Origin of the sequence: Ectopseudomonas khazarica (assembly GCF_004521985.1) — a bacterium.
Classification (GTDB): Bacteria; Pseudomonadota; Gammaproteobacteria; order Pseudomonadales; family Pseudomonadaceae; genus Aquipseudomonas; species Aquipseudomonas khazarica.
Genome location: NZ_SBHZ01000026.1, coordinates 1 through 54002 on the forward strand (window position 1 = coordinate 1; position 54002 = coordinate 54002).

A 54002-nucleotide genomic window follows, 5' to 3' on the forward strand; every position below is an offset into this window, starting at 1 on the left:
AACGACGCATCGCCGATGGTAGTGTGGTGCTTCACCATGTGAGAGTAGGTCATCGTCAAGCTCCTATACGAAACCCCAGATCTCTAACGAGGTCTGGGGTTTCTTCTTTGCGCGGCAGAAAGTCGGGCGTGGGCAGAGCCGGGCATGTGGGCGGAGGCTGATCGCCGGCAAGCCGGCTCCTACGGGAACTTCGCCAGGCCGCGTCCTGTAGGAGCCCGCTTGCGGGCGATGCGGTAGTCGCCGGCAAGCCAACTCCTGCAGGGGCGGAAAGTTACAACCTTGCCGGATACGGACGAAATGGCTCGGTTAGAATGCGCGCATGCATTCAGGGGACCTTCATGTCTGCTCCGTTATCCTCCTTGCCTGTGCACGAGCTGGTTGCCTGCCATGAGTGCGACCTGCTCATGCGCAAGCCACAGCTTGCCGATGGCGAGAGCGCTCAATGCCCGCGCTGCGGCTACGAGCTGTTCAGTCACCGCCATCAGGTAGTGCGCCGCAGCCTGGCTCTGGTGGTGGCGGCGTTGCTGCTGTACATCCCGGCGAATTTCCTGCCGATCATGCAGCTCAACCTGCTGGGCCAGACCTCTCAGGATACGGTCTGGAGCGGCGTGCTCGGGCTGTACGACAGTGGCATGCAGGCGATCGCCGTGGTGGTGTTTCTTTGCAGCATGGCGGTGCCGCTGCTCAAGCTGCTGTGCCAGTTGCTGGTGTTGCTGAGCATTCGCCTGGACTTCGGACGCAGCTATGGCCTGCTGCTGTATCGGATTTACCACCACCTGCGCGAGTGGGGCATGCTCGAGGTCTACCTGATGGGCATCCTGGTGGCGATGGTCAAGCTGATGGACCTGGCAGATCTCAGCCTGGGCCTGGGCCTGTTCTGCTTCATTGCGCTCCTGTTGATACAGATCTGGCTGGAGGTGACGATGTCGCCACAGCAGATCTGGCAGGCGCTGTCCGGGGAAGACGTTCATGCGTGCGATTGATGCCGGTCTGCTGGTCTGCCACGAGTGTCACCAGCTCAATCCGATCGAGCCCGAGGTCGAGCACCAGCACTGCAGCCGCTGTGGTGGTTTGGTGCATGCGCGCAGGCCCAACAGCCTGGTTCGGACCTGGGCGCTGCTGCTGACCTCGGCGTTGCTGTACATCCCGGCCAACGTGCTGCCGATCATGACGATCAACAGCCTGGGCAAGGGCGCACCGGCGACGATCATGGAAGGGGTGGTCGAGCTGCTCCAGCACGGCATGCTGCCGATCGCTGCCGTGGTCTTCATCGCCAGCATTCTGGTGCCGACCTTCAAGCTGGTCGGTATTGCCTTGCTGCTGTATTCGGTGCAACGGCACCAGCCGATGTCGGCCCGGCAGCGTATTCTGATGTATCGCTTCATCGAGTGGATCGGGCGCTGGTCGATGCTCGACATCTTTGTCATCGCCATCCTCGTGGCTCTGGTCAACTTCGGCAGCCTGGCCAGTATCGAGGCCGGTGCCGGTGCGGCTGCCTTCGCCAGTGTGGTGATCCTCACCATGCTGGCTGCACTTACTTTCGATCCCCGCCTCATCTGGGACAACACGGAAACCAACCATGACTGATCTTCCTATGGCCAAGACGCGTCCTGCTTCCAACTGGTCGGCCATCTGGGTCTTGCCCCTCATCGCCCTGCTGATCGGCGGTTGGCTGGCCTGGCGCGCCTACAGCGAGGCCGGCATCCAGGTCGAGCTGATCTTTGTCAGCGGCGAAGGCATCCAGGCCGGCAAGACCGAGTTGATGTACAAGGGCATGGCCGTGGGCAAGGTGGTCTCGATCAGTCTCGATCAGACCGGCAAGAATCGTGGCGTGGTGGCGCAGCTCGAGGTCAACAAGGATCTGGAGCAGTACCTGCGCAAGGGCACGAGCTTCTGGCTGGTCAAACCCAATGTCAGTCTGGCCGGGATCAGCGGGCTGGAGACGCTGGTGTCGGGCAACTACATCACCTTCAACCCGGGTGACGGCGAGGCGAGCCGTACCTTCACCGCGCTGACGCAAGAACCGCCGATGGGCGACGACGTGCCGGGCTTGCACCTGACCCTGAAGGCCGATCGGCTGGGGTCGCTCAACCGTGACAGCCCGGTGTTCTACAAGCAGATTCAGGTCGGCCGGGTGAAGAGCTACACCCTGGGTGACGATGAGAGCACCGTCGAGGTCAAGGTCTTCATCGAGCCCGAGTACGCCAGCCTGGTACGCAAGCACACGCGCTTCTGGAACGCCAGCGGCATCAGCATCGATGCCGACCTGTCCGGCTTCAAGCTGCGCAGCGAGTCGCTTGCCAGTATCGTCGCCGGTGGCATCGCCTTCGCCACGCCGGAACATCGCAAGGACAGTCCGCCGACCGATCCGTCGCTGCCTTTCCGCCTGTACGAGAGCTACGACGCCGCACAGGCCGGCATCAAGGTGGTGGTCAAGCTCACCGACTTCGATGGTCTGCAGGAAGGCAGAACGCCGGTCATGTACAAGGGGATCGAGGTCGGCACCCTGAAGACCATGAAGATCGACCGCGACCTCGCCAGCGCCACTGCCGAGCTGACCATCAACCCCTTGGCCGAGGACTATCTGGTCGAAGGCTCCGAGTTCTGGGTGGTCAAGCCTTCCATCTCGCTGGCGGGTATCACCGGGCTGGAGGCACTGGTCAAGGGTAACTACATCGCGGTAAGGCCGGGTGAGAAGGGCAGCCCGCCCGCTCGCAGCTTCGTCGCGCGGAGCAAGGCGCCGCCCCTGGACCTCGGCGCACCGGGGCTGCATCTGGTGCTGTTCAGCGATCAGCTGGGCTCCATCGAGGTTGGCAGCCCGGTGCTCTATCGCCAGATCAAGGTGGGCTCGGTACAGAGCTATCAGCTGTCCAGGGACAATAGCCAGGTGGTGCTCGGCGTGCATATCGAGCCGGACTACGTGCATCTGGTCAACACCTCGACGCGTTTCTGGAATGCCAGCGGCATCACCCTCAAGGGCGGGCTCTCCGGGGTGGAGGTGAAGAGCGAATCCCTGCAGACGTTGTTGGCCGGCGGTATCGCCTTCGAGACCCCGAACCCCGAGGCCCCCGCTTCGGGGCGCCAGGTGCAGCGCTTTGCGCTGCATGCGGACCGGAACAGTGCCCTGCAGCCCGGCACGCAGATTCGCATCCGGGTGAACGATGGCGATGGCCTGCAGCCGGGGACCCTGATCCGCTACAAGGGGCTGGAAGTCGGCAAGGTGGAAAGCCTGGCCCTGACCGATGACCTGCAGGCGGTGATGCTCGATGTGCGCCTCACCCAGGCGGCAGGGCAGATCGCCCGCGAAGGCTCGCGCTTCTGGGTGGTCAAGCCCGAACTGAGTCTGACCCGCGCCGCCAACCTCGGCACGCTGGTCAGCGGCCAGTACCTGGAGGTGCTGCCGGCGTTGCAGGGCGGTGCCCAGCGCCTGCAGTTCACGGCACTGGATGGCCCGCCCAACCAGGCGGTACGCGAGCAGGGGCTGCGTCTGGTGCTGAGCGCGCCACGACGCGGTTCGATCAAGCCGGGGGTGGTGGTCAGCTACCGTGAGGTGCCGGTGGGCAAGGTGGTGGATTTCGAGCTGGGGCCGACCTCGGATCGGGTGTTGATCCACGTGCTGATCGAACCGCGCTATGCGCCGCTGGTGCGTTCGGGCAGCCGCTTCTGGAACGCCAGCGGCATCGGTGTGGATGCGGGGCTGTTCAAGGGCGTGAAGGTGCGTACCGAGTCGCTGGAGGCGCTGATCGAAGGCGGTATCGCCTTCGCCACGCCGAACAATCCGGAGATGGGCGGTCCGGCGCAGCCGGGGCAGACCTTCGCGTTGTTCGATGAGCCGCAGGACGCCTGGATGCAGTGGGCGCCGAAGATCGTCCTGGAGTAGGATGGGGCGCGCGACGGCTGCCGGGAGCGATGTAAGAACGACATCCTCCCTGCGCAGTAACGAGAAGGGCCGCATTGTGCGGCCCTTTCTCTTGGGGGGATGTGAACAGCGGCATCCAGCCGGCTGGTAGATACAAGCTCGCGGCTGAAGCCGCTCCTACGCTCATGTCCCGAGCCGTGGGAGCGTCTTCGGCCGCGACGAGTCAGGCCGGTTCGGCCGTTTCTGCCTGCTCGGGCGCCTGCGCCTTGGCATTCTCGCGGGGCTTGATGAACTTCCAGTCCGCCTCGTCGATGTAGATACCGTTGGGGCCGCTGCCGCCTTCCAGATCGATGGCCACATGGGCCGAGACCTGCGGCTTGACCGAGGCCAGGATGGGCACGAAGCCCAGCTGCAGGCTGGTCTCGATCAGCGCCTGCTGGTTGCGTTCATCGATGTCCGCCGCCTCGTCGAGGTAGTAGGGCAGGCGTACGCGCCCGGCCTGCTCGCGATCCATCAGGTGCAGCAGCAGGTACATGTTGGTCAGCGCCTTGATGGTCATGGTGGTGCCGTTGCTGGCTGCGCCATCGATGTCGGTGTGAATCACAGGCTGGCCATGCACCTTGGTGATCTCGAAGGCCAGTTCGAACAGGTCCTTCAGGCCCAGCTGGTTGCCGTTGGCGGCCACCAGGCGCGACAGGTAGTCCTTGGCTTCTTCGTTCCTGGCGTCCTGCTCGGCCGACTGCGACAGGTCGAACACCGACAGGGTCTCGCCTTCCTCGTACTGGCCGGCGCTGTGGATGATCTGGTCGATGTGGCGCAGGGCTTCCTTGTTCGGCGCGAGGACGATGCGGAAGCTCTGCAGGTTGGAGACCTGACGCTTGTTGATCTCGCGGTTGAACAGGGCCAGCTGGTGTTCCAGGTTGTCGTAGTCGCTGCGGATATTGCGCAGGGTACGGGCGATATCGGTGACCGCTGCGCGTCTGGCCTTGGCCAGCGTGAGGGCTTCGTCCTGGCGGTGGGCATAGGCGTTGACCAGCAGTTGCAGGCGGCGCTCGACGTCGTCTTCGCTGTCGAACTTGGCCACGCCCTTGAGGCGAACCTGGGCGTACAGCGCCTCGATCTGGCCGTCGATGCGTTGCAGTGCCTGCCAGGTGTCCTGGTAGTCGTTGAGCAGCGGCAGCAGGTTGTCCAGCGAGTCGTCCACCGGTTCCATGAACGGTGTGCCGAACGGCAGATCGGCCGGCAGCAGCTGGCGACGGCGCAGGGCGTCCTCCAGGGTGCGTTCCTTGGCTTCCAGATCGGCCAGTTGGCGACCAACGAGCTGCAGCTTGGCGGAGAGCTGCTGCACCCGCTCGGCGAAGGCATCGCTGGCGCGCTTGAGTTCGTCCTGGGCGCCTTCCAGTTCGGCCAGACGTTCCAGCTTCTGCGGCTCCTCGGCGGCCAGAGTCTGGCTCTTGCGGAAGTCTTCCAGGGCTTTCTGCGCGTCCAGCACGGCCTGGTACAGGGTTTCGGCCTGGGCCTTGCTGGCGGCGCGGTCGGCGGCGACCGACTGCTGGGTCTTGAGCTGCTTCAGCTCGCGCTCCAGGCGATCCTTCTGGTCACGCAGGGCGGCGCGGTCAGCCAGTGCCTGCAGGGCCGGCGGCTCGATATGGCTGAGGTCGATGGACAGGCCGGGCACGGCGAAGGTGTCGCCCTTGAAGCGGTCGAGCACGGCTTCGACCGCCTTGACCCAATCGTCGCCGTCGGCCTGGATGCCTTTCTCGCCCAGCGGCAGGCTGAACAGCTGGCCGTTGAACAGGCGCATCAGGCGGTCGACGTCGGCCTGGCTGAACTCCTCGCGCAGACGCGAGTAGCTGTTGTTGTCGGCGTGGTCGAGCTGCTGCCGGACCGACTTGAGGCGTTTTTCCAGATCGCGCAGACGCTCGTCGAGGTCCTCGCTGGAGAACTGCCGCGACTGCGCCAGGGCGCCAGCCAGCTCGTCGTGGGCGTCCTTGGCGGCGAGCAGTTGCTCTTCCAGCACCTTGGCGTCTTCGACCAGGGCGAAGCGGTTCTTCAGCACCGCCAGTTCGCCCAGCCAGCGTTGGATTTCGCTGATCTCGCGCTCCAGGCGCATCAGCTCGCTGGTGCCGCCGCGCTGTTCGTTCTGCAGGCCGTCCTGTTCGTTGCGGTAATGCTCGGCCTGGATCACCAGCTCTTCCTTGCGCGCATCGGCATAGTCGTGCCAGGTGCCCAGCAGGTTGTCGAGCAGCGGCGACAGGCGATGCAGCTTGCCGCGCAGTATCTCGCGCTGGCCGACGCCGGTGGCCAGCGCTTCGATCAGCGGGCCGGCAGTGACCAGTGCCTGGTAGTCCTGCTCCATGCGGCGCACGTCGCGGAAGGCTTCTTCGGTGGCGGCGATGTAGTCGACGCTGCCCGAGCGCAGGCTGTGCTCGAAGGCATCGAGGAACAGCTGCTTGAGCTTGGCTGCAGTGATTTCGCGCATGTGCAGCAGGTTGATGAACAGCGCGCGGAAGGTCTTCAGGCTCTGCTCGCTGGTCGAGCGCAGCGGGATCAGGGTCAGGTCCAGCGGGATGCTGGTGTGCCCACCCACCAGCAGGCGGCGCAGTTCGTCGGGCTTCAGCTCGTAGGCGGTGATGCCGGCCTGGCCGAGGTTCTTGAACAGTTCGCGCTGACGCAGGCAGGTGCCGTTCTGCTGGTAGTGCTCCAGGTCCAGCTCGCCGGCGTAGGCAAAGAACTGGTGGCCGAAGCCGCCGCCCGGGCCGCGTCCGGCCACGCCGATCACGTGCGGGCCATGGGGCAGGGCAACCTCGACGAGAATGTAGCTGGTGTCGCTGGCGAAGTAGAACTTGCGCGAGGCTTCCAGGCTGTACTTGCCGAAGCTCATGTCCGACATGCGCGCCAGGATGGGGAACTGCAGGGCGTTGATCGAAGCGGACTTGCCCAGGTTGTTGGCGCCGTACACCGACAGCGGGTTTTCCAGCGGGAACAGGCCGAGGCTGTAGCCGGCGGTGTTCAGCAGGGCGAAGCGGCGGATGCCGTAGCGTTCCTGGCTCATGCGTCCATCTCCTGTGCAGCGCGTTCTTCTGCCATGGCGCGGGCCAGGGCGTCTTCCTCGGATTCCTCGGTGTCGCTGGCCTCGGCCACTGTGGCGTCACCGTCATCGTCCAGCAGCACCGGTGCCGGCAGCGGCAGGTCGCTGCTGTGCAGGCTGGCGGCCAGGTCACGGTCGTGCTGCACCGACAGGCAGACGTCGAGGAAACGGTGCATCGGCGGCAGGAAACGGTACACGCCGTTGCTGTCCTCGGCGAAGCCGAGCTGGGTCAGGCGGCGGATGATCTTGTCTTCCAGCTCCTCGAAGGTGGTCACCTCGGCCTGCAGGAACAGGTCGCGGTACTTCTCCAGCAGGGCTGGCAGTTCGTCACGGCCGATGCTGCCGCCGTCGAGCACGGAGAGCGGGTCGCGGCCCTGGTCGGCCAGGTGCTCGACCAGGATGAAGGTGAACAGCGCCAGGCGCTGGGCGGTCTTGTTCACCTGCGGTGCGACCTGCTCGGGGACGAAGTAGTAGAAGCCGCGCGGGTCGCAGACCAGTTCGAAACCGAGGGCGCGGAACAGGGCACGGTACTGGTCCTGCATGCTCGACAGCTGGGCGTAGCACTCCGGCTCGCTGCGGGAGATGTGGTAGCCCTTGAACAGATCGCGGAACGCGGCTGCCAGCTGGGTCATTTCTTTCAGGTCGATATTCATAGACGGTGCTCACGGGCAAGCATTGGGTCGAGTGCGCCTGGGCGCGCTCCACCTGAGAGTTCGGGGTGGCCGATGGCGGGCAGGCGCAGGGTGGACGACGCTTGATGCCTCCACGGCCCGGCCAGCAGCGAGATGGACAAGCAGAGCGTTGTCCACCCTACGAGGTGCTCATGCATCGGGGCGACCCACCAGGGCGTAGGAGCTGATGCTGATTTCATGCTCGCGGGTCAGGTAGGTCTGGCGCTGCAGGCGGTCACGCTGGAAGCGCGATTCGCGCGACAGGCGCGAGAACCAGTAGAGCAGTTCGTCGGTGGCGCCTTCCGGTTCCTGCTCCAGCAGCCAGGTCATCAGGTCCGGCAGCGGCAGGGCCTGTTCGCAGCGTTCGATCATCTCCCGCGCGGTCTTCGGCGCCTTGGGCGCGCCGCCCTTGCGGCTGCTGCTGGCCTTGGGGAAGTGCGCCGGCTTGGCTTCGAAGCGGGCCAGGGCGTAGACATAGGCCTCGACCTGGCTGGCCGAGCCCAGGAAGTTGCTCTGCGGTCGGGTGAACAGCGGCATGGCGGCCTGGGGCACGGCGTCGATACCCTTCTTGCGGATCACCGACAGGGCCAGCGCCGCGCCACGGGTCACGGCGTTGTGCCGGCGCGCTTCCTCGCGCAGCGGCAGCAACAGTTCGCGGGCCTTGCGCAGGGTCAGCTGGGCGGTGGTCTGCATTTCCAGGATGCGCGCGTGGGTACGCAGCAGCAGGTCGTCGTCGACCAGTTGGCCGAGGCGCTGCTGGTCACCGAGCAGGCGCAGCAGCACCTGTTCGACCCGGCGTACACCTTGCTCGAAGGCGCCATCGGCGGCGACCAGCTGGATCATCGGCTCGACGTATTCGTCCCAGGTCGCCAGGACCTCGGCGTAACGCTGGCGCAGGGGAATCTGCCGGTCGCTGGTCTTGGCCCGGTCGGCCACACCGACCAGCGCCTGTTCGTCGTTGCCGAGTTTCTTCAGCACGTCGCGCACGCGCATGTCGAGCAGGCGCAGCTGGCGTGCCAGGTCGTTGGCGTCGCGTACCTCGAAGGCGTCCTGGATATAACCGGCCAGGCGCTCCAGATGGCGCAGGTAGGCCTCGATCTCCAGGCACAGGCCCAGGCGGTGCTCGCGGCGCAGATAGGCGAGGAAGTCGTGGATCTGCGCGTTGAGCTCGAAACGGTTGGGGCTCTTCGCCACCGGCACCAGGATGTCCAGGCGAATCCAGGTGTCGAGCAGGGCGGTGGTGTCACTGGGCGTCGCGTCGGGCAACTGGGCTGCGAGCTGGCCGCGCAGCTCGACCAGGCTCAGGGTGCCCGCGTCGAAGCGCTCGCACAGCGGTTCGAGCAACGTCCAGTGTTCGGCGAGGGCGCGCAATACGCGCTTGGGATCGATCATCGAGGCGCCGGGTTCCAGGCAAGTGAAAAGGAGCGATTGTACTGCAAGGCGGATGCCTGTTTTGAGCCCGAATCGATCAGTTGCAGGTGACGTTATTCGGCACATTGGGACGGGCTGCGGTTCGCTGGTAGCTGCAAACCCTTGAAATGCCGCAGAAATCGGCACTCTGGCGGATGGCACGCTTTCTGCCATGTCCCTGAGGAGAACCTGCCAGTGGAGTCACCATGTCCGCCCTTGCCCTAAATGTCGATGCCCGTTGGCACGAGTTGCAGCATCAGCGCGACCTGGATTGGGACCTTCACGCCATCACCGATCGCGCCCAGGCGATCGCGTTCCTGCGGCGTTTCGAAAACCGCCTGTGCATCTACTCCAGCTACGTCGAGAAGCTCTACAGCAACTACAGTTTCGTGGTGCCGCAGGACGAGCAGGGCGGCATCACCATCCTGCCCGACGAGATGGCCTGGCACGACATCTTCCATGACATCCCCGCCGACGCGGTGGAGCCTACCGGCGTGCACGTCCTGCCGGGTGAGGCCATCGGCTGTGACGGGCTGTACATCAAGGTTCCGGGGGAGTCGCGGCTGGTGGCCTCGCGCGAGCTGCCGTTTCAGGAAGGGTTGCGCCTGCTGATCGAGCGCTACCGCCAGCGCGGCGAGCATTTCCTGCCCGTGCTGGTGAAGGGGGATCTGCGCGAGTACGAGGCGCGCATGCCGTCGTTACACCTGCACCGCATCAACCCGAGCAAGCTCGGGCACTGCTCCCGGCTGAGCATCGACGCCATTCGCAGCGCAATCGCCGAGCACCTGCTGAGCCTGTTCCGCCAGCGTTGACCGGCAGTGGTGTTACGCCGATGTGACAGCTGGTAACACCCGCCTTGCCGTCATTCTCCCGCTGCAGGCCGTTTGCCAGCCTTTTCTCGACTATGGGTCGGGCCGCTTTTGCCGGTGCCCTTCTATAGTGGCTTCAAGAAATCGAGTCGGAGCGCTCGATGCCACCATAAGAAAAAGGGGGGGTTGCCATGCGTCGGTCCTTTCGCTTCGCCAGACATGCCCTGGCGCTGGTTTGTGCTGGAGTTCTGAGTGCCCAGGTCCAGGCCAAGATGGTCGAGCTCGAGGACAGCGAGCTGTCGGACATCACCGGGCAGGCCTTCATCAACCTGACCACCGACAGCAATGCCGGCATCAATTACACCCGCGTCAATTTCGGCCTGAACATCGACACCCAGCTGAACGTCAAGAAACTGCAGCTCGGCCAGTACACCCGTCCCGGTGAGGCCGCCGGTTCGTCCGACATTCTGATCAACAACTTCGCGCTGGGAACGGTGGGGCCGAACGACACGATCAACCCGTTCAAGATCTCCAATCCCTTTCTCGAACTGGCTTACGAAGGCGATCGCGTCGTCGGGGTGCGCATCGGCTTCGGCGAGGCCAAGGGTACACTGTCCGGGGATATCCGGAGCCTGACGGGCAATATCCCGGTGCATATCAAGGGTACTGGCGATGCCATCTACGACAAGGCGACCTTCGCCCAGCGCGCAGCGTTGCTGCTCGCCGGGGTGTATCGCAGCAGTACCGTCGAGGCCGACGCCATGTTGGTCAACTCCGGTGGCAAGGTAGACCCGATCAGGGGCACCATGGCCGGTATCAAGAATGGCGATGGCCTGACCTGCACCTCCGGCTGTGCCGGCGGCTGGACCGATGCCCTGCTGGGGGTCTTCGCCTCGGGCAATTGCAGTATCCTCGGCATCCAGACCTGCTTCAATCTGTCCCAGTTCCAGTCGCTGCCGGTGGGTAACACCAGCGACATGAGCAACATGCAGAACGCCGCCAAGGGCTTCTTCATCTCTCTGCAGACCCAGGACGTCGCCTGGCGAGACATGGACAGCAATGCTTTCATCACCGCACTGCAGGGCGCGTTCATGAACCTGCCCAAGTACCGTGACGCCAACGGCAACCTTGTGTCGCCGATCAATATCGACTTCGACCAGGCCTTCAACGGTATTCCCCGGCAGGATACCTGCGTCGGTAGCGCCACTGCGGGGTGCTGAACATGCGTAACGGGGTGCTGCTGATGGCGCTGCTCCACGCCGGAACCACGCTGGCGATGGAGCCGCTGAGTGACGCGGAAATGTCCGACGTGCAGGGCGCCGGCCTGGGCTTCGTGCTGGATCAGGTGCTGCTGGATGGTTCCGGTGCGCAGATCGTGATCAACGACATCACCGACGGTCAGGGGCGCAACGTGCCCATCTCCCTGAATAACCTCTATCTGGGGGCCGCCGGCAGTGACAAGGGCAGCAACCTCAATCCGGTGACCATCGGCAGCCTGGACCATCCCTTCGAGCTGGAGCTGGCCAAGGGTGAGGAGCTGCGCAGCCTGCGTGACGACGGGCAGTGGGTGCAGACCACACCGAACGACATCACCGTGCTGTCACTGAAGTTCCCTGAGCGTCTCGTTTCGGGCGGCAATCCCTGCATCGCCGGCTATGCCGGTGCCGGCTCCAACTGCTCGACCGGCCCCAGCGGGCGTGCTGACCTAGGCATGCGTTTCGATTTTCAGGTATCGGCCGGGCGTACCGAGATGCTGGCGCTGGACATCCACCAGTTGGTGATGGACGGCTCCTACCTGCGGCTGTGGGGTGACCCAGGGCAGAATGGCAATGGCGAGCTGGTCGGCGAGGCGCGGATCAACATCTTCGCCAAGACCCTGGAGGTGATGTCCTGCGCCCAGGCCAACTGCGATACCGCTGGCGAAACCGCTGCGCAGCGCGGCGCGCGCACCCTCTATATCACCAACGGTTACGCCAACATTGCCCTGGGCTACGGCAAGTCGCAGCCGCTGCGGTTGCGGGCGAGCGCTGACGGCCAGTTCGTGCTGGAGTTGCAGAACCCGACGGCGACCGGCACCACGGCGGCACAGCGGCAGGCCCTGGCCAGCGACTTCTATGCCAATGCGCCGCGGACCAACCTGGTGTTCGAGAACCTCACCATGGGCGGCACGCGCAGCAGCCCCACGGCGGTTCCCACCGGCGGCTACAACTTTGGTCGCAACGAGATCTCCGGGTTGAGCTTCAACTACCTGAAGGTGAGCAGCTATGACCTGCATTAGTCGAGCGATTGCCGTGCTGGCGCTGCTGCCAGGTCTGGCGCTGGCGGAAATGCAGGCCCTGGATGACGATGCCCTGAGCGAGCTGAGCGGCCAGGGTGGTGTCTACCTCTCCGGCGAATTCAGCATCAACAAGAACGGTGGCGTGCTCTGGGATACGCCCGCCAGCAACAACCCCGCGCAGTGGACGGCCAACCAGCGCAGCTGTGCCCTGGTCGGTGCCAGCAGCCCGGAAAGTTGCGGCATGCGGGTGGCAGTGCGCTCCGGTGCCAATGCCGGCTGGTATGTGCTGGACAACATCAAGGGCATCTTCAGTTTCGAGGGCCTGACCCTGGATACCCGTACCCTCACCAGTGCTGGCGGTGAACGTGAGGTGCTGGCGTTGGGGCTGCCCAACGAGATTCGCTTCAAGGACGGCAACTTCGCCTTTGCCGTGGCCAGCCAGGGCGGTTGGAAGAACAAGGCGCTGAGCGCCGCCAATGGCGGTGACCCGAGCTACCAGCAGACCACGATCTTCTCCGCCAAGATCGATGGCAGCATCCGCATGCAAGGCAGCATGCTGGTGTTCCCGACCAACTGAGGAGGCCGTTATGCAGCGTTACGGATGGCTTTCTGCGCTGTTGCTCGGCAGCACGCCGGTCTGGTCGATGCAGGCGCTGGACGATGCCGGCCTGGCCAGTGTCAGTGGCCGTGGTGGCATCAGCATCGAAACGAGCGGTGGCGGCTGGTCCGCCGATAGCCTGGAGTACCGCGAGGACGGCCAGAGCCTGCGTGTCGAAGGCATCTCCAGTCGTGCACAGCAGGCAGGCAGCCGCTCCACGACGCAGATCGACGTGATCGACGACCGCTTGCATGTCGAGCACCAGGGCCGAGCGAACGAACTGGCGGTGAACGGTATCGGTTTTGCCGGCAGTGACAGGAGCTTTGGCGCCTTCCGGGCCTTCTATACCCTGGGGGCCAGCCTACAGTTGCGCGGTGGCGGCGCCAGCGGTGTCGCCGGGTTCAGCGTCGATGACAGCCGCCTGAGCCTGGATGCGGTGACCTTCTACTACCGCGACAACGGCTTCGACCTGATCGTGCGCAACGCTTCGTTCGATGCCTACCTGAACAACGCCTATCTGGACATCGTCAGCGGCGGCAACGGCTCGGCGGTGCGGCTCGATCTCGGGGACACGCGCTTCGTCGCGCAGATTGGCGGCATCGGTCTGGATCTCGCCCATGGCGACCCTGATCCGGGTGTCGCGGTGACACCGAGTGCGCCGGATACCCGTCATGTCGACCATGCGCGCAGCTTCGGTCAGCTGGATATGGATCTGCGCCTGGGCGGCAGTGTCCGCATCGCCGGCGGCGGCGCGAGTGGCCAGGGCGTGCGCCTGATCCCCCAGATCACCATCGCCAACAGCCTGTTCCAGTACAAGGATGATGGCGTGCTGCGCGCCGAGAATTTCGCCGGAGTGCTCAGCAGCCAGAATGGCATCACCCTCGACCTGGGTGAGGACGGCAGCGGGCGCTATGCCCAGTTGGCGTTCCAGGACCTCAAGCTGAACGCCAGCCTTGGCGGGTTGATCATCGGTAACCCGAGCAATCAGAAGATCGGCAGCCTGGCCCTGGACCTCAACTTCCAGGATCAGGGCGCGCGGCAGAACTGGTTCAAGCTGCGCCCCGGCGGTGACCCCAATTCCGGCTTGCAGGGCATCACCGCCGATGTGTCGTGGAACATGGTCAGCAGCTCGGTCTCGCTCACCGATAACGGTAACAGCATGTGGTTCAGCGGCCTGCGCACCCATGGTGTCGGTCAGCTCACGCTCGACCTGACCCGTAGCTGTGCCGGCGGCGTCAGCACCGGCTGCTACGCCGGCAGTGTCGACACGCAACCCGGCAGTGGCGGCTATGACGGACACTTCGACGGCCTGCGCCTGGGACTGAAGAACGTCAGCGGTGGCTACAGCTTCGATGGCCTGCGGGTCGGCGGGGCCGACGCGCCGTTGCAGGGTGGCACCGAACTGCTGGTCCTGCTGGAGATCTTCCCGGCCTACGACTTCACCCTCAACGGCCAGCTTACGCTGCGTCCCGGCGGCGCCAGTGGCGACGGTGTGCGCTACAACGCCGACTTCTTCGTCACCGATGCCAACGCGGCGGTCACCGTCGATGAGACCGGTCGCGGCCTGTGGCTGGCGGGCACGCGCTACGACATGCACTTTCGCGATGGGGCGCTGGACGTGACCCAGGCCGGTGTGCAATTGAGCAAGGGCACCTACTGGTCGACCCTGGATGTGCACGATGTACGCTGGGGCGACCGAGCCGCTGGACAGAGTCTCGGCCGCATCGTGCTGCGCCGCTACGAGCAGGGCTCCACCCTCAGCCTCAGCTCCGGTGGCGCCGGCGCGCTGTGCGTCGGCGGCAGTGGCAGCAACGCTTCGGCGTGTGCCGCCAGCGGCGGGCGCTGGGAGGATCGCGGCAACGAAGGCCTCACCGCCGGGCTGAAGAATGTCTTCGTCCGCGATGCTTCGGGCAACCCGGCGGGGAGCGTGTCGAACAGCGAGAAGCGCAACCAGCTGATCATCGAGACGGACCGGGTGAACGGCGTCGACGGCACCGGCGCGCAACTGGTGGTGGACAACTTCTACACCTCCGATGCCAACCCCGGCGATGCCAATGCCAACAGCTATGGGGTACGGGTCGACCTCAACCTGGACGTGGCGCCGACCAGCGTCTGCAACAAGAGCACCAGCGGCTGCCCACCGGTGTCGCCGGATCCGTTGGGCTTCGCCGTCAACGGGCGGGTGCATTTCAAGGAGATCAACATCGACCGTATCCAGAACGTTCACCCGAGCGGCGGGGCGGTCACCTCCATGTACGGCATCAAGCTGCAGAACGCCGATATCCGCGCCAACCTCACCGCCACCCCCATGAACTGAAGCGGAGCCTGCAACGCATGGCCCCTGCCGCCATGCGCTCGTCGCGGCCGAAGCCACTCGCACGGGGCAACCGGGCGCCCCGTCATACCGCTGTAACCGCGCTGTCCTAGCGTGCTCCTCCAGGCGGGCCAGCTTCCGGTCATCACCGGTTGTACAAAAAATCTCCAATGCCCTTTCGATATGCGCCGGTTATCGGCACAATTCGCGTCCACTTTTTTCCGGGGGGCAGAATGTCCCTCACTGGCTGACCTTGCTGGGGCGACGAGATGATCCAGACGCCGTACTACCTCATCGACAAACAGAAGCTGCTGGTCAACCTGGAGAAGATCGCCTACGTGCGCGAAAACTCCGGTGCCAAGGCGCTGCTGGCGCTGAAATGCTTCGCCACCTGGTCGGTCTTCGACCTGATGCAGCAGTACATGGACGGCACCACGTCGTCCTCGCTGTACGAGCTGAAACTGGGGCGGCAGAAGTTCGCGGGCGAGACCCATGCCTACAGCGTCGCCTGGGCCGACGACGAGATCGAAGAGATGGTCGCCAACTGCGACAAGATCATCTTCAACTCCATTGGCCAGCTGGAGCGTTTCGCCGAGCGGACCTCGGGCAGCATCCGTGGCCTGCGCGTCAATCCGCAGGTGAGCAGCTCCGACTATCTGCTGGCCGACCCGGCGCGTCCGTTCAGCCGCCTGGGCGAGTGGGACCCGGCCAAGATCGAGACGGTCATGGGGCAGATTTCCGGTTTCATGTTCCACAACAACTGCGAGAACGGCAGTTTCGAGCTGTTCGACAAGATGCTGGGCACCATCGAGGAGCGCTTCGGTCATCTGCTCGCGCAGGTGGAGTGGGTCAGCCTCGGTGGCGGCATCCACTTCACCGGCGAGGGCTACCCGATCGATGCCTTCTGTGCGCGACTGAAGGCCTTCTCCGAGAAGTACGGCGTGCAGGTCTACCTGGAGCCGGGCGAAGCGGCGATCACTCTCAGCGCCTCGCTGGAAGTGACCGTGCTCGACACGCTGTACAACGGCAAGAACCTCGCAGTGGTCGACAGTTCCATCGAGGCGCACATGCTCGATCTGCTGATCTACCGCCTCAACGCCAAGATGGCGCTCAACGATGGCGAACACACCTACATGGTGTGCGGCAAGTCCTGCCTGGCTGGCGACATCTTCGGCGAATACCAGTTCGACAAGCCGCTGCAGATCGGTGATCGCCTGTCGTTCATCGACGCCGCCGGTTACACCATGGTCAAGAAGAACTGGTTCAACGGCCTGAAAATGCCGTCCATCGTGGTGAAACAACTCGACGGTAGCGTCGAGGTGGCTCGCCAGTTCGAGTTCGACGACTACCTGTCCAGCCTGTCGTGATATCCCCTGGGGTGGATGAGGCTTTGCTCGTCCACCCCGGTGCGGCGCTGAGGTGGACGCTGAAGCGTCGTCCACCCAACGGCTCGCACTTCCCTTGCAACGCAATACCTATCTAGAAACGCAGTACTCAGGAGGTGAAACAATTGAAGAAGAACGTTCTTATCATTGGTGCAGGAGGTGTCGCCAAGGTGGTGGCCCACAAGTGCGCGCAGCATAACGACGAGCTGGGTCGTATTGCCATCGCGTCACGGAACATCTCCAAATGCCAGGCCATCATCGACAGCGTACAGGCCAAGGGCAGCCTCAAGCAGCCCGGCGAGATCAAGGCCTATGCACTGAACGCCCTGGACGTGGAAGCGACCAAGGCGCTGATTCGTGAAACCGAATCGCAGATCGTCATCAACGTGGGCTCCGCCTTCCTCAACATGTCCGTGCTGCGCGCCTGTATCGATACCGGCGTGGCCTATCTGGACACCGCGATCCACGAAGACCCGAGCAAGATCTGTGAAACCCCGCCGTGGTATGGCAACTACGAGTGGAAGCACCTGGCCGAATGCCAGGACAAGGGCGTGACCGCCATCCTCGGTGTCGGCTTCGACCCGGGCGTGGTCAATTCCTATGCCGCACTGGCGCAACAGCAGTACTTCGACAAGATCGAGTCGATCGATATCCTCGACGTCAACGCCGGCTCGCACGGCAAGTACTTCGCCACCAATTTCGACCCGGAAATCAATTTCCGCGAATTCACTGGCACGGTCTACAGCTGGCAGAACAGCCAATGGACCAGCAACAGCATGTTCGAAGTCAAACGCACCGACGATCTGCCGGTGGTTGGCGTGCAGAACCTGTACCTGACCGGCCATGACGAGGTGCACTCGCTGTCCAAGCACCTCGACGTGCCGAACGTCCGCTTCTGGATGAGCTTCGGCGACCACTACATCAACGTCTTCACCGTGCTGAAGAACCTCGGCCTGCTCTCCGAGCAACCGGTCAAGACTGCCGAAGGTCTTGAAGTGGTACCGCTGAAGGTGGTCAAGGCCGTGCTGCCGGATCCGTCTTCGCTGGCGCCGGGCTACAGCGGCAAGACCTGCATCGGCGACCTGGTCAAAGGCACCAAGGATGGCCAGCCGCGCGAGCTGTTCATCTACAACGTGGCCGACCACAAGGAAGCCTACGTCGAGACCGACAGCCAGGGCATTTCCTACACCGCCGGTGTACCGCCGGTTGCCGCCGCCCTGCTGGTGGCGCGTGGCGAGTGGGACGTGTCGCGCATGGTCAACGTCGAAGAGCTGCCGGCCGAGCCGTTCCTCAAGCTCCTGGATGTGATGGGCCTGCCCACCCGCATCAAGGACGAGCACGGCGATCGTCCGTGGGACCAGGCCATCTGAGCCCGTCCCCAGCATGAAAAAAGGATCGCCTCGGCGATCCTTTTTCGTTTCAGGTCGGGCTCAGAGCGTGACCACGCCCAGCAGCACGGCGGCGGCCAGCATCACCAGGCTGATTCCCCACGCCCACAGCAGGGTGTAGCGAATGTGCCGGTACAGTTCGACCCCCGCCAGGCCGATGGCCAGGTACACGCTGGGCACCACCGGGCTGATGCCGAAGCCGGTGTTCTCGCCGATCAGCAGGGCCTTGGCCACCGCAGCCGGATCGACCCCGGCCGCCACGGCGACGTCGCGGATCACCGGCAGCAGGGCGAAGTAGTAGGCGTCCGGGGAGAACAGCATGCCCAGCGGTACGCCGAAGGCGCCGATGATCAGGTGCAGCCAGTTCGCCGAGCCGTCGGGCAGGATGTTGATCATCCAGTGCGCCATGCCGTCGGACATCCCGGCGCCGGCCAGCACGCCGAGCAGAATGCCGGCCGCGAGCATCACCAGAGCCATCTGCATGGCGTCGCTGGCGTGACGCAGCACGGCCTGGTTCTGCTCTGCCAGGCTCGGGTAGTTGAGCAGCAGCGCGACACCGAGGCCGACCATGAAGCAGGCGAACAGGGGGAAGGCGCCGGTGAACAGGCAGGCGAGGATGATCAGGGTCAGCGCCAGGTTGGCCCAGTAGCGCCAGTGGCCGAGACTCAGCTGGCGGCTGTCGTCGGGTTGTTGCGCGGTCTCCGGCAGCGGCCCGCCGGCCACCCGGCTATCGCCGCTAATGCTGCGTTGGGCACGCAGGCCGAGAAACGCCGCCAGCGCCAGTACCAGGGCCAGACCCACCGCTTGTACCGGAATCAGCGCGATCCACAGCTGCGAGGCGTCGATGCCGGTCACCGCCGAGGCGCGTGCAGTGGTGCCGCCCCAGGGCACCATGTTCATCACCCCGGCGCTGAGCACGACCAGGCACAGGAGCATTTCGCGCGGCATGCCCAGGCGCAGGTACAGCGGCAGCAAGGCGGGAATCACCAGCAGGAAGGTGGCGGCGCCGATGCCATCGAGGTGGGTCACTGCCGTCACCGCGACGGTGACCAGTGCCACGGCCAGCGGCTTGCCGCCCGTGCTGCGCAGCAGGAAGTTGACCAGCGGGGCGAACAGGCCACGCTCGCGCATGACCCCGAAGTAGAGGATCGCGAAGATGAACAGGGTGGCCGTGGGCGCCACGGCCTTGAGCCCGTCGGTGGCGAACTTGCCGATCTCGCTCGGGGTGAAACCGGCCATGGCGCAGGCGATCACCGGCAGGGTGACGAAGGCCACCAGCGGGCTGATGCGACGCAGCAGAATCAGGGTGACGATGAGGAACATCAGGCCGAAGCCCAGGGCGGTGATCATGATGATCTCTCCGGTGTTGTTATTGTTGGAGACAGGGTGAGAGTGAGCGCTCAGTCGGGAGGCGGCAGCCTCAGGCCGAGCAGGGCGTAACTCAGGCTCTTGCCGTGACGGTCCAGGCCGGGACTGGCATTGACGCCACCTTCCAGGGCGTTCTCCACGACGAAGTTGAAGCCGCCCAGGTTGGGCAGTGCGTAGCGTGTCACCGCGCCGATGGCGCGATGGCCCAGGCAGGCCGCCACGCGCTCGCAGGTCAGCTCGCGCTCCAGCCAGGTGTAGTGCTCGGCGGCGAAGGCGAATACCGCCACGCTGAGGGTGTTGCCCTTGTCGCCCGCGCGGGCATGGGCGTAGTCGCACAGCAGGACGTCGATCATCAGAACCACTCCAGTCGTTGTTGCACCGCTGTGCGTTCGATAAGGAAGCTGGCCGTAGCGAGCGATTCGCCGATATGCCGGCGTACCCCGCCACCGCCGGCAGGGCCGTTGGTGTAGAGCGATTCGGCATCGAGCAGCAGGCGCTCCAGCAGCGCCTTGTCGTGATCCAGGAAGCTGATGCGCAGGCGCGCGTCCTGGCAGTCGGATGCCTGTGCCAGGCGCTGCTGCAGCCACTGGCCGGCGGCATCGTTGAACAGGCTGGCGACACCGATGACATCGATCCATGGCGTGAGCCGAGGGGCCAGCCTGGCGCAGCGTTGCAGCAGGATGTCGCGTGCCAGTGCGGCGCGGGCTGCCGCGCCTGGGCCGGCGTAGGAAATCTCCGCCTCGGCGAACCACTTGCCGCGCAGGCCGATCAGCCCCTTGAGCTGCGTGGGGCGTGGTTTGCCCTGCACGCCGCTCACCTCGACCTGGTCGATGGCGACCTGGCGCACGCGCACCTGGCTCAGGTCCATGACCACGTCCGGGGTCAGGTAGGCGGCCGGATCATGCACTTCGTAGAGCAACTGTTCCTTGACCGTGCGCTCGGTGACGCAGCCGCCGGTACCGGCCGCCTTGCCGATGACCACGCGGCCATCGGCCGCGACCGTGGCGATGGGGCAGCCGACGTTGGCCAGGTCCGGCACGTCCTTCACGCCCGGATGGGCGAAGTAGCCGCCGCTGACCTGGGTGCAGCATTCGAGTAGATGGCCGACCGCCGTGGCCTGGGCGATGCGTTGCCAGTCATCGGCCGCCCAGCCGAAGGCATGACGCAGCGGGCCGACCGCCAGGCTGGGGTCGGCGACACGACCGCAGAGCACGATGTCGGCCCCCTGGTCCAGTGCCTCGGTGATGCCATCGGCCCCGCTGTAGACGTTGACCGAGACCACCTCGCCATCGAGCGACGCGGGCAGCCAGCGTTGCAGCTCGATGCCGGCATCCAGCAGGTCGTCACCCAGTACGCAGGCGATGCGTGCCGCTGCGTGGCGCGTGGTGTCCAGGCGCTGGCGCAGGCGGCGGGCTGCGGCAACCGGGTTGGCGGCGCCGCCATTGGTGATGATGGGGATGCCGGCGTCCAGGCAGGTCTCCAGCACCGGCTCGAGGAAGTCGAACAGGCGCAGGGCGTAGCCGCTCTGGGCGTCGTTGAGGCGGCGCAGCTGGGATTCGGCCAGGGTGCGTTCGGCCAGCAGCTCGAAGAACAGAAAGCGCCGGCCATCGCGAGCGGCGAGGTCGTTGGCCAGGGCCAGCGCGGCATCGGGACGGTCGTTGGCGAAGCCCGCCCCGCACCCGATATGGACTGTTGTGGTCATTGTCGATCCATTTAACGGTCAGGTCTGGGGCAAGGTTGACCTGTGGCGATTTAGTTGTGAATTCGAAATGTGATATGAATTAATAAGCATGTTTTATAAGTTGCCTCGTCATGGATATCAGCTTCCGTCAGCTTCAGGCGTTCGTCCTGATCGCCGAACAGCGCAGTTTCAGCCGCGCCGCCGAACAGATTCACCTGTCGCAACCCGCGTTGAGCTACAGCCTGCGCAAGCTCGAGGACGCCCTCGGCCTGTCGCTGCTGGCGCGCAACACGCGCAGCGTGGAGCTGACCGATGCCGGCCTGCGTTTTCTCGAGCAGGCGCGGCGCCTGCTGCGCGACATGGACAACGCCGTGCACGATGCCCGCGAGCAGTTGCATCTCGAGAGTGGCTCGCTGCGCATCGCCGTGTTGCCGTCGGTGGCGATCGAGCCGTTGCCACGGGTGCTGCAGGAGTACCGACGGCGCTATCCCGGCATCGACATCAGCCTGTGCGATGGCCGTGCCGGAGAGATCCGCCAGTGGGTGAGCGCCGCCGAGGTGGATTTCGCCATCACCTCGGCGGCGGACGATCTCGGGGCGCTGGATTTCCGGCCGCTGTACGACGACAGCCTGGTGCTGCTGGTACGTGGTTCGGCTCGCCTGCACGGCAAGGCCCTGCTGTCTGCGCTGCGCGAGCAGGACTACATCGCCACCACCCGTGACACCAGCCTGCGCGGCATGGCCGATGCCACGTTGCAGCGCATGGGCCTGCTGCGCGAGCCGGCGTGGGAGGTGGCCTACATGAGCAGCGCCGCAGCGCTGGCACGCTCCGGGCTGGGCTATGCGCTGCTGCCGGCGAGTGTCGCCGATACCTTCAACGGCGATGGCAGCCTCGCCGTGCACGTTCTGGCCGAGGCGCCCGTGCGCAGCATCGGCCTGCTGCAGCGCAAGCCCTGCTACCTGAGTCCGCCGGCGCAGGCCTTCGTCACGCTGCTGCAGCAACTGACGCGGGGTGCTCAGGGACTATCCGCAGGCGTCGATTCACGCGACAATCCCACCTCTTTCAACTGACTGCACTGGATACCGCTGGTTTGAACACCGAGCTGCGCCGTCGCGCCTACCTCGATGCCATGCAGGTGGCCACCTGGCTGCCGCGTGCCGAGCTGCCTTTCGCCGCGCCGTCGCGTCAGGAACTGCTCGCGCCGCCGCCCGCTGAAGAACCGCAGCCGGCGCAGGCCGAGGCGCCGCTGGCGGCCGTCGAAGCGGTACGCGAGGCGCCTGCCGAGCGCCCCAGGATCGAGATTCCACGACCAGCTGCTCAGCCGCGTCAGGCGGCTGTCGAGACGCCTGTCGCCGCGCCGGAGGCGGTCGAGGAGAAGCCGGCGCGGGTCAACGTACCACCGCCGCGCTTCGCCCTGCAGCTGCTGCGTGCCGGCGACTGCGCGCTGCTGGTGGAGCTGCCCACTGGCGAGCCCTTCCAGAGCCGTGACCCGGCCTACATCCTGCTCAAGGACCTGCTGCGTGCCGCCGGCCTGCCGGACAGCCCGCAGCTGCTGGGCGAGCCGGTGCGCTGGCCGCTGCTGGTGCGCGGCAACATGGACCAGGGCCCGCAGGCGGCGCTGGAGTTCGTGCAGAGCTTCGTCGCTGCACGCCTGGAGGAGCAGCCAAGCACCTGCCTCTGGCTGGTCGGCCTGCCGGCCATTCGCTTCGCCGGTGAAGCTGACGAGCACAGCTACAACCGCGAGTTGCAGATCGATGGCCTTGGCGCCTGCTGGGCGTTGCCGGGCCTGGAGCTGCTGATGGAAGAGCCCACGCGCAAGCGCGAACTGTGGCAGGCCATGCGGCGTGTCCGGCAGCGCTGGCTGGCACCTGCTCGTTCCTGAGAATCCCACCTTTGCGCCCGAGTGACGCCCCATGAGCGATGCGATTTCCTTCCGCCCGATGACCGAGGCGGATCTCGATGCCGTGCTGAAAGTGGAGTACGCCGCCTTCAGCCACCCGTGGACGCGCGGCATCTTCAGCGACGCGCTGAAGTCCTACAACTGCTGGCTGATGTTCGAAGGCGGGCAGCAGGTCGGGCATGGCGTGATCAACCTGATCCTCGATGAAGCGCACCTGCTCAACATCACCGTCAAGCCCGAAAGCCAGGGCCGTGGCTTGGGGCTGTGTCTGCTCGAGCACCTGATGAAGGAAGCTCACGAGCTGGGCGGGCGCGAGTGCTTCCTCGAAGTGCGCGCCAGCAACCAGGCGGCCTACCGCCTGTACGAGCGTTTCGGCTTCAACGAAGTGGGGCGCCGCCGCGACTACTACCCGGCCGTGGGTGGTCGCGAAGACGCCCTGGTGATGGCCTGCACCCTGGTCGAGTGAGACGTCTCGGCGTTGCCGTTCAGCCGGGATGCCCGTCCAGCCGCGCCCGGCACAGCATGGGCGCGTAGTTCAGGCTGAACAGGGCGAACGCCATCCCCCAGCACAGCGCCGCCAGCCACAGCCAGTCGCCGCCGGCCGCGACCCGAAGCAGTGCACCCAGGTTGAGCAGGGCGAAGGCCCAGGCCATGGCCCTGGGAGGCTGCAGCGGACGCCCGGTATGCCCGAGGCTGACCCGCGCCATCATCGCCAGGATCAACCCACCCATCGCCCCCACTGCCAGTGCGTGGCTGGCCAGGCTGGCCTGGGGCAGCCAGCCCAGGTGCCAGGCTGCCATGCCGAGGGCGGCCAGCAGCAGCCAGGCATAGGCCAGGTGCAGCGACCAGAGCAACGGCACGCGCCAGATGCCGGGCAGGTACCAGCGCCACAGGCGCAGGCCGTGCAGCGTGGCCAGGCCGACGAACAGCGTGGCCAGCCAGGGCTGCGCCTGCAGGCCGTATCCGCTGGCATTCAGCGCGGCGGCCAGCACACCGCCGAGCAGCAGCGCGCGGTCCTGCCAGGGATGGGGGGCAAAGGCTTCGCTGCGACCCAGGCCGCGCTGGGTGAAGAAGGGGATCACCCGCCCGCCGATCAGGCTCAGCAGCACGGCGATCAGCCACAGGGCGGCCAGTGCCCCGCGACGTTGCAGGTCGTCGTCGCCCTGCGCCAGGCCGGCGAGGGTCAGTGACTGGCACAGGGCGAGCAGGGCCAGCACCAGCAGGATCGGGTAGTTGCTGCGCTGCCTGGCGCTGATCAGCTGGCGCGCCATCTGCATGATGAACAGACCGACGAAGGCCAGTTGCAGGCCGATCAGGACAGCCGGCGGCACGGGTACGAACCAGGCCAGGCGTGCTGCCAGCCACAGCCCGAACAGGGCGATCAGTGGCCGCCCGCTGAGGCCGGGGCGTCCCGTCCAGTTCTGTACGGCCGTGAGCAGGAAGCCGGCGATGATCGCCAGGGCGAAGCCGAACGGCATCTCGTGGCGATGCCAGGCCAGCATGCCGCCGGGCACCGCCACGAGGCTCACCGCACCCTGCAAGGCCAGGGCCCAGAGGGCGATGGCGAGCAGGGCGAAGATGGCACCGGCGAGGAAGAAGGCGCGAAAGCCCAGGCGCCAGAGCGGCAGTACCGCCAGCGCCTGTTTGCGATCAAGCAACTGCATGCGTACCCGCTCCTTCTGCCAGCCGCGCCTGAGCGATCAGGCGCAGCACGTAGCCGATCTTCAGCACGCTCGGGCCGATCAGTGTCAGGCTGTGCGCCAGTACCAGCGCGGCCAGGTTCAGCTGCTTGTCCAGGCCGTAGGCCGCGACCAGGCCCAGGATCAGAAGCAGCAGGCCGGCCCAGAGCAGGCGGGTGGACAGCAGCAGGATCTGTAAGGGTGGAAGATTGAGCGGGTACATGATTCACCTCCTGATCGATCAGCTGTCCAGTGCCGAAGCCGGGCCGAAGAACTCGTAGCGGCTCTGTTCGTCCGGTACGCCCAGTGCCTGCAGATGGCGCTTGACCTGGGCCATGAAGGGTTTGGGGCCGAGGAAGTAGGCGTCCAGGTCGCGTTCGGCGGGCAGCCACTGCTCGAGCAGCTCCTGGCTGAGGTAGCCGGTGGCATCGGCCTGGTCAGCGGCGCCTGGCTCGCTGTAGCAGACGTAGTGGCGGATCTGCGGGTGCTCGGCGACCTGGGCGTCGACCCAGTCGCGGAAGGCATGCACGTCCGCATTGCGCGCGCAGTGGATGAAATGGATGGGCCGCCCGGAGTGGCGCGCCGCGTCGAGCATCGCCAGCGCCGGCGTGATGCCCACGCCGGCAGTGATCAGCGCCAGCGGTTTGTCCGACTCGCTCAGGGAGAAGTCGCCGGCTGGTGGGAACAGGTCCAGCTCATCGCCTTCCCGGACGTTGTCGTGCAGGTGGTTGGAGACGCGCCCGCCCACTTCGCGCTTGACGCTGATGCGGTACTCGCGGCCGTTGGCCAGAGCCGACAGCGAATAGTTGCGGCGGACCTCCTCGCCGTCCAGCAGCAGGCGCATGCCGATGTACTGGCCCGGCAGGTAGTCGAGCAGGGGCCCGCCATCGACCGGTACCAGGTGGAAGGAGGTGATCTCGTCGCTCTCGCCGACCTTGCGAGCCACCCGGAAGCGGCGCGCGCCACGCCAGCCGCCGGGGGCTGCGGCGTTCTGCTGGTACAGCTGTTCCTCGGCGCCGATGAAGATGTCGGCCAGTTGCTGGTAGGCCACGGCCCAGGCGTCGATCACCGCATCGGTGGCGACTTCGGCGCCCAGCACTTCGCGGATGGCGCGCAGCAGGCAGCCACCGACGATAGGGTAGTGCTCCGGCAGGATCTGCAGGGCAACGTGCTTGTTCACCACCTGCTTGACCAGCGGTCCCAGGGCCTCGAGGCGGTCGATGTGACGGGCGTACATGAGCACGCCGTTGGCCAGGGCGCGGGGCTGATCGCCGCTGGCCTGGTGGGCCTGATTGAACAGCGGGCGCACCTGCGGAAACTCGCTTAGCATCATCCGGTAGAAGTGAGTGGTCAGCGCTTCGCCGCCGCTTTCCAGAAGCGGGACGGTGGCTTTGATCAGGTCGCGTTGGGTGGTGGTGAGCATGGGGAGGGTCTCCGCAAGGCAAATAAAGGCGCCGGGGTGGCTCGTCTGGCCATTGCCGACGTGCTAGCGTTAGCGCTCTATTCATTCCATTAAGCGTGCCATTTATTTTGTTGTTTAAAATCAATGGTTTATATGTTTTGCGGTATTTATGACAGCAACTCTTCTTGTGTCATAAAGACTTCTGGTAGTCGGTATGACCACTAATCCCTTGCTCGAAACGCTGATCCCCCTGGTCGCCGACCTGTCCCGCGAACTGGACGATGGCGAGCGCTACCGGCGCTTGCTGGCCGCATTGCGCCGGCTGTTCCCCTGCGATGCGGTGGCGCTGCTCAAGTTCGATGGCGAACTGCTGTTGCCGGTGGCGGTGGAGGGGCTGAGTGCCGATACCCTGGGGCGGCGTTTCAGGATCAGTGAGCATCCCCGCCTGGCGGCACTGGTGGAGCATCGTGGCCCGACCCGTTTCGCCGCCGACTGTGGCTTGCCCGACCCCTACGATGGGCTGGTCGACGGCCTGCACGGTCACCTGGAGGTGCACGACTGCCTGGGCTGTCCGCTGTACCTGGATGATCAGCTGTGGGGCCTGCTGACGCTGGACGCGCTCGACCCGTCGAGTTTCGCGCACGTCGACCTGGACAGCCTGGATGCGTTCGCCAGCCTGGCGGCCGCCACGGTCAAGGCCAGCGAGCGCATCAGTGGCCTGGCCCAGCGCGTCGAGACCGAGCGCCAGCTCACCGAGCTGTACAAGCAGGCGCGTCAGCAGCCGCGCGAGCTGGTGGGGCAGAGCGCGGCGTTGCGCAAGCTGCAGGATGAGATTCGCCTGGTGGGCGACAGCCCGCTCACCGTGCTGATCACCGGCGAAACCGGCGTCGGCAAGGAGCTGGTGGCCGAGGCCATTCATGCCGCGTCACCGCGTGCGCGGCGGCCGCTGGTCAGCCTCAACTGCGCTGCGCTGCCCGATTCGCTGGTGGAAAGCGAGTTGTTCGGCCACGTGCGTGGCGCCTTCTCCGGCGCGGTGAACGAGCGCAGCGGCAAGTTCGAGCTGGCCGACGGCGGCAGCCTGTTCCTCGACGAGGTCGGCGAGCTGCCACTGGCGGTGCAGGCCAAGCTGCTGCGCGTGTTGCAGAGCGGGCAGCTGCAGCGGGTCGGCTCGGACCGCGAGCACCGTGTCGACGTGCGGGTGATCGCCGCCACCAACCGTGACCTCGCCGCCGAGGTACGCGCCGGGCGTTTCCGCGCCGATCTGTACCACCGCCTGAGTGTCTACCCGCTGCCTGTGCCGCCGCTGCGTGAGCGCGGCCGTGACGTGCTGCTGCTGGCGGGGTACTTCCTCGAAGAGAATCGCGCGCGTCTCGGCTTGCGCAGCCTGCGCCTGGCGGCCGAGGCGCAGAAGGCGCTGCTGGCGCATGACTGGCCGGGCAACGTGCGCGAGCTGGAGCATCTGGTGGGCCGCGCCGCGATCAAGGCGCTGGCACGGCATGACGAGCGGCCGCGCATTCTCAGCCTGGAGGTGCAGGACCTGGACCTGCCGACCGGGGCGGTGAACAGCGCCGTGGAGGCGACGCTGGCCAGTGCAGAGCCGGTGCCGGCAGGCCTGGAGCTGCGCACGGCGGTGGACGCCTTCCAGCGCCAGCTGATCGAACAGTGCCTGGCGCGTCATCACGGCAAGTGGGCCGATGCGGCGCGTGAGCTGGGGGTGGATCGAGCCAACCTCAGCCGCCTGGCCAAGCGCCTGGGCATTCGCTAGGCCGGGTTGCACCTGGCTACAGCTCGAACACCAGCGCCTTCAGGCCGCTTTCCGGCGAGATGTCGGGAAACTCCGGCGGGTTGTCCAGGCGCTCGACGAAACGCAGCTGTGGCGCCTCGGCGGCCATGCCGGCGATGAGGAAGTCCGGGCCGGTGTCCGGGTCATTGACGCAGGCCAGTACCGTACCCCGTTCGCCGAGCAGCTCCGGCAGGCGACGGAGGATGCGGGCGTAGTCCTGGGTGAGGGCGAAGCTGCCTTTCTGGAAGCTCGGCGGGTCGATGATGATCAGGTCGTAAGGCCCGCTCTTGCGCACCTTTCCCCAGGACTTGAACAACTCGTGACCGAGAAACTCCACCTGGCTCAGGTCGTGCTGGTTGAGGCGGTGATTGTCGCGTCCACGGGTCAGGGCGGCGCGCGCCATGTCCAGGTTGACCACCCGCGTCGCCCCGCCGGCAATGGCTGCCACGGAGAAGCCGCAGGTGTAGGCGAACAGGTTGAGCACGTGCTTGCCGGCCGCCTGCTGGCGCACCCACTGGCGGCCCAGGCGCATGTCGAGGAACAGGCCGCTGTTCTGTTTGCTGCCCAGGTCGAGCAGGTAGCGCAGGCCGTCCTCGCGGATCGTCCACTGCGCCTGCTCCTCGCCGGCCAGCCATTCGCTCTCGCTGCCGTGCACGTAGCGATGCTGCAGCAGCAGGCCTCGGGCGCCGCTGGCCTGCCACTCTGGCGTGTCCAGCAGTTTCAGGAGCAGCGGGCGCAGGGCGGCATCCGGCTCGCGGAACAGCATGACCAGGACGATGCCCGACAGCCAGTCGACGGTGATCTGCTCCAACCCCGGCCAGCAACGGCCACGGCCATGGAACAGCCGCCGGGTCTCGTCGCCGGGCGGGTTGTGCAGCGCCTGCAACAGGTGCTGGCGCAGGGTGGCGAGGGGCGCGTCAGTCATCGCGGGTCAGCACTTCCAGCAGTTCGATCTCGAAGGTCAGGTCGGCGTTGGGAGGGATCGAGCCGACGCTGCGTTCGCCGTAACCCAGGTGCGCCGGCACCTGCAGCTTGCGCTTGCCACCGACCTGCATGCCCATCAGGCCCTGGTCCCAGCCCTTGATCACCCGCCCGGTGCCGATCACGCACTGGAACGGCTTGCCGCGCGAGAAGGACGAGTCGAACTCGCTGCCGTCGGCCAGCCAGCCACGGTACTGGGTGGTGATCAGGGCGCCCTTGACCACGGCCTTGCCGTCGCCAGGTTGCAGGTCTTCGATGATCAGTTCGTTGCTCATGTCGGGGTTTCCTTGCGGTGACGATTCTGACTGGCCTGCACCGAGCGTTCGGCAGGCACGCGCAGTTGCCTCAGCAGGTAGTCGGCGAATGCCGGCGCATAGCCCTGCAGGGCGATGGCGCCGGCCATGCAGCTCAGCCAGCTCTCGGCCAGGGCCTGGTCGATCGGCCACTGCGAATGGAAGGCCGGAATGCTGATGCTGCCGTATTTCTCGGCGAACAGGCGCGGCCCGCCCAGCCAGCCGCTGAGAAAGCACGCCAGCTTGTCCCGCGACGCGCTCAGGTCGGCCGGATGCAGGGCGCGCAGGGCAGCGGCCTCGGGACGTTCGTCCATCAACCGGTAGAAGTCGTCGACCAGCCGGCGCAGGCCATCGATACCGCCGGCAGCCTGGTAGGACGCGTCGAGAGTGCCGTAGGGCAGGGTGTCGCTCATCGCGTCCCTCCTGAAAAAGGCGCCATTGTAACCGCTGGCGTAGAATGGCCGGCCATTTGAAGTGCACGCCCTGTGGGAGGCGCTTTAGCGGCGACGGTCGCGGCTCAAGCCCCTCCCACACGTAGCACGTAAGCACCGAGTTTGAATCCGCAGCCCATTCCCGATGACCCAACCCCGACAAGGCTTCGTGCTCAGCCGCCATTGGCGCGATACGCCGCAAGGCACCGAGGTGGCCTTCTGGCTGGCCACCGATGCCGGCCCGCTACAGGTGCGCCTGCCGTTGCAGGAGTCGGTGGCGTTCATTCCAGTCGAGCAGCGCGCCTGGGCCGAGCCGTTGCTGCGCAATGAACAGGGCGCCGAGTTGCGCGAGCTGGCCTTGCGTGATTTCCGCCAGCGCCCGGTGCTGGGCCTGTACTGCCGTCAGTACCGCCAGTTGCTGCAACTGGAGAAGAAGCTGCGCCAGGTCGGCGTGGATGTCTACGAGGCCGATATCCGTCCGCCGGAGCGTTACCTGATGGAACGCTTCATCACCGCCAGCGTCGCCTTCGAGGGTGTCGAACAGGCGGACGGCAGCCTGCTGTGCAAGTCGCTCAGGCCGGCCGCCGACTACCGCCCGCGCCTGCGCCTGGTCTCGCTGGATATCGAGACCAGCGCCCGTGGCGAGCTGTACTCCATCGCCCTGGAGGGCTGTGGCCAGCGTCAGGTCTACATGCTCGGCCCGGCCAACGGTGACGCCAGCGGCGTCGACTTCGACCTCGCCTACTGCGACAGCCGCAAGGCGCTGCTCGAGTGCCTGAATGCCTGGCTGGAGCGGCATGACCCCGACGCCATCATCGGCTGGAACCTGGTGCAGTTCGACCTGCGCGTGCTGCGTGAGCACGCCGAGCAGCTCAAGGTGCCGCTGCGCCTGGGGCGTGGTGGCGACGTGCTCGGCTGGCGTCAGCACAACAGCAGCCAGCACTACTTCGCCGAGGCGGCCGGGCGGCTGATCATCGACGGCATCGAAGCCTTGCGCTCGGCCACCTGGAGCTTCCCTTCGTTCAGCCTGGAAGTGGTGGCGCAGACCCTGCTGGGCGAAGGCAAGGCGATCGACACACCCTATGCACGCATGGACGAGATCCAGCGCATGTTCGACGAGGACAGGCCGGCGCTGGCGCACTACAACCTCAAGGACTGCGAGCTGGTCACGCGCATCTTCGCCCACACCGAACTGCTCGCCTTCCTGCTGGAGCGCTCCAGCGTCACCGGCCTGGCCGCCGATCGCAGTGGTGGCTCGGTCGCGGCGTTCACCCATCTGTACCTGCCGCCGATGCATCGCCTCGGCTTCGTCGCGCCCAACCTCGGTGACATCCGCGGCGAGAACAGCCCGGGCGGTTTCGTCATGGATTCGCGTCCGGGGCTCTACGACTCGGTGCTGGTGCTGGACTACAAGAGCCTGTATCCGTCGATCATCCGCAGCTTCCTGATCGATCCGGTGGGGCTGGTCGAAGGCCTGCAGCGCCCGGACGACGCGCATTCGGTGGAAGGCTTTCGCGGCGCGCGCTTCTCGCGCACGCAGCACTGCCTGCCGAGCATCGTCGAGCGCGTGTGGCAGGGGCGCGAGACGGCCAAGCGCGACGGCAATGCGGCGCTGTCGCAGGCGCTGAAGATCATCATGAACGCCTTCTACGGTGTGCTTGGCTCCAGCGGCTGCCGCTTCTTCGACCCGCGCCTGGCGTCGTCCATCACCCTGCGCGGGCACCAGATCATGAAACGCACCCGCGAGCTGATCGAGGCCGAGGGGCACGCGGTGATCTATGGCGATACCGACTCCACCTTCGTCTGGCTCGGTCGGGCGCATGACGAGGACGAGGCGGCGCGCATCGGCCGCGCGCTGGTGGCCCGCGTGAATGCCTGGTGGCGCGAGCACCTGCAGCACGCGTACGGGCTGGACAGTGCGCTGGAGCTGCAGTTCGAGACCCACTACCGGCGCTTTCTGATGCCCACCATCCGTGGCACCGAAGAGGGCAGCAAGAAGCGCTATGCCGGTCTGGTGCGCGACGCCGCTGGCGCCGAGCGCATGGTGTTCAAGGGGCTGGAAACGGTGCGCACCGACTGGTCGCCGCTGGCGCAGCGCTTCCAGCAGGAGCTGTACCGGCTGGTCTTCGCCGGCGAGCCCTACGAGGCGTACGTGCGCGACTATGTCGAGCGCACCCTGGGCGGTGAGCTGGATGAACTGCTGGTCTATCGCAAGCGCCTGCGCCGGCGCCTCGACGACTACCAGCGCAACGTGCCGCCACACGTGCGCGCCGCGCGCCTGGCCGACGAGCACAACCAGCACCTGGGCAGGCCGCTGCAGTACCAGCGCGGCGGCTGGATCAGCTACCTGATCACCAGGGGCGGGCCGCAACCGCTGGAGCGCCTGCTGTCACCCGTCGACTACGAGCATTACATCAGCCGCCAGCTGAAGCCGGTGGCCGATGCCATCCTGCCGTTCGTCGGTGGCGACTTCGAGCGCCTGCTGGACGGGCAGTACAGGCTGTTCTGAGTGCTGCTGGCGGCCGCTCTGGCGGGCGTCTCCCGCGGATGAGGCGGATGCCGCTGGCAGGAAATAATTTGCAAAGCTCGTCCCGTTGAGCGGCGTTCACGGCCTGAATATATTGGCGCCCGTGATGCCGGGCCCCTCTGGCGGTTAACACCGCGATGTCGGAATCACAGTCTGTTCAATCTGACTGTAGGAGGGGCTCATGACTGCCCTCGAACCGTTCCTCTTCGCCGACTTCCTCGGTACGGCCACCTGGTTGTGGCTGGTCTTCATCGCTGTCGTCATCTCCCTGCTGGCCTTCGACCTTGGCGTGCTGCATCGCGACAATCGCGAGATCGGCGTGCGCGAGAGCCTGTTGCTGTCCGCCGGCTACATCAGCGCCGGCCTGCTGTTCGGCGTCTGGGTGTTCTTCCAGAAGGGCGGCGACGCCAGCATGGATTACCTCACCGGCTTCCTGATCGAAAAATCGTTGTCGATGGACAACGTGTTCCTCATGGCCATGATCTTCAGCTTCCTAGCGATCCCGCGGCAGTACCAGCACAAGGTGCTGTTCTGGGGAATCATGGGGGTGCTGGTGCTGCGCGCGATCATGATCGGCCTGGGTGCGGCGCTGATCCATGAATTCAGCTGGGTGCTCTACCTGTTCGGTGCGTTCCTGTTCTTCACCGGGGTGAAGATGCTGTTCTCCAGGCTGGACGACGCACCGGACCTGCAGAACAACCTGCTGGTCAGGTTCCTGCGCAAGCACCTGCGCGTGACCGACGGCCTGCACGGCCAGCGCTTCTTCGTGCGCCAGGACGATGGCAACGGACGCCGCGTGCTGTGGGTGACGCCGCTGTTCCTCGCGCTGATCCTGATCGAGTGTGCCGACCTGGTGTTCGCCATCGACAGCGTGCCGGCGATCTTCGCCATCACCCAGGATCCGTTCATCGTCTACACCTCGAACATCTTCGCCATCCTCGGCCTGCGCGCCCTGTACTTCGCCCTGGCCGCGCTGATCCATCGCTTTGCCTATCTCAAGTACGCACTGGCCCTGGTGCTGGTGTTCATCGGCACGAAGATCTTCCTGGTGGGCATCATCGGCAAGATCCCGGCGGCCGTATCCCTCAGCGTGACCCTCGGCCTGCTGGTCGGTGGCGTGGCGCTGTCGCTGTACAAGACCCGTGGCCAATCGCAGCCACACGAACATTGATGCTCGCCCCGGCCACGCCGCTGGCGTGGTCGGAGGCAGCCCGAAACTGGAGAATCACTGATGAATAGCTGCCGCAAACGCCCCCTGGCATTCGCTGCCTTGGGCGCCATTGTGTTCACCCTGGCCGGCTGCGAGGCCGCCGAGCAGTCGGCGCAGAAACTGGCCGACGAGGCGAAGAAGGAAGCGCAGGCGTTGATCGAGGGCTCGGTCGGAGAGGTGGTGGACGAGGTCAACCGCCAGGTGGACGCCTTGCAGGACTCCACCAACCGCGCCCTGGGCAAGGCCGAGGAGGAGGGCCGCAACGGGTCGCACGACGAACCATCCGCCGAACGTCCCGTCGAGCCGGGCGTGGAAACCTGATGAGGCGTCAGCCGAGCAGCCGCTGCGGGCTGAGCATGGCGGCGGTCAGGCCGGCGGCGATCAGCTGTTCCGGCAGCGGCTGCCTGCGGATCAGCGCGGCGCAGGCCTGGCCCATGGCCGCGCTGGTCTGGATGCCGTAGCCGCCCTGTGCGGCGACCCAGAAGAAGCCCGCCGCCTGCGCATCGAAGCCGCCGACCAGGTCGCCGTCGGCAACGAAGCTGCGCAGGCCGGCCCAGGTGTGCTCCGGGCGGCGAATCTGCAGGCTGGTATGGGTTTCGATCTGGTGGATGCCGAGGGCGATGTCCAGCTCTTCCGGTTGCACGTCGTGGGCTGCCACCGGGTCGGCATTGGCCGGTGAACCCAGCAGCAGACCGGCATCGGGCTTGAAGTAGAAGGATTCGTCCAGGCTGACCAGCGCTGGCCAGCTCTGGCAGTCGATGCCCTCGCCGGCTTGGAAGGTGAAGGCGGCGCGTCGTTTGGGTTGCAGGCCGATACCGGGCAGCCCGGCCAGCTGGGCGATCTGGTCGCACCAGGCGCCGGCGGCGTTGATCAGCAGCGTGGCGCTGTAGCGTTGCCCCGCGCAATCCACCTGCCAGCCCGCGGCGCTGCGGCTGATCGCCAGCACCTCGCGGTCGCAGTGTATTTCGCCACCCTGCTGGCGGATGCCGCGCAGGTAGCCCTGGTGCAGGGCGGCGGTATCGATGTCGGCGGCGCTGGGGTCGTACAGCGCCCCCCGGACCCGTTCGCGACGCAGCACCGGCACCATGGCGCAGGCCTGCTCGGCGCTGAGCAGGCGAGCCTCGGCGACCTGTTGGCGCGCCTGCTCGAACTGGCGCTGCAGCTCGGCCGCATCGCCGCTGAAATCCACCACCAGTTCGCCACGCGGGGTGAGCAGCGGATGGTCGCTGAAGCCAGCGGGTGGCGCATCGTAGAAGGCGCGGCTGGCGGCGGTCAGTGCGCGTACCTGAGGCGTGCCGTAGGCCACGGTGTAGAGCGCGGCCGAGCGACCGGTGGAGTGGTAGCCCGGTTGCGCCTCGCGCTCCAGGACGATGGTCTTGCCGTGGCCGGCGAGAAAGTAGCCGGTGGAGGCGCCGGCGATACCGCCGCCGATGATGAGGTAGTCGCAGTGCTGCATGTCGTGTCGTTCGATGGGGTCAAATGAAAAAGGCGAAGCCACAGGCTTCGCCTTTGTTCGCTCGCCGTCGCTTCAGTGCTTGCGCGGCACGGCCTTGAGCAGCTCGTCCGGCGGCATCTCGCACTGGATCTTGCGCCCGATCAGTTCTTCGATGGGCGGCAGGGCGAAGGCGTCGTCCTCGCCGGCGAAGCTGATCGAGGTGCCGCTGGTGCCGGCGCGGCCGGTACGACCGATGCGGTGCACGTAGTCGTCCGGGTCTTCCGGCAGGGTGAAGTTGATCACGTGGCTGATGCCGTCGACGTGGATGCCGCGACCGGCCACGTCAGTGGCGACCAGTACGCGGATGTGTCCGGCACGGAAGCCTTCGAGCACCTTGATGCGCTTGTGCTGCGGCACGTCACCGGACATCTGCGCGGCGCTGACGCCGTCACGGGTCAGGCGTTCCTCGATACGGCGCACTTCGTCCTTGCGGTTGGCGAAGACCATCACCCGGTCCCAGGCGTTCTGCGTGACCAGGTTGTACAGCAGCTTGTACTTGTCGCTGGAGGCGACGGCGTAGACGTGCTGCTCGACGGTGTCGCTGGCGACGTTCTCCGGCTCGATCTCGACGATGGCCGGGTTGACCGTCCACTGCTTGGCCAGGTTCATCACGTCTTCGGTGAAGGTGGCGGAGAACAGCAGGGTCTGGCGGTCACCCTTCATCGGCGTCTGGCGGATGATCTGGCGCACCTGCGGGATGAAGCCCATGTCGAGCATGCGGTCGGCTTCGTCGAGGACCATCACCTCGACCATGTCCAGGTGCACCTCGCCGCGCTGGTTGAAGTCCAGCAGACGGCCCGGGGTGGCCACGAGGATGTCGCAGAAGCGCGACTCCAGCTGCTTGAGCTGCTTGTCGAAGTCCATGCCGCCGACGAAGCTCATGACGTTGAGCCCGGTGTACTTGGTCAGCTCGGCGGCGTCCTTGGCGATCTGTACCACCAGCTCACGGGTCGGCGCGATGATCAGCGCGCGCGGCTCGCCCATGTAGCGCTCTTTCGGCGCCGGGGTCTGCAGCAGCTGGGTGATGATCGAGATGAGGAACGCGGCGGTCTTGCCGGTGCCGGTCTGGGCGCGGCCGATGGCGTCCTGGCCCTTGAGGGTGTAACCGAGGACGCCGGCCTGGATCGGTGTGCAGTAGGGGAAACCCAGGTCGTGGATGGCATGCATCAGCTCGGGCGCGAGCCTGAAATCATGGAAGCGCACCTTGCCTTCGGCGGGCTCGACCACGAAGTCTTCCAGTTTCCAGGTGTCCACCGGCTTGGCCGGGCGTTCGCGACGGGGCTTGTCGGCCTTGGCGGGGCGTGGTTGCTGCTGCGGGCTGGGCGTGCCGGCGTTGTCGCTGGCGGCACGGGCGGGTTTGTTCTTGCGGGAGCGCTGGTCGTCTGTGCCGCGGGCCGGGCTGGGCGCTGCTACGGGGGACGCTTGTGGCTGCTCGTCTTCGGCCTTGCCGAACATTTTCTTGAGTGCTTTGAGCACGGGCTTCTCATCGACTGGTTAAGGAGTGAACGCTCGCCAGTGTAATGCAAGACGCGAGCGTGGCGAAGTGCTTCGCTCGCGTCTGTCAAGGGGACCGAGTGGTCAGCGCCTCATTGCTCCGGCAGGCTGGCCAGCAGCAGGCGCTGCACGTTGCCGCCCATGATCGCGGCGATGGCGCTGTCGTCGAAGCCGGCCTGCTGCAGGCCTTCGGTGATCTGCGCCAGGCCGGTCACGTCGAACGGCGTATGCACGGTGCCGTTGAAGTCCGAGCCGAGGGCGACATGCTCGACCCCGACCAGGTCGACGGTGTAGCGGATGGCCTTGACGATGGCCGCGACCGAGGTGTCGCACACGGCGGTGCTCCAGTAGCCGATGCCGATGACCCCGCCTTTGGCGGCAATGGCCTGGATATGCTTGTCGCTGAGGTTGCGGGTGCCGGGGCAGGTGCCTTCGACACCCGTATGCGACACCAGCACCGGGCGCGTGGCCATGGCCAGCACGTCATCGATCAGCGGGCGCGAGGCGTGGGCCAGGTCCACCAGCATGGCCTTTTCTTCCAGGCGTGCGATCACCTGACGCCCCAGCGGCGTCAGGCCGCCCTTGTTCAGGCCATGGGCCGAGCCGCCGACTTCGTTGTCGAAGAAGTGCGTGAGGCCGGCGATGCGAAAGCCGGCGTCGTACAGCACGTCGATGTTCTCCAGCTTGCCCTCGATGGGTTGCAGGCCCTCGGTGGCCAGCAGCCCGGCGACGCGGCGAGGGTCCTGCTGCCAGGCGGCGATGAAGCCGGCGAGGTCCTCGCGGCTGCGGATCAGCACCAGGCGTCCGTCGCTGCCGGCCGCGGCATCGCGCAGTTTCTGCGCCTGGTACAAGGCGCGCTGCAGCAGGCTGCTCCAGGTTTCCCGTGGCCAGCGCTGGGCCATCGCCAGCAGGGTGATGTTGTCGCTGTCGGCGCCATTGCTCTCCATGTTCAGCCCGCGCGGGGTCTTGGTCACGGTGGAGAACACCTGCAGGCCGAGACGCCCCTCGAGCATGCGCGGCAGGTCCGAGTGCCCGTAGTCGTAGCGCTTGAGCAGGTCGCGCTCCCAGAGCAGGGCGTCGTCGTGCAGGTCGGCGACGAACAGGCCCTGGTGCAGTTTCTGCGCGCTGGCGCTGGTGCTGTAGGGCGGCGGGCTGGCGACGCTGTTCATCTTCGCGTCGAGCAGCGACGGCAGGCCGAGAACGGCCAGGGCGCAGAGGGGAACGAGGAGCAACAGGGCGAGCAGGAGTTTGCGCATGAGTGGCCATCCAGGCGTGTTGTTATGCCGGGCACTCTAGCAGGGAAGTTCTACTGCGGGCGTGTGCGGGGGCGATTCAGCCGCAGAGGCAGTTGCGCCCCTGCTGCTTGGCCTGGTACAGCGCGGCGTCGGCGCGGGCAATCAGTCCCGACAGGCTGTCGCTGTGCTGCATCTGCGCCAGGCCGATGGAGATGGTGACGCCCGGCAGCACGCCGACCGGCGAGTAGAACGAGTCGATCTGCTCCAGGCTGGCACGCAGTCGCTCGCCGATGGTGCGGGCATCCTGATCGGCGATCTCCGGCAGCAGGATGACGAATTCCTCGCCGCCGAAGCGTATCAGGCTGTCCTTGGGGCGGAGCTGGTTGCGCAGGGTGTGGGCGACCAGGCACAGGGCGTAGTCGCCGGCGAGGTGGCCATGCTGGTCGTTGTAGGCCTTGAAGTGGTCGACATCCAGCATCAGCAGCGACATCGGCTCGTCGTTGAAGGCGCAGCGGGTGCTCTCGCGCTCGAACACATGCTCCAGCCAGCGCCTGTTGAAGCAGCCGGTGAGGGTGTCGACATTGGCATTCTGCTCGCTGTCGAGAATCTGCCGGTTGCCCTGGCGAACCCGTTCGCAGAGCAGCTCCAGCAGGTTCTGCATCAGCTGCGGCGATTGCTGGAACAGGGCGATCAGCGACTCACGGTGCAGGCGCAGGACGACCGAGGGACGCTCGGCCACCACATAGGCGGAAGGATGCTCGTTGTCGATGAAGCTGATCTCGCCTGCGCAGTCGCCCACTTCCAGGGTGCTCACGGCCTGGTTGTCCAGTGAGCCGAGGTAGACGCGCAACTGGCCTGAAATCAGCAGGTAGAGGTGTTGGTTGCGATTGAAGGGGGAGAGCAGGACTTCGCCTGCTTCCAGCTCACAGGCACGAAACTCCCGCAGCAGCTGATCGAGGCTGCTGGCCGCGACGTTGTGAAAAAGCCGCAGTTGCTGAACTTGCTGCAGGTCTGCCTGCCAGTGCGCCGATTTCATCGCGATCTCGTCGTGCCAGACCGGGCAAAAACGCCGGAAGGCAAAACCAACGCTCCCTGTCATGTCCACGAATAATCTCTGACATTATTCTTGGGCCGCAGGCCTGGCAATGCTCGGGCAAAGCCTCACCGACCAATGGTTGTACCTCGGTGCGAAGCTGTTAACTGATGCCTGTTCGTGTGTGCTCGAGATCACGGCGCGAAATGAATGCGGTGGCCGACGGCGTAGCCGGCCAGACGCTCGCCGATGGCCGATGCCAGCGCCTCGTCCTGGTTCGGCACATGGACATGGGCCAGCTGCCCGGCCTGGTCATCGCTCAGCACCTCGACGCGGATGGCGGGATGCAGCGCGGCGAGGTCACTCTGGTAGACACGGGCGATGGCGTCGAAGCGCAGTGCCGGCTTGAACGTCTTGCCCACCGCGGTCAACGGGATGGCGTCGACGATCCAGGCGTTCTTGGGGATGGCCGCGCGCTCGGGGATGTGCGCCGCCGCGTGCTCCAGCAGCTCCGCCTCGCTGGCCTGGTTGCCGGGTTTCAGTTGCACGTAGACCACCGGCAGCTCGCCGGCTTTCTCGTCCGGTTTGCCGACGGCTGCGGCCATGGCTACGGCGGGGTGCTTGTGCAGCGCTTCCTCGATCATCTGCGGGTCGATGTTGTGCCCGCCACGGATGATCAGGTCCTTGCTGCGGCCGGTCAGCCAGATGTAGCCATCGGCATCGACGCGGCCGAGGTCGCCGGTGTTGAACCAGTCACCGTCGACCCAGATGCCGGCATTCTTGCTCGTCTGCAGGTAGCCCTTGAACACCGTCGCGCCACGGATGCACAGGTTGCCGATCTCGTTCTGCGCGGCGTCACGCAGGTAGCGGCCCTGGTCGTCGAGGACCTTGATGCGCACCTCGCAGTAGGGCATGCGCAGGCCGATGGAGCCCGGGCGCCGTTCTCCGGCCGGCGGGTTGGCGCAGCTGCCGCAGGTGCCTTCGGTCAGACCGTAGCCTTCGATCAGGGTCAGGCCGGTCTTGGCCTCGAACTGACGGATCAGCTCGACCGGCATCGGCGCCGCACCGCACAGCGCGTACTTCAGCGAGGACAGGTCATGGCCTTCGCTGGGCACCTGCAGCAGCCCGGCATAGATGGTCGGTACGCCACTGAAGAAGCTGACCCGGTGACGCTCGATGACTTTCCAGAAATTGCCGATCAGCGTGGTGTTGCGATAGCCCTGTGGCGTCGCCAGCAGCACCTCGGCACCGCCGATGAAGGCAGCCAGGCCGGTGACCACCACGCCGTTGACGTGGAACAGCGGCAGGCCGCAGAGCGTCACGTCGCCCGGACCGAAGCGGGTGACCAGGTTCATGCTGTAGGCCATCGCCACTTCGTTGCCGTGGCTGTGCGGGGCGAGCTTGGGCGTGCCGGTGGTGCCGCCGGTGTGGAAGTAGCTGGCGACGTCGTTCGCGGCGATGATGCGGCCGCTTTCCAGGTGGTCGTTCGGGCAGGCGGCGATGGTCTCGTCGAAGTCCAGCGCGCCTTCCGGCCATGCGCCGCGCTGGGCCTTGAGCGCACTGCGTTGCGGCTCGGGCAGCAGGTTGGCCATGTCCACGCAGAGAATCGCCTTCAGCTCGGGCAGTTGCCCGCGCAGGGCCTGCACCTTGTCCCACAGGTCGGTACCGGGGAAGGGGGCGAGGGTCACCAGCAGTTCGGAGTCCGAGGCGTGGATCAGCTCGGCGATATGCTCGGGATCGAGCAGCGGGTTGATCGCGTTGACGATCCCGGCCGCTTCGCCGCCCCAGATGGTGTAGTGGGTCTGCGGCAGGTTCGGCAAGAGGAACGACACGGCCTTGCCCGGGCGCAGGCCCAGGCGGTGGAAGGCGTTGGCGGTCTGGGTGAGCTTGCCCAGCAGCTCGGCGTAGCTCAGGCGCAGCGGGGTTTCCTCGCCACTGCCCTGGAGAATGAACGACAGCGCCGGGGCATCGGGTTGCGCACTGGCCGTCCGGCGGATCAGCTCGAAGGTGCTCGGTGGCAGGTCGCGTTCGCTCAGTGCGACGGCCTCGATCTGCTCGATGTCCTGCAGGGTGCGAATCAGGGGCGCTGTGCTCATTTATTGTGCGTCTCTTCGGTTCGGTCAGCCGGCTTGCAGCTGGCTCAACCAGTCGGCGATATCGCGAATCTCCTCCGGCAGTACCTCATGCGCCATCGGATAGTCGCGCCATTGCACCGGCACTCCGCAGGCGTGCAGGCGATCATGCGCGGCGCGTCCCATGTCGGGCGTCACCACGTCATCGAATTTGCCATGCAAACACAGCACCGGCAGTTGTCTTTTTGTATCCGTCAGCTGCATTTCATCGCTGAAGGTCGGGGCGTAGGTCGACAGCGCCAGCACGCCGCCGAGCGTTTCGGCGTAGCGCAGGAAGGCGGTATGCAGCACCACCGCTCCGCCCTGGGAGAAGCCGGCCAGGACGATGCGTTCGGCGGCGATGCCGCTGTCCCGCTCGGCTTCGATCAGGGCGATGACCTGGTCGGCGGAGGCCTCCAGTTGCGCCTGGTCGATGGCGCGGGCCGGGCTCATGGCGAGGATGTCGTACCAGCTGGGCATGCTCCAGCCGCCATTGATGGTCACCGGGCGTGTGGGGGCCTGCGGCAGGATGAAACGGGTGGTTGCCAGCCGCTCCTGCAGCATCTCCGCGACCGGCAGGAAATCGTAGCGATCGGCCCCCAGCCCGTGCAGCCAGATCACACTGGCATCGGCGGTTTGTGGGGGTTGCAGAATCATGGGTGCGGTCATTGGTAGCTCCAGTGTGGTGCGAGTGCCCGATGTTGGGGCGGCGCTATGTGCCAGTCTCGACTAATCTGTGAATAAGTTGTCGCAAGGGTGAACATTTTGCTCTTGACCCTTGTTCATCCTGCATTTTGCAGGCTGCTGGTACGGGGCTTGCTAAGGCAGATGTGGACTGACGATGCAGTGCGGCAAAGGTAACACTGTGCCATTGCCGACTGCTCAACAGGCAGGAATCTGCTGTGTGGGGTTCCTTAGTAGACCGTCCGGGTGGCACGCCGCCCAGGCGGATGACGATCCGTCTCTGGCCCGTTCAACCAATGGGCAGGGCAGGGGCAGTTGGCCAGCAGAGGGCATTGCCGACTAGACTCCCGCCTGACGTCCGATTTTCTCGCCGACCTCGTTGCTGCCAGCGGGGCGTGCACCTCAAAAGGGTTGGGAAGCCGGACTGAGACTCCAACACAACAAGAGCAACTGGAGGTTTTTGATGAAGATGGTGAAATCCACCCTGGCTATGCTGACCACCGCTGCGGTGCTTGGCGTCAGTGGCTTCGCTCAGGCGGGCGCCACCCTGGACGCCGTGCAGAAGAAAGGCTTCGTGCAGTGCGGTATCAGCGACGGTTTGCCGGGCTTCTCCTATGCAGATGAGAAAGGCAACTACCTGGGTCTGGACGTCGACGTCTGCCGCGCTGTTGCTGCCGCGGTCTTCGGTGATGCCAGCAAGGTCAAGTACAGCCCGCTGACCGCCAAGGAGCGCTTCACCGCGCTGCAGTCCGGCGAGGTCGACATCCTGTCGCGCAACACCACCTGGACCAGCTCGCGCGATGCGGCACTGGGCCTGAACTTTACCGGCGTGACCTACTATGATGGCCAGGGCTTCCTGGTGAACAAGAAGCTGGGCGTTTCCAGCGCCAAGGAGCTGGACGGCGCTACCGTCTGCATCCAGGCCGGTACCACCACCGAACTGAACCTCTCCGACTACTTCCGTGCCAACGGCATGAAGTACACCCCCATCACCTACGATACCTCCGACGAGAGCGCCAAGTCGGTCGAGGCCGGCCGCTGCGACGTGCTGACCTCCGACCAGTCGCAGCTGTACGCGCAGCGCATCAAGCTGGCCAACCCGAACGAGTACGTGGTGCTGCCGGAAGTCATCTCCAAGGAACCGCTGGGCCCGTCCGTCCGTCAGGGTGACGAGGAGTGGTTCGATATCGTGCGCTGGACCCTGTTCGCCATGCTCAACGCCGAAGAACTGGGCGTGACCTCGGCCAACGTCGAAGAAACCGCCAAGACCACCAAGAACCCGGACGTCGCCCGTCTGCTGGGTGCCGAGGGTGAGTTCGGCAAGGACCTCAAGCTGCCGAAAGACTGGGCCGTGCAGATCGTCAAGCAGGTCGGTAACTACGGCGAGTCCTTCGACCGCAACGTGGGTGCCGGTAGCGAGCTGAAGATCGAGCGTGGTCTCAATGCCCTTTGGAACAAGGGTGGTCTGCAGTACGCACCGCCGGTGCGTTGACCGTCCACAGCGGCAGGCGGGAATCTGTTCATAGGCTCGTGCGCGCCTATGGACCGGTTCTCGGGGTCTGCCGCTGTCGTTTCCGCTGATGTGAACTCCGGCCGGCTTGCGTGCGGCCGGGGCTTCCAAGAGGGTTGTTATGCAAACGACTGCTAATGCCCCGCGCCCGCGAGGATCGTTCCTGAACGATCCGCAGGTGCGCGCGTGGCTGTTCCAGATCATCGCCGTTGTCGCTGTCGTGGCGCTCGGCTGGTTTCTCTTCCAGAACACCCAGGCCAACCTGGAGAAGCGCGGGATCATTTCCGGCTTCGCTTTCCTCAACAACAGTGCCGGCTTCGGCATCGCCCAGCACCTGATCGATTACACCGAGAGCGACAGCTACGTCCGCGTCTTCGTGATCGGGCTGCTCAACACCCTGCTGGTCTCGGTCATCGGTATCGTGCTGGCCTCCATTCTCGGCTTCCTGCTCGGCGTGGCGCGCCTGTCGCCGAACTGGCTGATCAACAAGCTGGCCACCGTCTACATCGAGATCTTCCGCAACATCCCGCCGTTGCTGCAGATCCTCTTCTGGTATTTCGCCGTGTTCCTCGCCCTGCCTGGTCCCCGGCAGAGTCTGGATGTGGGTGAAACCTTCTTTCTCAACAGCCGCGGCCTCTACCTGCCTGCGCCGAGCCCGTCGGAGAACTTCGGGCTGTTCGCCGTGGTGCTGCTGGCGACCATCGTCGGCATCGTCGCCCTCGGGCGCTGGGCCAAGAAGCGGCGTGAGGCCACCGGCCAGATATTCCCGCTGCTGTGGACCTCGCTGGCGCTGATCGTGGTGCTTCCCGGCCTGACCGTGCTCGTCGGCGGCAATCCGCTGCAATGGAGCGTGCCGCAGCTGGCCGGTTTCAACTTCCGTGGCGGCTGGGTGATGATCCCCGAGCTGATGGCGCTGACCCTGGCCCTGACCATCTACACCGCCGCCTTCATCGCCGAGAACGTGCGCTCCGGGATCATGGCCGTCAGCCATGGCCAGACCGAGGCCGCCCGCTCGCTGGGGCTGCGTCCGGGCATCACCCTGCGCCTGGTGATCATCCCGCAGGCCCTGCGGGTGATCGTTCCGCCGCTGACCAGCCAGTACCTGAACCTGGCGAAGAACTCGTCGCTGGCCGCCGGTATCGGCTACCCGGACATGGTCTCGCTGTTCGCCGGCACGGTGCTCAACCAGACCGGCCAGGCCATCGAGGTGATCGCCATCACCATGAGCGTCTACCTCGCCATCAGCATCAGCATTTCCCTGCTGATGAACTGGTACAACAAGCGCATTGCGCTGACCGAGCGGTAAGGAGCAGCCATGCAATCCCATACTTTCAAACCGGACCTGCCGCCCCCGCGCATGAGCGTTGGCGTGCTGGGCTGGCTCAAGGCGAACCTGTTCTCCAACTGGTTCAACAGCCTGTTGACCGTCTTCGCGATCTACCTGATCTGGCTGGTGGTGCCGCCGCTGCTGCAGTGGGCGATCATCGATGCCAACTGGGTCGGCAGCACCCGCGCCGATTGCACCCAGGAGGGCGCCTGCTGGGTGTTCATCCAGCAGCGCTTCGGCCAGTTCATGTACGGCTTCTACCCCAGCGAACTGCGCTGGCGCGTGGACACCACCCTGTGGCTGGCAATCGTCGGCGCGGCGCCGCTGTTCGTCCCGCAGATGCCGCGCAAGGCGCTGTACGGCCTGGCGTTCCTGGTGCTCTATCCGCTCATCGCCTGGAGCCTGCTGCATGGCGGCGTGTTCGGCCTGAGCGTGGTCGCCACCAGCCAGTGGGGCGGCCTGATGCTGACGCTGGTGATCGCCTCCGTCGGCATCAGCGGGGCGTTGCCGCTGGGCATCCTGCTGGCGCTGGGGCGACGCTCCAACCTGCCGGCGATCAAGGTCCTCTGCGTCACCTTCATCGAGTTCTGGCGCGGCGTGCCGCTGATCACCGTGCTGTTCATGTCCTCGGTGATGCTGCCGCTGTTCCTGCCCGAGGGCATGCACTTCGACAAGCTGATGCGCGCCCTGATCGGGGTGATCCTGTTCCAGTCCGCCTACATCGCCGAAGTGGTGCGTGGCGGTCTGCAGGCCATTCCCAAGGGCCAGTACGAGGCCGCTGCGGCCATGGGCCTGGGCTACTGGCGGATGATGGGCCTGGTGATTCTGCCGCAGGCGCTCAAGCTGGTGATTCCGGGCATCGTCAACGTGTTCATCGCCCTGTTCAAGGACACCAGCCTGGTGATCATCATCGGCCTGTTCGACCTGCTCAACAGCATCAAGCAGGCGACCACCGATCCGGCCTGGCTGGGCATGGCCACCGAAGGCTATGTGTTCGCCGCACTGATTTTCTGGATTTTCTGTTTCGGCATGTCCCGCTACTCCCAGCGACTGGAGAGGAAGCTGGATACCGGCCACAAGCGTTAGGAGCTGATCAGTATCCGCTGCGCGTCGGTCAGGCGGCGTTGAAAACGGTCCCGGAATGCTCAGGTACACCAGTACGCTGCGCGTCCTCACCTGTTTTCGCCTTGCCTGGCTGCAGCGCCAGATCCTGAATCGGTCCCTCGAGAGGAGTGAATTATGAGTGAAGCAGTCAAGCAACCCAGCGCCGAGCCGATGATCCTGCTGCAGGGCGTGAACAAGTGGTACGGCCAGTTCCACGTGCTCAAGGACATCAACCTGAGCGTGCAGGCGGGTGAGCGTATCGTGCTGTGCGGGCCTTCCGGCTCGGGCAAGTCGACCACCATCCGCTGCATCAACCGCCTGGAGGAGCACCAGCAGGGGCGCATCGTGGTCGATGGCACCGAGCTGACCGGTGACCTCAAGCACATCGAGGCGATTCGTCGCGAGGTGGGCATGGTGTTCCAGCACTTCAACCTGTTCCCGCACCTGACCGTGCTGCAGAACTGCACCCTGGCGCCGATGTGGGTGCGCAAGATGCCCAAGCGCCAGGCCGAGGAAATCGCCATGCACTTCCTTGAGCGCGTGCGCATCCCCGAGCAGGCGGGCAAGTACCCGGGACAGCTCTCCGGCGGCCAGCAGCAGCGTGTGGCGATCGCCCGTGCGCTGTGCATGAAGCCGAAGATCATGTTGTTCGACGAACCCACCTCGGCACTGGACCCGGAAATGGTCAAGGAAGTGCTCGACACCATGATCGGTCTGGCCGAGGACGGCATGACCATGCTCTGCGTGACCCACGAGATGGGCTTCGCCCGTACCGTGGCCAACCGGGTGATCTTCATGGACAAGGGCGAGATCGTCGAACAGGCCGATCCGGATACCTTCTTCACCAACCCGCAGAACGAGCGTACCCAGCTGTTCCTCAGCCAGATCCTGCACTGAGCCAGCGCCACGCGAGTCATCAGGGAGCCTGCGGGCTCCCTTTTTCGTGGTCGCCCGGTGGGCGGGTCAGCTGCTGCGCCGCATGCGTTTGCGGAACGCGCCGGGCGTTTCGCCGCACAGTTGCTTGAAGCGCTTGGCGAAGGTCGCGCGATCACTGAAACCGACCTGGCAGGCGACCTGCTCCAGCGACTGCGTCGACTCGGCCAGCGCCTGCTGCGCCTGGCTGATGCGCAGGCGTTGCAGGTATTCGCCCGGAGTCATCCCGGTGGCCAGGCGGAAGCGGCGCAGCAGGGTGCGCGAGGAGCAATGCGCCTGCCGGGCGAGACGGGGCAGGTCGAGTGCCTCGGCATGGTGTTCGCGCAGCCACTGCAGCAGCGGCGCCAGCGTTCGGTCTTCGCTGTGCGGCAGCAGCGGGGCGAAGCGGGTCTGCGTACCGCGCTGGCGTTCGATCACCATGGCGGCGGCCACCTGCTGGGCCAGCCATTCACCGGCGTGCAGGGCGATCAGGTGCAGGCACAGGTCGAGTCCCGCCTGGGCGCCGCCCGAGCAGAACAGCGGGCCATCCTCGGTCAGCAGCAGGTCGCTGCGCAGGTGCACCTGGGGGTAGTGTCTGGCGAAGGCATCCGCCAGCGCCCAGTGCGTGGTCGCCTGGCGACCGTCGAGCAGGCCGGCGGCGGCCAGCAGGAAGGCGCTGCTGCACAGGCTGGCAACTTGCTGGCGGTCGCGGCGTGCCAGCCAGGGCAGCAGCCTGGCGTTGCTTTCCAGGGTCAGGCCGACCGCGCTGCCGGTGGCCGGCACGATCAGCAGGTCGGCCTGTTCCGCCAGCTCCAGTCCGCCATCGACCTGGATCTGGGCGAACTCCAGCTGCACGGAACGGGCATCGAGGCTGAAGCGCTGGAGCCTGAAGCAGGGCGCGGCTGCCAGGCGGTTGGCCAGGGCGAAGGCGTCCTGCGCCATGCTCAGGCTGGAGCAGATGGTCTGGGGGCAGACGTACAGCGCGATGCGCAGCATGGCGGTATCCGATGAAAAGGTTGGCGATTATTGACACAAAGTTGTCCTGATCGCCAATCGTCTTCAGAGCGGGCGACGCACAGACTAGGCTGCATTCATCAGCGATTCGCAGGAACGCCCATGAGCCACCCCAATGCCGAACTGATCCAGCGCTTCTACAGCGCCTTCCAGCGTCTCGACGCCGAGAGCATGGCCGGCTGCTACGCCGAGGACGTGCACTTCTCCGACCCCGTGTTCACCGATCTGCGAGGTGCGCAGGCGGGGGACATGTGGCGCATGCTGTGCAGCCGAGCCGAGGGCTTCTCGCTGACCTTCGACGGGGTGGAGGCCGACGAGCATGGCGGCCGCGCGCGCTGGGTGGCCAGCTACCGCTTCAGCGCCACGGGGCGACAGGTGGTCAACCGTATCCAGGCGCGCTTCGTGTTCCGCGATGGCCTGATCGTCGAGCACCACGACCACTTCGATCTCTGGCGCTGGTCGCGCCAGGCGCTCGGCCTCAAGGGCCTGCTGCTGGGCTGGGCGGCGCCGGTCCAGGCGGCCATCAGACGACAGGCGGCACGTGGTCTGGAGCAGTTTCGCGCGTCGCGCTGAGGCGGGCGAAGGAACGCAGTGGTAGGCTAGCCGGTCTCAATTGCCAATAGCGTGCGCACACGGTGTGCTGCACCACCACTGCCCATCGAGACCTGCCGTGACCGAACTGATCGTTGCCGTTAAACAGGCCAAGGCCTGGGGGGTTCATGCCGTCACTGCCAGTGGCGTGATCCTCGCCCTGCTGGCCCTGCTCTCCGTACTCGATGGCCAGCCCAAGCAATGCCTGTTGTGGCTGGGCCTGGCCCTGCTGGTCGACGGCCTGGATGGTTCGCTGGCGCGGCGTTATGACGTCAAGAGCGTACTGCCGCACTTCGATGGTTCGACCCTGGACCTGGTGATCGACTACCTGACGTACGTGTTCATTCCGGCGATCTTCCTCTACCGCTTCATCCCGTTGCCCGATTACACCCCGTTGTTCGCGGTCGGGTTGATCCTGCTGTCGTCGCTGTTCTGTTTCTGCAACCTGAACATGAAGAGCCAGGACAACTACTTCGTGGGGTTCCCGGCGGCCTGGAACGTGGTGGTGCTGTACTTCTACATCCTCGATGTGCACCCCTGGATCACCCTGGGCATGATCGTGCTGCTGGCCGCGCTGACCCTGACCAAGATGAAGTTCCTGCACCCCTTCCGGGTGCGCCAGTTCATGCCGCTGAACATCTTCGTGACCTTCGTCTGGATGCTCTCCAGCGCGCTGCTGATCCTGCAGTACCCGCACGACTCGGTGTGGATACTGGGCCTGTGGTTCGCCGCCTCGACCTATTTCGTCGGCATGTGCCTGTGGCGCTCGGCGCGCGAATGGTTGCCGCGGCGCGCATGAGTGCCGCGCCGGACAAGGCCTGGTTCGTCTACCTGGTACGCGCCGCCAACGGTGCCCTGTACTGCGGCATCAGCGATGACCCGCAGCGGCGTTTCGCCCAGCATCAGGCCGGCAAGGGCGCGCGTTTCTTCCATACCAGCCCGGCGCTGGCGCTGGCCTACGTCGAGGCCTGTGCCGGCAAGGGCGATGCCCTGCGTCGCGAGCGGGCGATCAAGCGCCTGAGCAAGGCGGCCAAGGAATCGCTCATTCTGGCCATTGATGGCGACGCATCAGCCCAAGACGGTGTGCGCGACCCCCTGGCGCGGGTAAGCTGACGGCTTGGAGTCTTTTCAACGTCTGCGAGCCTGAGTCGCTGCCCGCGTCACATGGCTGAGAGAGCGCAGACCTTGAACGGGCATTCGGACCTGATACGGAGCGCCTCATGCACGAGTTGATTCTTCACCATTACCCCACTTCGCCGTTCGCCGAGAAAGCCCGCCTGATGCTGGGCTTCAAACAGCTGTCCTGGCGCTCGGTGATGATCCCTCCGCTGATGCCCAAGCCCGATCTCACCGCGCTGACCGGCGGCTACCGCAAGACCCCGGTGCTGCAGGTCGGTGCCGACATCTACTGCGATACCGCGCTGATCGCCCGTCGCCTCGAGGCCGAGAAAGCCGCGCCGGCGCTGTTTCCCGAAGGGCAGGAGTTCAATGTCGGCCTGCTGGCACAGTGGGCCGACTCGGTCCTGTTCCAGCATGCCGTGGCGCTGGTGTTCCAGCCCGAGTCCATGGCCCTGCGTTTCGCCAAGGTGCCGCCGGAATTCGCCAAGGCCTTCGCGGCCGACCGCAGTGCGCTGTTCTCCGGTGGCACGGCCACCCGCGTGCCGCTGGAGCAGGCCAGGCACCAGTGGCCGGCCCTGATGGGGCTGTTGCAGCAACAGCTGCAGCGCGAACAGGGCGACTTCCTCTTCGGCGAACCCTCGCATGCCGACTTCGCCGTGGCCCACTGCCTGTGGTTCCTGCGTGGTACCCCGGTGACCTCGCCGCTGGTCGACGACTACCCGGAAGTCGCCGCCTGGCTCGGCCGTGTGCTGGGCTTCGGGCATGGCTCGTTGAGCGAGATGAGCAGCGAGCAGGCCATCGCCATCGCCAGCGAGGCGAGCCCGGCGGCGCTGCCGGACGAGGCGTTCAGCGACCCCAACGGCTTCGTGCCCGGTCAGGCGGTGAGCATCGCGGCGGTGGACTATGGCGTCGATCCGGTGCAGGGCGAGCTGGTCTTCGCCGGGCGCGACGAGCTGATCCTGCGTCGTGAAGACGAGCGCGCAGGCACCGTTCATGTGCATTTCCCGCGCCTTGGCTTCCGTATCGAAGCACGCTGATCGCTCGTAAGGATCGCGGCTAAGCCGCTCCCGCAGAAGCCCCTGCCACTGCCGCGGAGGGGCTTTGGCCGCGACAGCTGCGGTCCTTGCCCACCTTGCGGCGGCCGGCAGTGCGCAGGGTTCATCCAGCACCCTGTTCGCGGGGCGCGGTGAGCGACCGCCTCAGCGCTGATCGGGCAACAGGAAGTTGCCCGGCCCGCTGTCTTCGAGCGTCGGCACCTCGGCTTCGTCCTTGAGGTCGACCCCCGAGAGCTGGCGCCGGCAGGCCTCGCGCATCAGGTACATCAGGCGGAAGGTGGCCATGCCGTAGCTCAGGCCCTCCAGGCGCACGTTGGAGATGCAGTTGCGGTAGGCGTCGTTGAGGCCGACTTTCGGCCCGTAGGTGAAGTACAGCCCCAGGCTGTCCGGGGAGCTCAGCCCCGGCCGTTCGCCGATCAGGATCACCGTCATCTTCGCCCCGAGGCGTTCGCCGATCTCGTCCGCCACCGCGACCCGGCCTTGTTCGACCAGGGTGATCGGCGCCAGCGACCAGCCTTCTTCCAGTACCTGCTCCAGCAGACGATCGAGAAACGGCAGGCTGTGCCGCTGCACCGCCAGCGACGACAGGCCGTCGGCGATGACGATGGCCAGGTCGTAGCCCCGGCCGTGCTCCTCGGCATAGTCGACCAGCAGCTGGGCCGCGTCTTCGTGCAGGCGCCTGCCGAGGTCCGGGCGCTGCAGGTAGGTGTGGCGGTCGGCGGCAGCGCTGTGCAGCAGCAGGGTCGGCAGCTGGCGGTCGTGCAGCGCTTCGCGCAGAGCCGTGTGGTCGAACGGCAGGTGCACGGCGTCACGCGCCTGGGCGTGGGCGAACTGGAAATCCAGCTGGGCGCTGGTCGGCAGGCTGGTGCCGGCCCGGCCCAGGGCAATGCGCGCCGGTGTCAGCTGGCGCAGCTGCTGCCAGGGGTTTTCGGTAGCGGGGGACTTTTCGCTCATGACAACCTCGAATGATCAGGCCAGCTGGGCCAGGGCCTTGCGGAACGCCGGGGGCAACTCGTCGCCCATGCGCAGCTGTCCGCCCTGTTGCTGGAAGATGCCCATGCGTGCCAGCCACGCCTCGAACTCCGGCGCGGCGTGCAGGCCGAGGACCTTGCGCGCGTAGAGCGCGTCGTGGAACGAGGTGGTCTGGTAGTTGAGCATCACGTCGTCGGAGCCGGGAATGCCCATGATGAAGTTGATGCCGGCCGCGCCGAGCAGGGTCAGCAGCATGTCCATGTCGTCCTGGTCGGCCTCGGCATGGTTGGTGTAGCAGATGTCGCAGCCCATCGGCACGCCGAGCAGCTTGCCGCAGAAGTGATCCTCCAGCCCGGCGCGGATGATCTGCTTGCCGTTGTACAGGTACTCCGGGCCGATGAAGCCGACCACGGTGTTGACCAGGAACGGATTGAAGTGACGGGCCACCGCATAGGCGCGGGTCTCGCAGGTCTGCTGGTCGACGCCATGGTTGGCGTTGGCCGACAGCGCGCTGCCCTGGCCGGTCTCGAAGTACATCAGGTTGTTGCCCAGGGTGCCGCGCTTGAGGCTCAGGCCGGCTTCGTAGCCTTCCTGCAGCACCTTGAGGCTGACGCCGAAGCTGGCGTTGGCCGCCTCGGTGCCGGCGATGGACTGGAATACCAGGTCCAGCGGCGCACCGCGCTCGATGGCGGCGATGGAGCTGGTGACGTGGGTCAGCACGCAGGACTGGGTGGGAATCTCGTAGCGCTGGATGACCGCATCGAGCATCTCCAGCAGGGTGCACACCGCGCTCATGCTGTCGGTGGCCGGGTTGATGCCGATCATGGCATCGCCGTTGCCGTAGAGCAGGCCGTCGACCACGCTGGCGGCGATGCCGGCCGGGTCGTCGGTCGGGTGGTTGGGCTGCAGGCGCGTGGACATGCGCCCGCGCAGCCCCTGGGTGTTGCGAAAGCGGGTGACCACGCGGGTCTTCTGCGCCACCAGCACCAGGTCCTGCACGCGCATGATCTTCGATACTGCGGCGACCATCTCCGGCGTCAGCCCCGCGGCCAGGGCGGTGAGGGCGGCTTCGTCGGCGGCGTCGCTGAGCAGCCAGTCGCGCAGGCCGCCGACCGTGAGGTGGCTGACCGGGGCGAAGGCTGCGCTGTCGTGGCTGTCGATGATCAGCCGGGTGACCTCGTCCTGCTCGTAGGGAATCAGCGCCTCCTGCAGGAAATGCTTGAGCGGCACCTCGGCCAGGGTCATCTGTGCGGCGGCGCGCTCGGCGTCACTGCTGGCGGCGACGCCGGCCAGGTAGTCGCCGGAGCGCGCCGGGGTGGCCTTGGCCATCAGCTCGCGCAGGCTGTCGAAGCTCCAGATCATGCTGGCGATGGTATGGGTGAAGCGGGCCATGCAAATCCTCCTGTCGCGGCCGCCCGTGGGCGGCCGCTTGAGCCTGTCAGCGCAGCGAACGTTCGGCGGCCTGGATGGCGGCGAACTCTTCCTCCGGTGTGCCGGACACCAGATGATGACGGCTGTACAAGGCGAAATAGGCGATGAACAGAGCGTAGATGACTGCCGCACCGATCACGACCCGTGGATCGACCAGGAAACCGGCGACCAGAGCCACCGCCGCCAGTACCAGCGCGACCGATGAGGTCAGCACTCCACCGGGCGTACGGTACGGACGCGGCATGTCCGGGCGGCGGATGCGCAGGGTGATGTGCGCCGCCATCATCAGCACGTAGGAGATGGTCGCGCCGAACACCGCTACCAGGATCAGCAGGTCGCCCTGGCCGCTCAATGACAAACCAAAGCCGATAATCCCAGGCACGATCAGTGCCAACACCGGCGCCTTGTTGCGGTTGGTCAGCGACAGGCTGCGTGGCAGGTAGCCGGCGCGGGAGAGGGCGAAGATCTGCCGCGAGTAGGCGTAGATGATCGAGAAGAAGCTGGCGACCAGCCCGGCCAGGCCGACCAGGTTGACGAACTGGCTCATCCAGGTGGAACCGCCGTAGACCTTCTCCAGCGCCTCGACCAGCGGGTTGCCCGAGGCCATCAGCGCCTGGGCACCAGCGCCGCCCGGACCGACCAGCAGGATCAGGCCGGCGAAGGCCAGCAGCACCAACATGGCGCCGATCAGGCCACGCGGCAGGTCGCGTTTCGGGTTCTTGGTTTCCTCGGCGGCCAGCGGCACGCCCTCGACCGCGAGGAAGAACCAGATGGCGTAGGGCAGGGCGGCCCAGATGCCCAGGTAGCCGAACGGCAGGAAGGTGCTGGCGCCGGTCGCTTCGGTGGCGGGGATGTCGAACAGGTTGGCCAGCTGGAAGTGCGGCACCATGGCGACGATGAACACACCCAGGGCGATGGCCGCCACGGCGGTGATGACGAACATCAGCTTCAGCGCCTCGCCGGCCCCGAGCACATGGATGCCGATGAAGACCACGTAGAACGCCAGGTAGACCACCCAGCCGCCGATGCCGAACAGCGACTCGCAGTAGGCACCGATGAAGCAGGCGATGGCAGCGGGGGCGATGGCGTACTCGATGAGAATCGCCGTGCCGGTGAGAAAGCCGCCCCAGGGACCGAACGCGGTACGGGTGAAGCCGTAGCCGCCGCCGGCCGTGGGGATCATCGACGACAGTTCGGCCAGTGAGAAGCACATGCACAGGTACATGGTCGCCATCAGCAGCGTGGCGACGAACATGCCGCCCCAGCCGCCCTGGGCCAGGCCGAAGTTCCAGCCGGCATAGTCGCCGGAGATCACGTAGGCCACGCCCAGGCCGATCAGCAGGATCCAGCCGGCGGCGCCCTGTTTCAACTGGCGGCTGGCGAAGTAGTCGGCGCTGACCGCTTCCGTTTCCACGCCGCCTGCCGAGGCAGGCGTGGCAAGGGTTTCTTTGCTCATTGAGGTAACTCCTTGGCACCCCGTGACGAGGTCACGGGGTGAGGTTGTCGGGGGAATGGCAGATCAGAAGAACCCCAGCGGATTGATGTCGTAGCTGACCAGCAGGTTCTTGGTCTGCTGGTAGTGGTCGAGCATCATCTTGTGGGTCTCACGCCCGACCCCGGACTTCTTGTAGCCGCCGAAGGCAGCATGCGCCGGGTACAGGTGGTAGCAGTTGGTCCATACGCGGCCCGCCTTGATCGCGCGACCCATGCGGTAGGCGACGTTCATGTCACGGCTCCACACGCCGGCGCCCAGGCCGAACTCGGTGTCGTTGGCGATGGCCAGCGCCTCGGCCTCGTCCTTGAAGGTGGTCACGCCGATCACCGGGCCGAAGATCTCCTCCTGGAACACGCGCATCT

General features: G+C 65.9%; 48 protein-coding genes. 25 read left to right on the forward strand and 23 right to left on the reverse strand.

Annotated features, from left to right (window positions below; genetic code table 11):
• Positions 1-338 precede the first annotated feature (338 nt).
• The 3 genes from EPK82_RS23420 to EPK82_RS23430 are packed head-to-tail and all read left to right on the forward strand — an operon-like array spanning position 339 to position 3880.
• Entirely contained in the window at positions 339-983 is a 645-nt protein-coding gene (locus tag EPK82_RS23420; RefSeq protein ID WP_134678207.1) for a paraquat-inducible protein A, read from the forward strand.
• The gene (locus EPK82_RS23425) at positions 970-1587 is read left to right on the forward strand and encodes a paraquat-inducible protein A (RefSeq protein WP_037055940.1); all 618 of its coding nucleotides are present in this window, start codon (positions 970-972) and stop codon (positions 1585-1587) included. Before EPK82_RS23420 ends, EPK82_RS23425 begins: the two co-directional genes overlap by 14 nt.
• Positions 1580-3880: a PqiB family protein gene (locus EPK82_RS23430; RefSeq protein ID WP_134678208.1), complete on the forward strand. Its 2301-nt coding sequence runs from the start codon at positions 1580-1582 to the stop codon at positions 3878-3880. Before EPK82_RS23425 ends, EPK82_RS23430 begins: the two co-directional genes overlap by 8 nt.
• 202 nt (positions 3881-4082) lie before the next feature.
• Here the strand turns inward: EPK82_RS23430 and mksF are convergent, their stop codons facing one another.
• The 3 genes from mksF to mksB form a co-directional block, all read right to left on the reverse strand.
• Positions 4083-6914, reverse strand: a complete 2832-nt coding sequence (gene mksF, locus EPK82_RS23435) for an Mks condensin complex protein MksF (RefSeq protein WP_037055944.1) — start codon at positions 6912-6914, stop codon at positions 4083-4085.
• Positions 6911-7603, reverse strand: a complete 693-nt coding sequence (mksE, locus tag EPK82_RS23440; protein ID WP_134678209.1) for an Mks condensin complex protein MksE — start codon at positions 7601-7603, stop codon at positions 6911-6913. Before mksE ends, mksF begins: the two co-directional genes overlap by 4 nt.
• 168 nt (positions 7604-7771) lie before the next feature.
• Positions 7772-9013 carry an Mks condensin complex protein MksB gene (gene mksB, locus EPK82_RS23445; protein ID WP_037055948.1) on the reverse strand — a complete coding sequence of 414 codons (1242 nt, stop codon included), beginning with the start codon at positions 9011-9013 and terminating at the stop codon, positions 7772-7774.
• A gap of 224 nt (positions 9014-9237) precedes the next feature.
• Between mksB and EPK82_RS23450 the strand changes: the two genes are divergently transcribed.
• From EPK82_RS23450 to EPK82_RS23480, 7 genes are all read left to right on the forward strand, one after another.
• On the forward strand, positions 9238-9843 hold the full coding sequence (locus EPK82_RS23450; RefSeq protein ID WP_134678210.1) for a hypothetical protein: 606 nt from the start codon (positions 9238-9240) through the stop codon (positions 9841-9843).
• A gap of 188 nt (positions 9844-10031) precedes the next feature.
• Complete coding sequence (locus EPK82_RS23455; protein WP_134678211.1) at positions 10032-11060, forward strand: DUF6160 family protein; 1029 nt, start codon at positions 10032-10034, stop codon at positions 11058-11060.
• Between the two features lie 2 nt (positions 11061-11062).
• Entirely contained in the window at positions 11063-12118 is a 1056-nt protein-coding gene (locus tag EPK82_RS23460; RefSeq protein WP_244230096.1) for a hypothetical protein, read from the forward strand.
• A complete protein-coding gene (locus EPK82_RS23465) occupies positions 12105-12695 on the forward strand; it encodes a DUF6160 family protein (protein WP_134678212.1) in 591 nt (196 codons plus the stop codon). The genes EPK82_RS23460 and EPK82_RS23465 overlap by 14 nt, the downstream gene beginning before the upstream one ends.
• Before the next feature lie 10 nt (positions 12696-12705).
• Entirely contained in the window at positions 12706-15033 is a 2328-nt protein-coding gene (locus tag EPK82_RS23470) for a DUF6160 family protein (protein ID WP_134678213.1), read from the forward strand.
• 266 nt (positions 15034-15299) lie between these two features.
• Positions 15300-16397: a carboxynorspermidine decarboxylase gene (locus EPK82_RS23475; protein WP_134678214.1), complete on the forward strand. Its 1098-nt coding sequence runs from the start codon at positions 15300-15302 to the stop codon at positions 16395-16397.
• Positions 16398-16540: 143 nt separating this feature from the next.
• Positions 16541-17785 (forward strand): saccharopine dehydrogenase family protein, encoded by a 1245-nt coding sequence (locus EPK82_RS23480; protein WP_037055960.1) that lies wholly within the window; start codon positions 16541-16543, stop codon positions 17783-17785.
• 60 nt (positions 17786-17845) lie between these two features.
• Here EPK82_RS23480 and EPK82_RS23485 read toward each other — a convergent pair whose 3' ends face one another.
• Genes EPK82_RS23485 through EPK82_RS23495 form a run of 3 tightly spaced genes read right to left on the reverse strand, consistent with a single transcriptional unit; the run spans position 17846 to position 20873 of the window.
• A complete protein-coding gene (locus tag EPK82_RS23485) occupies positions 17846-19153 on the reverse strand; it encodes a CitMHS family transporter (RefSeq protein WP_037055962.1) in 1308 nt (435 codons plus the stop codon).
• A gap of 50 nt (positions 19154-19203) precedes the next feature.
• Positions 19204-19524: an AtuA-related protein gene (locus EPK82_RS23490; protein WP_037055963.1), complete on the reverse strand. Its 321-nt coding sequence runs from the start codon at positions 19522-19524 to the stop codon at positions 19204-19206.
• Positions 19524-20873 (reverse strand): acyclic terpene utilization AtuA family protein, encoded by a 1350-nt coding sequence (locus EPK82_RS23495; protein ID WP_134678215.1) that lies wholly within the window; start codon positions 20871-20873, stop codon positions 19524-19526. The genes EPK82_RS23490 and EPK82_RS23495 overlap by 1 nt, the downstream gene beginning before the upstream one ends.
• A gap of 110 nt (positions 20874-20983) precedes the next feature.
• Here EPK82_RS23495 and EPK82_RS23500 point away from each other — a divergent pair, with 110 nt between their 5' ends.
• From EPK82_RS23500 to rimI, 3 genes are read left to right on the forward strand one after another with little or no spacing between them, the layout of a single operon-like run.
• Positions 20984-21922 carry a LysR family transcriptional regulator gene (locus EPK82_RS23500; protein ID WP_134678216.1) on the forward strand — a complete coding sequence of 313 codons (939 nt, stop codon included), beginning with the start codon at positions 20984-20986 and terminating at the stop codon, positions 21920-21922.
• Between the two features lie 20 nt (positions 21923-21942).
• Complete coding sequence (locus tag EPK82_RS23505) at positions 21943-22734, forward strand: hypothetical protein (protein WP_037055966.1); 792 nt, start codon at positions 21943-21945, stop codon at positions 22732-22734.
• 31 nt (positions 22735-22765) lie between these two features.
• Positions 22766-23218 (forward strand): ribosomal protein S18-alanine N-acetyltransferase, encoded by a 453-nt coding sequence (gene rimI / locus EPK82_RS23510; protein ID WP_134678217.1) that lies wholly within the window; start codon positions 22766-22768, stop codon positions 23216-23218.
• Between the two features lie 19 nt (positions 23219-23237).
• On the opposite strand, the gene EPK82_RS23515 is transcribed toward rimI, so the two are convergent.
• From EPK82_RS23515 to hmpA, 3 genes are read right to left on the reverse strand one after another with little or no spacing between them, the layout of a single operon-like run.
• Entirely contained in the window at positions 23238-24416 is a 1179-nt protein-coding gene (locus EPK82_RS23515) for an NnrS family protein (protein WP_134678218.1), read from the reverse strand.
• Positions 24403-24654 (reverse strand): transmembrane sensor/regulator PpyR, encoded by a 252-nt coding sequence (locus EPK82_RS23520; protein WP_134678219.1) that lies wholly within the window; start codon positions 24652-24654, stop codon positions 24403-24405. The genes EPK82_RS23515 and EPK82_RS23520 overlap by 14 nt, the downstream gene beginning before the upstream one ends.
• An 18-nt stretch (positions 24655-24672) precedes the next feature.
• Positions 24673-25854: an NO-inducible flavohemoprotein gene (gene hmpA, locus EPK82_RS23525; RefSeq protein ID WP_134678220.1), complete on the reverse strand. Its 1182-nt coding sequence runs from the start codon at positions 25852-25854 to the stop codon at positions 24673-24675.
• Positions 25855-26047: 193 nt separating this feature from the next.
• Between hmpA and norR the strand changes: the two genes are divergently transcribed.
• A complete protein-coding gene (norR, locus tag EPK82_RS23530; protein ID WP_134678221.1) occupies positions 26048-27598 on the forward strand; it encodes a nitric oxide reductase transcriptional regulator NorR in 1551 nt (516 codons plus the stop codon).
• 16 nt (positions 27599-27614) lie between these two features.
• On the opposite strand, the gene EPK82_RS23535 is transcribed toward norR, so the two are convergent.
• The 3 genes from EPK82_RS23535 to EPK82_RS23545 are packed head-to-tail and all read right to left on the reverse strand — an operon-like array spanning position 27615 to position 29303.
• Positions 27615-28541, reverse strand: a complete 927-nt coding sequence (locus tag EPK82_RS23535; protein WP_134678222.1) for a class I SAM-dependent methyltransferase — start codon at positions 28539-28541, stop codon at positions 27615-27617.
• Positions 28534-28872 (reverse strand): FKBP-type peptidyl-prolyl cis-trans isomerase, encoded by a 339-nt coding sequence (locus EPK82_RS23540; RefSeq protein ID WP_134678223.1) that lies wholly within the window; start codon positions 28870-28872, stop codon positions 28534-28536. The genes EPK82_RS23535 and EPK82_RS23540 overlap by 8 nt, the downstream gene beginning before the upstream one ends.
• Positions 28869-29303, reverse strand: coding sequence for a group II truncated hemoglobin (locus tag EPK82_RS23545; RefSeq protein ID WP_134678224.1), 435 nt, complete (start codon positions 29301-29303; stop codon positions 28869-28871). The genes EPK82_RS23540 and EPK82_RS23545 overlap by 4 nt, the downstream gene beginning before the upstream one ends.
• A gap of 163 nt (positions 29304-29466) precedes the next feature.
• Here EPK82_RS23545 and EPK82_RS23550 point away from each other — a divergent pair, with 163 nt between their 5' ends.
• From EPK82_RS23550 to EPK82_RS23560, 3 genes are all read left to right on the forward strand, one after another.
• The gene (locus EPK82_RS23550; protein ID WP_134678225.1) at positions 29467-31830 is read left to right on the forward strand and encodes a DNA polymerase II; all 2364 of its coding nucleotides are present in this window, start codon (positions 29467-29469) and stop codon (positions 31828-31830) included.
• A 199-nt stretch (positions 31831-32029) separates the two neighbouring features.
• Complete coding sequence (locus EPK82_RS23555; protein WP_037055982.1) at positions 32030-33019, forward strand: TerC family protein; 990 nt, start codon at positions 32030-32032, stop codon at positions 33017-33019.
• 60 nt (positions 33020-33079) lie between these two features.
• The gene (locus EPK82_RS23560; protein ID WP_134678226.1) at positions 33080-33379 is read left to right on the forward strand and encodes a hypothetical protein; all 300 of its coding nucleotides are present in this window, start codon (positions 33080-33082) and stop codon (positions 33377-33379) included.
• Positions 33380-33386: 7 nt separating this feature from the next.
• On the opposite strand, the gene EPK82_RS23565 is transcribed toward EPK82_RS23560, so the two are convergent.
• The 6 genes from EPK82_RS23565 to EPK82_RS23590 all read right to left on the reverse strand — a co-directional run bounded on the left by EPK82_RS23565 (position 33387) and on the right by EPK82_RS23590 (position 41095).
• A complete protein-coding gene (locus EPK82_RS23565; protein ID WP_134678227.1) occupies positions 33387-34514 on the reverse strand; it encodes an NAD(P)/FAD-dependent oxidoreductase in 1128 nt (375 codons plus the stop codon).
• A 72-nt stretch (positions 34515-34586) separates the two neighbouring features.
• Positions 34587-36029, reverse strand: a complete 1443-nt coding sequence (rhlB, locus tag EPK82_RS23570; RefSeq protein WP_037055988.1) for an ATP-dependent RNA helicase RhlB — start codon at positions 36027-36029, stop codon at positions 34587-34589.
• Positions 36030-36139: 110 nt separating this feature from the next.
• Positions 36140-37303, reverse strand: a complete 1164-nt coding sequence (locus tag EPK82_RS23575; RefSeq protein WP_134678228.1) for a dipeptidase — start codon at positions 37301-37303, stop codon at positions 36140-36142.
• Positions 37304-37379: 76 nt separating this feature from the next.
• Positions 37380-38318 (reverse strand): GGDEF domain-containing protein, encoded by a 939-nt coding sequence (locus tag EPK82_RS23580; protein ID WP_037055992.1) that lies wholly within the window; start codon positions 38316-38318, stop codon positions 37380-37382.
• Between the two features lie 191 nt (positions 38319-38509).
• Entirely contained in the window at positions 38510-40411 is a 1902-nt protein-coding gene (locus EPK82_RS23585) for an acyl-CoA synthetase (protein ID WP_134678229.1), read from the reverse strand.
• A gap of 24 nt (positions 40412-40435) precedes the next feature.
• Positions 40436-41095, reverse strand: coding sequence for an alpha/beta hydrolase (locus EPK82_RS23590; RefSeq protein WP_037055996.1), 660 nt, complete (start codon positions 41093-41095; stop codon positions 40436-40438).
• A 478-nt stretch (positions 41096-41573) separates the two neighbouring features.
• Between EPK82_RS23590 and EPK82_RS23595 the strand changes: the two genes are divergently transcribed.
• From EPK82_RS23595 to EPK82_RS23610, 4 genes are all read left to right on the forward strand, one after another.
• A complete protein-coding gene (locus EPK82_RS23595) occupies positions 41574-42602 on the forward strand; it encodes an amino acid ABC transporter substrate-binding protein (protein WP_037055998.1) in 1029 nt (342 codons plus the stop codon).
• A gap of 139 nt (positions 42603-42741) precedes the next feature.
• Positions 42742-43926 (forward strand): amino acid ABC transporter permease, encoded by a 1185-nt coding sequence (locus EPK82_RS23600; RefSeq protein WP_134678230.1) that lies wholly within the window; start codon positions 42742-42744, stop codon positions 43924-43926.
• Positions 43927-43935: 9 nt separating this feature from the next.
• A complete protein-coding gene (locus tag EPK82_RS23605) occupies positions 43936-45033 on the forward strand; it encodes an amino acid ABC transporter permease (RefSeq protein WP_037056002.1) in 1098 nt (365 codons plus the stop codon).
• A 153-nt stretch (positions 45034-45186) separates the two neighbouring features.
• Positions 45187-45948: an amino acid ABC transporter ATP-binding protein gene (locus EPK82_RS23610; protein WP_037056004.1), complete on the forward strand. Its 762-nt coding sequence runs from the start codon at positions 45187-45189 to the stop codon at positions 45946-45948.
• Positions 45949-46014: 66 nt separating this feature from the next.
• Here EPK82_RS23610 and EPK82_RS23615 read toward each other — a convergent pair whose 3' ends face one another.
• Positions 46015-46959, reverse strand: a complete 945-nt coding sequence (locus EPK82_RS23615; protein WP_134678231.1) for a GlxA family transcriptional regulator — start codon at positions 46957-46959, stop codon at positions 46015-46017.
• A 120-nt stretch (positions 46960-47079) separates the two neighbouring features.
• Between EPK82_RS23615 and EPK82_RS23620 the strand changes: the two genes are divergently transcribed.
• From EPK82_RS23620 to EPK82_RS23635, 4 genes are all read left to right on the forward strand, one after another.
• Positions 47080-47550, forward strand: a complete 471-nt coding sequence (locus EPK82_RS23620; RefSeq protein ID WP_134678232.1) for a nuclear transport factor 2 family protein — start codon at positions 47080-47082, stop codon at positions 47548-47550.
• Positions 47551-47647: 97 nt separating this feature from the next.
• Complete coding sequence (gene pcsA, locus EPK82_RS23625; RefSeq protein ID WP_134678233.1) at positions 47648-48367, forward strand: phosphatidylcholine synthase; 720 nt, start codon at positions 47648-47650, stop codon at positions 48365-48367.
• On the forward strand, positions 48364-48681 hold the full coding sequence (locus EPK82_RS23630; protein ID WP_047585106.1) for a GIY-YIG nuclease family protein: 318 nt from the start codon (positions 48364-48366) through the stop codon (positions 48679-48681). The genes pcsA and EPK82_RS23630 overlap by 4 nt, the downstream gene beginning before the upstream one ends.
• A 107-nt stretch (positions 48682-48788) precedes the next feature.
• A complete protein-coding gene (locus EPK82_RS23635; RefSeq protein WP_047585067.1) occupies positions 48789-49724 on the forward strand; it encodes a glutathione S-transferase family protein in 936 nt (311 codons plus the stop codon).
• Between the two features lie 162 nt (positions 49725-49886).
• Here the strand turns inward: EPK82_RS23635 and eutC are convergent, their stop codons facing one another.
• The 4 genes from eutC to EPK82_RS23655 all read right to left on the reverse strand — a co-directional run.
• Positions 49887-50696: an ethanolamine ammonia-lyase subunit EutC gene (eutC, locus tag EPK82_RS23640; protein ID WP_037056013.1), complete on the reverse strand. Its 810-nt coding sequence runs from the start codon at positions 50694-50696 to the stop codon at positions 49887-49889.
• Between the two features lie 15 nt (positions 50697-50711).
• Complete coding sequence (locus EPK82_RS23645; RefSeq protein WP_134678234.1) at positions 50712-52106, reverse strand: ethanolamine ammonia-lyase subunit EutB; 1395 nt, start codon at positions 52104-52106, stop codon at positions 50712-50714.
• Between the two features lie 46 nt (positions 52107-52152).
• Positions 52153-53601, reverse strand: a complete 1449-nt coding sequence (gene eat / locus EPK82_RS23650; protein WP_037056018.1) for an ethanolamine permease — start codon at positions 53599-53601, stop codon at positions 52153-52155.
• 63 nt (positions 53602-53664) lie between these two features.
• Positions 53665-54002 (reverse strand): aldehyde dehydrogenase family protein (locus EPK82_RS23655; RefSeq protein WP_134677689.1); only part of this gene is annotated, 338 nt, incomplete at its 5' end.

Excerpts from the sequence above, each read along its gene's own strand:
- EPK82_RS23430 (WP_134678208.1), top strand. The coding sequence starts at position 1,580 with ATGACTGATCTTCCTATGGCCAAGACGCGTCCTGCTTCCAACTGGTCG.
- EPK82_RS23500 (WP_134678216.1), top strand. The coding sequence starts at position 20,984 with ATGGATATCAGCTTCCGTCAGCTTCAGGCGTTCGTCCTGATCGCCGAA.
- EPK82_RS23575 (WP_134678228.1), bottom strand. The coding sequence starts at position 37,303 with ATGCGCAAACTCCTGCTCGCCCTGTTGCTCCTCGTTCCCCTCTGCGCC.
- EPK82_RS23455 (WP_134678211.1), top strand. The coding sequence starts at position 10,032 with ATGCGTCGGTCCTTTCGCTTCGCCAGACATGCCCTGGCGCTGGTTTGT.
- EPK82_RS23600 (WP_134678230.1), top strand. The coding sequence starts at position 42,742 with ATGCAAACGACTGCTAATGCCCCGCGCCCGCGAGGATCGTTCCTGAAC.
- norR (WP_134678221.1), top strand. The coding sequence starts at position 26,048 with ATGACCACTAATCCCTTGCTCGAAACGCTGATCCCCCTGGTCGCCGAC.
- EPK82_RS23490 (WP_037055963.1), bottom strand. The coding sequence starts at position 19,524 with ATGATCGACGTCCTGCTGTGCGACTACGCCCATGCCCGCGCGGGCGAC.
- EPK82_RS23470 (WP_134678213.1), top strand. The coding sequence starts at position 12,706 with ATGCAGCGTTACGGATGGCTTTCTGCGCTGTTGCTCGGCAGCACGCCG.
- EPK82_RS23485 (WP_037055962.1), bottom strand. The coding sequence starts at position 19,153 with ATGATCACCGCCCTGGGCTTCGGCCTGATGTTCCTCATCGTCACCCTG.
- mksE (WP_134678209.1), bottom strand. The coding sequence starts at position 7,603 with ATGAATATCGACCTGAAAGAAATGACCCAGCTGGCAGCCGCGTTCCGC.
- EPK82_RS23495 (WP_134678215.1), bottom strand. The coding sequence starts at position 20,873 with ATGACCACAACAGTCCATATCGGGTGCGGGGCGGGCTTCGCCAACGAC.
- EPK82_RS23610 (WP_037056004.1), top strand. The coding sequence starts at position 45,187 with ATGAGTGAAGCAGTCAAGCAACCCAGCGCCGAGCCGATGATCCTGCTG.
- EPK82_RS23645 (WP_134678234.1), bottom strand. The coding sequence starts at position 52,106 with ATGGCCCGCTTCACCCATACCATCGCCAGCATGATCTGGAGCTTCGAC.
- eutC (WP_037056013.1), bottom strand. The coding sequence starts at position 50,696 with ATGAGCGAAAAGTCCCCCGCTACCGAAAACCCCTGGCAGCAGCTGCGC.
- eat (WP_037056018.1), bottom strand. The coding sequence starts at position 53,601 with ATGAGCAAAGAAACCCTTGCCACGCCTGCCTCGGCAGGCGGCGTGGAA.
- EPK82_RS23540 (WP_134678223.1), bottom strand. The coding sequence starts at position 28,872 with ATGAGCAACGAACTGATCATCGAAGACCTGCAACCTGGCGACGGCAAG.
- EPK82_RS23615 (WP_134678231.1), bottom strand. The coding sequence starts at position 46,959 with ATGCTGCGCATCGCGCTGTACGTCTGCCCCCAGACCATCTGCTCCAGC.
- EPK82_RS23550 (WP_134678225.1), top strand. The coding sequence starts at position 29,467 with ATGACCCAACCCCGACAAGGCTTCGTGCTCAGCCGCCATTGGCGCGAT.
- EPK82_RS23560 (WP_134678226.1), top strand. The coding sequence starts at position 33,080 with ATGAATAGCTGCCGCAAACGCCCCCTGGCATTCGCTGCCTTGGGCGCC.
- mksB (WP_037055948.1), bottom strand. The coding sequence starts at position 9,013 with ATGATCGATCCCAAGCGCGTATTGCGCGCCCTCGCCGAACACTGGACG.
- EPK82_RS23630 (WP_047585106.1), top strand. The coding sequence starts at position 48,364 with ATGAGTGCCGCGCCGGACAAGGCCTGGTTCGTCTACCTGGTACGCGCC.
- EPK82_RS23420 (WP_134678207.1), top strand. The coding sequence starts at position 339 with ATGTCTGCTCCGTTATCCTCCTTGCCTGTGCACGAGCTGGTTGCCTGC.
- EPK82_RS23580 (WP_037055992.1), bottom strand. The coding sequence starts at position 38,318 with ATGAAATCGGCGCACTGGCAGGCAGACCTGCAGCAAGTTCAGCAACTG.
- EPK82_RS23635 (WP_047585067.1), top strand. The coding sequence starts at position 48,789 with ATGCACGAGTTGATTCTTCACCATTACCCCACTTCGCCGTTCGCCGAG.
- EPK82_RS23605 (WP_037056002.1), top strand. The coding sequence starts at position 43,936 with ATGCAATCCCATACTTTCAAACCGGACCTGCCGCCCCCGCGCATGAGC.
- EPK82_RS23425 (WP_037055940.1), top strand. The coding sequence starts at position 970 with ATGCGTGCGATTGATGCCGGTCTGCTGGTCTGCCACGAGTGTCACCAG.
- EPK82_RS23535 (WP_134678222.1), bottom strand. The coding sequence starts at position 28,541 with ATGACTGACGCGCCCCTCGCCACCCTGCGCCAGCACCTGTTGCAGGCG.
- EPK82_RS23590 (WP_037055996.1), bottom strand. The coding sequence starts at position 41,095 with ATGACCGCACCCATGATTCTGCAACCCCCACAAACCGCCGATGCCAGT.
- hmpA (WP_134678220.1), bottom strand. The coding sequence starts at position 25,854 with ATGCTCACCACCACCCAACGCGACCTGATCAAAGCCACCGTCCCGCTT.
- EPK82_RS23465 (WP_134678212.1), top strand. The coding sequence starts at position 12,105 with ATGACCTGCATTAGTCGAGCGATTGCCGTGCTGGCGCTGCTGCCAGGT.
- EPK82_RS23450 (WP_134678210.1), top strand. The coding sequence starts at position 9,238 with ATGTCCGCCCTTGCCCTAAATGTCGATGCCCGTTGGCACGAGTTGCAG.
- EPK82_RS23460 (WP_244230096.1), top strand. The coding sequence starts at position 11,063 with ATGCGTAACGGGGTGCTGCTGATGGCGCTGCTCCACGCCGGAACCACG.
- EPK82_RS23585 (WP_134678229.1), bottom strand. The coding sequence starts at position 40,411 with ATGAGCACAGCGCCCCTGATTCGCACCCTGCAGGACATCGAGCAGATC.
- EPK82_RS23565 (WP_134678227.1), bottom strand. The coding sequence starts at position 34,514 with ATGCAGCACTGCGACTACCTCATCATCGGCGGCGGTATCGCCGGCGCC.
- EPK82_RS23520 (WP_134678219.1), bottom strand. The coding sequence starts at position 24,654 with ATGTACCCGCTCAATCTTCCACCCTTACAGATCCTGCTGCTGTCCACC.
- EPK82_RS23620 (WP_134678232.1), top strand. The coding sequence starts at position 47,080 with ATGAGCCACCCCAATGCCGAACTGATCCAGCGCTTCTACAGCGCCTTC.
- EPK82_RS23475 (WP_134678214.1), top strand. The coding sequence starts at position 15,300 with ATGATCCAGACGCCGTACTACCTCATCGACAAACAGAAGCTGCTGGTC.
- EPK82_RS23595 (WP_037055998.1), top strand. The coding sequence starts at position 41,574 with ATGAAGATGGTGAAATCCACCCTGGCTATGCTGACCACCGCTGCGGTG.
- EPK82_RS23555 (WP_037055982.1), top strand. The coding sequence starts at position 32,030 with ATGACTGCCCTCGAACCGTTCCTCTTCGCCGACTTCCTCGGTACGGCC.
- EPK82_RS23545 (WP_134678224.1), bottom strand. The coding sequence starts at position 29,303 with ATGAGCGACACCCTGCCCTACGGCACTCTCGACGCGTCCTACCAGGCT.
- rimI (WP_134678217.1), top strand. The coding sequence starts at position 22,766 with ATGAGCGATGCGATTTCCTTCCGCCCGATGACCGAGGCGGATCTCGAT.
- mksF (WP_037055944.1), bottom strand. The coding sequence starts at position 6,914 with ATGAGCCAGGAACGCTACGGCATCCGCCGCTTCGCCCTGCTGAACACC.
- EPK82_RS23515 (WP_134678218.1), bottom strand. The coding sequence starts at position 24,416 with ATGCAGTTGCTTGATCGCAAACAGGCGCTGGCGGTACTGCCGCTCTGG.